Annotated in this window: 51 protein-coding genes and 1 tRNA gene; 20 read left to right on the top strand and 32 right to left on the bottom strand. The window is 69.4% G+C overall.

Features of this window, described 5'->3' with window-relative positions:
- Positions 1-125: 125 nt before the first annotated feature.
- The 9 genes from ACFORO_RS22270 to ACFORO_RS22230 all read right to left on the bottom strand — a co-directional run bounded on the left by ACFORO_RS22270 (position 126) and on the right by ACFORO_RS22230 (position 9,978).
- Positions 126-482, bottom strand: a complete 357-nt coding sequence (locus tag ACFORO_RS22270; protein ID WP_377874102.1) for a rhodanese-like domain-containing protein — start codon at positions 480-482, stop codon at positions 126-128.
- A gap of 44 nt (positions 483-526) precedes the next feature.
- The gene (locus ACFORO_RS22265; RefSeq protein ID WP_377874103.1) at positions 527-2,317 is read right to left on the bottom strand and encodes a sodium/solute symporter; all 1,791 of its coding nucleotides are present in this window, start codon (positions 2,315-2,317) and stop codon (positions 527-529) included.
- Positions 2,318-2,387: 70 nt separating this feature from the next.
- Positions 2,388-2,897 (bottom strand): hypothetical protein, encoded by a 510-nt coding sequence (locus ACFORO_RS22260; protein WP_354748680.1) that lies wholly within the window; start codon positions 2,895-2,897, stop codon positions 2,388-2,390.
- A 6-nt stretch (positions 2,898-2,903) separates the two neighbouring features.
- On the bottom strand, positions 2,904-3,737 hold the full coding sequence (locus ACFORO_RS22255; RefSeq protein ID WP_344281992.1) for a LytR/AlgR family response regulator transcription factor: 834 nt from the start codon (positions 3,735-3,737) through the stop codon (positions 2,904-2,906).
- An 85-nt stretch (positions 3,738-3,822) separates the two neighbouring features.
- Positions 3,823-4,668 (bottom strand): S49 family peptidase, encoded by an 846-nt coding sequence (locus tag ACFORO_RS22250; RefSeq protein ID WP_377874104.1) that lies wholly within the window; start codon positions 4,666-4,668, stop codon positions 3,823-3,825.
- 18 nt (positions 4,669-4,686) lie between these two features.
- The gene (locus ACFORO_RS22245) at positions 4,687-5,991 is read right to left on the bottom strand and encodes a sensor histidine kinase (RefSeq protein WP_377874105.1); all 1,305 of its coding nucleotides are present in this window, start codon (positions 5,989-5,991) and stop codon (positions 4,687-4,689) included.
- Between the two features lie 883 nt (positions 5,992-6,874).
- On the bottom strand, positions 6,875-7,735 hold the full coding sequence (locus ACFORO_RS22240) for a DNA-formamidopyrimidine glycosylase family protein (RefSeq protein WP_377874106.1): 861 nt from the start codon (positions 7,733-7,735) through the stop codon (positions 6,875-6,877).
- A gap of 38 nt (positions 7,736-7,773) precedes the next feature.
- On the bottom strand, positions 7,774-8,214 hold the full coding sequence (locus ACFORO_RS22235) for a DUF983 domain-containing protein (protein WP_067578516.1): 441 nt from the start codon (positions 8,212-8,214) through the stop codon (positions 7,774-7,776).
- A 69-nt stretch (positions 8,215-8,283) separates the two neighbouring features.
- A complete protein-coding gene (locus ACFORO_RS22230; RefSeq protein WP_377874107.1) occupies positions 8,284-9,978 on the bottom strand; it encodes a zf-HC2 domain-containing protein in 1,695 nt (564 codons plus the stop codon).
- Positions 9,979-10,188: 210 nt separating this feature from the next.
- Here ACFORO_RS22230 and ACFORO_RS22225 point away from each other — a divergent pair.
- Positions 10,189-10,261 (top strand) — tRNA-Gly (locus ACFORO_RS22225).
- A gap of 199 nt (positions 10,262-10,460) precedes the next feature.
- Here ACFORO_RS22225 and ACFORO_RS22220 read toward each other — a convergent pair.
- The 4 genes from ACFORO_RS22220 to ACFORO_RS22205 all read right to left on the bottom strand — a co-directional run bounded on the left by ACFORO_RS22220 (position 10,461) and on the right by ACFORO_RS22205 (position 12,810).
- Positions 10,461-10,862, bottom strand: a complete 402-nt coding sequence (locus ACFORO_RS22220; RefSeq protein ID WP_354736129.1) for an Imm7 family immunity protein — start codon at positions 10,860-10,862, stop codon at positions 10,461-10,463.
- A 26-nt stretch (positions 10,863-10,888) separates the two neighbouring features.
- The gene (locus ACFORO_RS22215) at positions 10,889-11,398 is read right to left on the bottom strand and encodes a DUF2716 domain-containing protein (protein WP_354736213.1); all 510 of its coding nucleotides are present in this window, start codon (positions 11,396-11,398) and stop codon (positions 10,889-10,891) included.
- Between the two features lie 223 nt (positions 11,399-11,621).
- Positions 11,622-12,242, bottom strand: a complete 621-nt coding sequence (locus ACFORO_RS22210) for a hypothetical protein (RefSeq protein WP_354736127.1) — start codon at positions 12,240-12,242, stop codon at positions 11,622-11,624.
- Between the two features lie 76 nt (positions 12,243-12,318).
- Entirely contained in the window at positions 12,319-12,810 is a 492-nt protein-coding gene (locus ACFORO_RS22205; RefSeq protein ID WP_377874108.1) for a hypothetical protein, read from the bottom strand.
- Between the two features lie 153 nt (positions 12,811-12,963).
- On the opposite strand from ACFORO_RS22205, the gene ACFORO_RS22200 reads away from it, so the two are divergent.
- The 3 genes from ACFORO_RS22200 (at position 12,964) to ACFORO_RS22190 (ending at position 19,430) form a co-directional block, all read left to right on the top strand.
- Positions 12,964-14,454, top strand: coding sequence for a hypothetical protein (locus ACFORO_RS22200; protein WP_377874109.1), 1,491 nt, complete (start codon positions 12,964-12,966; stop codon positions 14,452-14,454).
- A gap of 133 nt (positions 14,455-14,587) precedes the next feature.
- On the top strand, positions 14,588-15,763 hold the full coding sequence (locus ACFORO_RS22195) for a hypothetical protein (RefSeq protein WP_354736121.1): 1,176 nt from the start codon (positions 14,588-14,590) through the stop codon (positions 15,761-15,763).
- Complete coding sequence (locus ACFORO_RS22190; protein WP_377874110.1) at positions 15,756-19,430, top strand: FkbM family methyltransferase; 3,675 nt, start codon at positions 15,756-15,758, stop codon at positions 19,428-19,430. The genes ACFORO_RS22195 and ACFORO_RS22190 overlap by 8 nt, the downstream gene beginning before the upstream one ends.
- 21 nt (positions 19,431-19,451) lie before the next feature.
- Here the strand turns inward: ACFORO_RS22190 and ACFORO_RS22185 are convergent, their stop codons facing one another.
- Entirely contained in the window at positions 19,452-20,603 is a 1,152-nt protein-coding gene (locus ACFORO_RS22185; RefSeq protein WP_377874111.1) for a hypothetical protein, read from the bottom strand.
- Between the two features lie 194 nt (positions 20,604-20,797).
- Between ACFORO_RS22185 and ACFORO_RS22180 the strand changes: the two genes are divergently transcribed.
- The gene (locus ACFORO_RS22180; protein ID WP_377874112.1) at positions 20,798-22,378 is read left to right on the top strand and encodes an acyltransferase family protein; all 1,581 of its coding nucleotides are present in this window, start codon (positions 20,798-20,800) and stop codon (positions 22,376-22,378) included.
- A gap of 77 nt (positions 22,379-22,455) precedes the next feature.
- Here the strand turns inward: ACFORO_RS22180 and ACFORO_RS22175 are convergent, their stop codons facing one another.
- Together ACFORO_RS22175 and ACFORO_RS22170 are read right to left on the bottom strand one after the other, a co-directional pair.
- Positions 22,456-23,133 carry a response regulator gene (locus tag ACFORO_RS22175; protein WP_377874113.1) on the bottom strand — a complete coding sequence of 226 codons (678 nt, stop codon included), beginning with the start codon at positions 23,131-23,133 and terminating at the stop codon, positions 22,456-22,458.
- Positions 23,130-24,251, bottom strand: coding sequence for a sensor histidine kinase (locus ACFORO_RS22170; protein WP_377896625.1), 1,122 nt, complete (start codon positions 24,249-24,251; stop codon positions 23,130-23,132). The genes ACFORO_RS22175 and ACFORO_RS22170 overlap by 4 nt, the downstream gene beginning before the upstream one ends.
- A gap of 134 nt (positions 24,252-24,385) precedes the next feature.
- Here ACFORO_RS22170 and ACFORO_RS22165 point away from each other — a divergent pair, with 134 nt between their 5' ends.
- Complete coding sequence (locus ACFORO_RS22165) at positions 24,386-25,018, top strand: dihydrofolate reductase family protein (protein WP_377874116.1); 633 nt, start codon at positions 24,386-24,388, stop codon at positions 25,016-25,018.
- Here ACFORO_RS22165 and ACFORO_RS22160 read toward each other — a convergent pair.
- On the bottom strand, positions 24,955-25,800 hold the full coding sequence (locus ACFORO_RS22160; RefSeq protein ID WP_377874117.1) for a helix-turn-helix transcriptional regulator: 846 nt from the start codon (positions 25,798-25,800) through the stop codon (positions 24,955-24,957). The genes ACFORO_RS22165 and ACFORO_RS22160 overlap by 64 nt on opposite strands.
- A gap of 103 nt (positions 25,801-25,903) precedes the next feature.
- Between ACFORO_RS22160 and ACFORO_RS22155 the strand changes: the two genes are divergently transcribed.
- The 4 genes from ACFORO_RS22155 to ACFORO_RS22140 are packed head-to-tail and all read left to right on the top strand — an operon-like array spanning position 25,904 to position 29,239.
- Complete coding sequence (locus ACFORO_RS22155) at positions 25,904-27,346, top strand: MFS transporter (RefSeq protein ID WP_377874118.1); 1,443 nt, start codon at positions 25,904-25,906, stop codon at positions 27,344-27,346.
- 46 nt (positions 27,347-27,392) lie between these two features.
- The gene (locus ACFORO_RS22150) at positions 27,393-27,917 is read left to right on the top strand and encodes an RNA polymerase sigma factor (RefSeq protein ID WP_377874119.1); all 525 of its coding nucleotides are present in this window, start codon (positions 27,393-27,395) and stop codon (positions 27,915-27,917) included.
- Positions 27,910-28,803: a VOC family protein gene (locus ACFORO_RS22145; RefSeq protein WP_377874120.1), complete on the top strand. Its 894-nt coding sequence runs from the start codon at positions 27,910-27,912 to the stop codon at positions 28,801-28,803. The genes ACFORO_RS22150 and ACFORO_RS22145 overlap by 8 nt, the downstream gene beginning before the upstream one ends.
- Positions 28,804-28,855: 52 nt before the next feature.
- Positions 28,856-29,239: a hypothetical protein gene (locus ACFORO_RS22140; protein ID WP_377896624.1), complete on the top strand. Its 384-nt coding sequence runs from the start codon at positions 28,856-28,858 to the stop codon at positions 29,237-29,239.
- Positions 29,240-29,266: 27 nt separating this feature from the next.
- On the opposite strand, the gene ACFORO_RS22135 is transcribed toward ACFORO_RS22140, so the two are convergent.
- Together ACFORO_RS22135 and ACFORO_RS22130 are read right to left on the bottom strand one after the other, a co-directional pair.
- Complete coding sequence (locus ACFORO_RS22135) at positions 29,267-29,677, bottom strand: VOC family protein (protein ID WP_377874122.1); 411 nt, start codon at positions 29,675-29,677, stop codon at positions 29,267-29,269.
- A gap of 106 nt (positions 29,678-29,783) precedes the next feature.
- Positions 29,784-31,091, bottom strand: a complete 1,308-nt coding sequence (locus ACFORO_RS22130; protein WP_377874123.1) for a UDP-glucose dehydrogenase family protein — start codon at positions 31,089-31,091, stop codon at positions 29,784-29,786.
- A gap of 173 nt (positions 31,092-31,264) precedes the next feature.
- Here ACFORO_RS22130 and ACFORO_RS22125 point away from each other — a divergent pair, with 173 nt between their 5' ends.
- Positions 31,265-32,023: an SDR family NAD(P)-dependent oxidoreductase gene (locus tag ACFORO_RS22125; RefSeq protein ID WP_377874124.1), complete on the top strand. Its 759-nt coding sequence runs from the start codon at positions 31,265-31,267 to the stop codon at positions 32,021-32,023.
- Between the two features lie 51 nt (positions 32,024-32,074).
- On the opposite strand, the gene ACFORO_RS22120 is transcribed toward ACFORO_RS22125, so the two are convergent.
- The 3 genes from ACFORO_RS22120 to ACFORO_RS22110 all read right to left on the bottom strand — a co-directional run bounded on the left by ACFORO_RS22120 (position 32,075) and on the right by ACFORO_RS22110 (position 35,638).
- Entirely contained in the window at positions 32,075-32,755 is a 681-nt protein-coding gene (locus ACFORO_RS22120) for a class I SAM-dependent methyltransferase (protein ID WP_377874125.1), read from the bottom strand.
- 158 nt (positions 32,756-32,913) lie between these two features.
- Entirely contained in the window at positions 32,914-33,579 is a 666-nt protein-coding gene (locus ACFORO_RS22115; RefSeq protein ID WP_377874126.1) for a PadR family transcriptional regulator, read from the bottom strand.
- A gap of 412 nt (positions 33,580-33,991) precedes the next feature.
- On the bottom strand, positions 33,992-35,638 hold the full coding sequence (locus ACFORO_RS22110) for a TM0106 family RecB-like putative nuclease (RefSeq protein ID WP_377874127.1): 1,647 nt from the start codon (positions 35,636-35,638) through the stop codon (positions 33,992-33,994).
- Between the two features lie 106 nt (positions 35,639-35,744).
- On the opposite strand from ACFORO_RS22110, the gene ACFORO_RS22105 reads away from it, so the two are divergent.
- The gene (locus ACFORO_RS22105) at positions 35,745-36,224 is read left to right on the top strand and encodes a DUF6474 family protein (RefSeq protein ID WP_344282073.1); all 480 of its coding nucleotides are present in this window, start codon (positions 35,745-35,747) and stop codon (positions 36,222-36,224) included.
- Between the two features lie 67 nt (positions 36,225-36,291).
- On the opposite strand, the gene ACFORO_RS22100 is transcribed toward ACFORO_RS22105, so the two are convergent.
- The 4 genes from ACFORO_RS22100 to ACFORO_RS22085 are packed head-to-tail and all read right to left on the bottom strand — an operon-like array spanning position 36,292 to position 39,872.
- Positions 36,292-37,263 carry a glycine betaine ABC transporter substrate-binding protein gene (locus tag ACFORO_RS22100; RefSeq protein WP_377874128.1) on the bottom strand — a complete coding sequence of 324 codons (972 nt, stop codon included), beginning with the start codon at positions 37,261-37,263 and terminating at the stop codon, positions 36,292-36,294.
- A complete protein-coding gene (locus ACFORO_RS22095) occupies positions 37,263-38,042 on the bottom strand; it encodes an ABC transporter permease (RefSeq protein WP_354736083.1) in 780 nt (259 codons plus the stop codon). Before ACFORO_RS22095 ends, ACFORO_RS22100 begins: the two co-directional genes overlap by 1 nt.
- On the bottom strand, positions 38,039-39,238 hold the full coding sequence (locus ACFORO_RS22090) for an ABC transporter ATP-binding protein (RefSeq protein WP_377874129.1): 1,200 nt from the start codon (positions 39,236-39,238) through the stop codon (positions 38,039-38,041). Before ACFORO_RS22090 ends, ACFORO_RS22095 begins: the two co-directional genes overlap by 4 nt.
- Positions 39,225-39,872 (bottom strand): ABC transporter permease, encoded by a 648-nt coding sequence (locus tag ACFORO_RS22085; protein WP_354736211.1) that lies wholly within the window; start codon positions 39,870-39,872, stop codon positions 39,225-39,227. Before ACFORO_RS22085 ends, ACFORO_RS22090 begins: the two co-directional genes overlap by 14 nt.
- Before the next feature lie 280 nt (positions 39,873-40,152).
- Between ACFORO_RS22085 and ACFORO_RS22080 the strand changes: the two genes are divergently transcribed.
- The 4 genes from ACFORO_RS22080 (at position 40,153) to ACFORO_RS22065 (ending at position 43,148) form a co-directional block, all read left to right on the top strand.
- Positions 40,153-40,698 (top strand): hypothetical protein, encoded by a 546-nt coding sequence (locus tag ACFORO_RS22080; RefSeq protein WP_377896623.1) that lies wholly within the window; start codon positions 40,153-40,155, stop codon positions 40,696-40,698.
- 112 nt (positions 40,699-40,810) lie between these two features.
- Positions 40,811-41,560 (top strand): YcnI family copper-binding membrane protein, encoded by a 750-nt coding sequence (locus ACFORO_RS22075; protein ID WP_354736077.1) that lies wholly within the window; start codon positions 40,811-40,813, stop codon positions 41,558-41,560.
- Entirely contained in the window at positions 41,560-42,123 is a 564-nt protein-coding gene (locus tag ACFORO_RS22070) for a copper resistance CopC family protein (RefSeq protein ID WP_377874131.1), read from the top strand. The genes ACFORO_RS22075 and ACFORO_RS22070 overlap by 1 nt, the downstream gene beginning before the upstream one ends.
- Entirely contained in the window at positions 42,120-43,148 is a 1,029-nt protein-coding gene (locus ACFORO_RS22065; protein ID WP_377874132.1) for a copper resistance D family protein, read from the top strand. The genes ACFORO_RS22070 and ACFORO_RS22065 overlap by 4 nt, the downstream gene beginning before the upstream one ends.
- A 171-nt stretch (positions 43,149-43,319) precedes the next feature.
- Here the strand turns inward: ACFORO_RS22065 and ACFORO_RS22060 are convergent, their stop codons facing one another.
- Together ACFORO_RS22060 and ACFORO_RS22055 are read right to left on the bottom strand one after the other, a co-directional pair.
- Positions 43,320-44,210, bottom strand: coding sequence for a phosphotransferase enzyme family protein (locus ACFORO_RS22060; protein ID WP_377874133.1), 891 nt, complete (start codon positions 44,208-44,210; stop codon positions 43,320-43,322).
- Between the two features lie 16 nt (positions 44,211-44,226).
- Positions 44,227-45,534, bottom strand: a complete 1,308-nt coding sequence (locus ACFORO_RS22055; protein WP_377874134.1) for a tetratricopeptide repeat protein — start codon at positions 45,532-45,534, stop codon at positions 44,227-44,229.
- A 421-nt stretch (positions 45,535-45,955) separates the two neighbouring features.
- Between ACFORO_RS22055 and ACFORO_RS22050 the strand changes: the two genes are divergently transcribed.
- The 3 genes from ACFORO_RS22050 (at position 45,956) to ACFORO_RS22040 (ending at position 52,509) form a co-directional block, all read left to right on the top strand.
- On the top strand, positions 45,956-46,315 hold the full coding sequence (locus tag ACFORO_RS22050) for a hypothetical protein (RefSeq protein WP_377874135.1): 360 nt from the start codon (positions 45,956-45,958) through the stop codon (positions 46,313-46,315).
- Positions 46,316-46,329: 14 nt separating this feature from the next.
- Positions 46,330-46,755 carry a hypothetical protein gene (locus tag ACFORO_RS22045; protein ID WP_354736066.1) on the top strand — a complete coding sequence of 142 codons (426 nt, stop codon included), beginning with the start codon at positions 46,330-46,332 and terminating at the stop codon, positions 46,753-46,755.
- A 555-nt stretch (positions 46,756-47,310) separates the two neighbouring features.
- Entirely contained in the window at positions 47,311-52,509 is a 5,199-nt protein-coding gene (locus ACFORO_RS22040; protein ID WP_377876543.1) for an RHS repeat-associated core domain-containing protein, read from the top strand.
- 43 nt (positions 52,510-52,552) lie between these two features.
- Here the strand turns inward: ACFORO_RS22040 and ACFORO_RS22035 are convergent, their stop codons facing one another.
- Genes ACFORO_RS22035 through ACFORO_RS22020 form a run of 4 tightly spaced genes read right to left on the bottom strand, consistent with a single transcriptional unit; the run spans position 52,553 to position 56,046 of the window.
- Positions 52,553-52,969, bottom strand: coding sequence for a carboxymuconolactone decarboxylase family protein (locus ACFORO_RS22035; protein WP_344282111.1), 417 nt, complete (start codon positions 52,967-52,969; stop codon positions 52,553-52,555).
- A complete protein-coding gene (locus ACFORO_RS22030) occupies positions 52,966-53,430 on the bottom strand; it encodes a MerR family transcriptional regulator (RefSeq protein WP_377876541.1) in 465 nt (154 codons plus the stop codon). Before ACFORO_RS22030 ends, ACFORO_RS22035 begins: the two co-directional genes overlap by 4 nt.
- Positions 53,431-53,471: 41 nt before the next feature.
- Positions 53,472-54,731 (bottom strand): MFS transporter, encoded by a 1,260-nt coding sequence (locus tag ACFORO_RS22025; RefSeq protein ID WP_377876539.1) that lies wholly within the window; start codon positions 54,729-54,731, stop codon positions 53,472-53,474.
- Positions 54,724-56,046, bottom strand: coding sequence for a GH1 family beta-glucosidase (locus tag ACFORO_RS22020; RefSeq protein WP_377876537.1), 1,323 nt, complete (start codon positions 56,044-56,046; stop codon positions 54,724-54,726). Before ACFORO_RS22020 ends, ACFORO_RS22025 begins: the two co-directional genes overlap by 8 nt.
- A 114-nt stretch (positions 56,047-56,160) precedes the next feature.
- Here ACFORO_RS22020 and ACFORO_RS22015 point away from each other — a divergent pair, with 114 nt between their 5' ends.
- Positions 56,161-56,820, top strand: a complete 660-nt coding sequence (locus ACFORO_RS22015) for a TetR/AcrR family transcriptional regulator (protein WP_354736054.1) — start codon at positions 56,161-56,163, stop codon at positions 56,818-56,820.
- Positions 56,821-57,186: the final 366 nt, after the last annotated feature.

Here is a 57,186-nt window from a genome sequence, read left to right as displayed (position 1 = left end):
ACCGGCGAACCGGAACCCGGCCGGGAACCGTCCCCAGCGTCCCCTTCGTCGCGGCCGAAGCCAGGAACTAACGACGCCGGATCCGAGGATTCCGGCGGCTCGGGAACAGACTGGGCAGGCATCCGTCAGAGAACCTCGGGTTCAGAGTCAGGGTTTTCGCTCACCATGCGGCGGCCTTCGCGGGCCCAGGCTCCCATTCCGCCCGCGACGTTGACCGCGTCCCAGCCGCTGGCGTTCAGCCAGGCCGCGGCGCGCGCCGAGCGGCCGCCGGAGCGGCAGATGACGTAGACCGGGTTGTCCTCGGGGAATTCGGAGAGTTCGCCGACTCGCGCGGGCAGTTCGCCGAGCGGGATGTGCACCGCGGCGGGGGCGTGCCCGGCGGCCCACTCGTCGTCCTCGCGGACGTCGAGCAGTGCGACGTCCGCGGGAAGGTCGCGGACTTCAGCGGTCGGAATTTCAGCGGGGCTCACCACAGGTTCCATGCTCCCATGTCATGACGTTGTACGCGTGTGAGGAACGCTAACCGCTATCCCTTGCGGTGTCGTCCCCGGCTGGCGCGCAGCTTCTCGTCGGCCTGGCCGAAGCGGGCGACCGCGCGGTCGCGCATCAGGCCGAGCGGGTCGGGGGCGTGCAGGCGCAGCATGATGTCGTTCGCCAGTTCCGGACGGCCGGACCGGGTCAGCCTGCTCACCACGTAGGTCGCCAGGAACGCCGCGGGCACCGAGATCAGCGCGGGCTGCACGGTGTACCACGGCATCTTGTCTCCGGTGTACTCGCACACGATGTTGTACGCCAGCGCGCCGAGCACCAGCCCGCCGCCGACGACCATCCCGGCCAGCGCGCCCGGCCAGCTGAGCTTGCGCCACCAGATGCCGAGCAGCAGCAGCGGGCTGAACGTGGACGCGGCGAGTGCGAACGTCATCCCGATCGACAGCGAGACGTCCTCGGTGCGGAAGATCAGCGTGAGCGCCATCGGGCACACCGCGACCAGCAGCGTCGCGACCCGGAAGTCCTTGACCCGGCCCGGCAGCAGGTCCGTCGACACCACCCCGGCCACGCTCACCAGCAGCCCCGAGCAACTCGACAGGAACGCCGCGAACGCGCCCGCCGCCGTCACAGCGGCGAGGATCTGTCCTGGCCAGCCTGGCAACACCGCAGTCGGCAGCAGCAGCACGGCGGCGTCGGTGTTGCCGGTGAGCAGCAACTGTGGCACGTACATCCGCGAGAGCACGCCCAGCATCGTCGGGAACAGATAGAACAGCCCGAGCAGCAACAGCACGTGCACGGTCGTGCGGCGCGCGGCCTTGCCGTCAGGGTTGGTGTAGAAGCGGACCAGCACGTGCGGCAGGCCCATGGTGCCGAGGAACAGCGCGAAAATCAGCGAGTACGTCTGCAGCAGGTCGCTGATGCCGCTCGACGCCGGATGCAGCCACGCGTCGTTCGTCGTGGGCGCGTCGCTCACGATCGGCACCGGCGTGCCCGCGGCGAATTCCAGCGTCGTCCCCGAGGACACCTTGTGCGATACGAGCGGCGACCAGCGCGCCATCCCGGCCGCGGGACCGCCGTCGATGTGGCCGTGTGCGTAGAAGTACGTCTCGGTGGTGACCTTCACGGTCACGTCGGTTTGCACCGTCACCGTGGTTTCCGAAGGGAACACCGGAGGCGCGGGCGCACCGAGCGCACGAAAGCCGCCCGGGCCGCCGCCGGAGAAGAAAACCATGCACAGCACGAAAGTCGGCACGGCGATCGCGAACAGCTTGAGCCAGTACTGGAACGCCTGCACCACGGTGATCGCGCGCATTCCGCCGGCCATCACGTTGACCGCGACCAGGACGATGACCACGAGCGCACCGACCCATGCCGGTACCGGAACGATCTGCGCGAGCGTCAAACCGGCGGCCTGCAGCTGCGGGACCATGTAGAGGATCCCGATGAACACCGCGCCCGCGGTCGCGAACCGGCGCAGGCCGATCGAACCGAGCCGAGCTTCCACGAAGTCGGGCAGCGTGTACGCGCCGGACCGGCGCAGCGGCGCGGCGACGAACAGCATCAGCGCGAGATACCCGGCGGTGAAGCCGATCGGATACCAGGTCGCGTCGGCACCCTGTTTGAGCACCATGCCCGCGACGCCGAGGAATGACGCCGCCGACAGGTATTCGCCGGAGATCGCCGCGGCGTTGCGGCTGGACCGCACCGTGCGGCGGGCGACGAGGAAATCGTGCGTGCTGGTGGCACCGCGCGACGAACGGAAGCCAAGGTAGAACGTCGCGAAGGCGACCAGCGCCAAGCCGGTCAACGTCCACGGGGTCAGCTGCACGGCGTGAATCCTCGCACGACCACACGGTTTAACGACGCGCCGCCACCAGGGCGCGCATCCCCCGCGCGGGTCAGTTCTCGATCATGTCGACGAAGTCGCGTTCATGCCGCTCGGCGAGCCGGTTGTACCAGAGGCCGACGGCGAAGAGGAACGGGAACGGAAGCAGGCCGAGCACGAGCCACGGGATCGGGATGCCGATCACGGTGAACCGTGCGACCGCCGGGAGGAAATAGAACAACGCGGGCAGCATCCCGAGCACGACCAGGACAAGCACGGCCAGCCACACCGACGTCCGCAGCTGCACCTTCACCAGGTCGCGGACCAGCAGTTTTCCCCAGCTGGTCTGTTCCTCCAGCTCGATCCGCCCGCGCATCCGCCCGGACGACTGCCGCGAATCGGCAAGCACCACGCGTTCCCGTTTCGGCCGCACGTGCGCGGGTTCGCTGGTGCGCGGAGCCGGTTCGGGAGCAGGCGGCACCGGTTCGACCACCGCGCGGTCCTCCGGCCGCACGCCCAGCGTCGGGTCCGGTTTGCGGACTCCGTTCTCGAGCCGGTGGTAAGGGTCTTCAGGCGAGGACATCGACGGCTAGCCGCCCCGGCCGGAACCGACGATGCGGTCCTTCAGCGCCCGGGTGTGCCGCCTGCTGACCGGCAGGACTTTCTCCTCGTTGCCGATCACGACCTGGTAGCCGCCCTGGCCCATCCGCATTTCGGTGATCAGCGGCAGCGCGACCAGGAACGACCGGTGGATCCGCACGAATCCGGCCTTCTCCCAGCGTTCCTCCAGCTGCGCGAGCGGGATCCGGACCAGGTGGCTGCCCTCGGTGGTGAACAGCCGCGCGTAGTCGCCCTGGGCCTCGACCCAGCGGACCGACGAACGCGGGATCAGCTTCGTGGTGCCGGCGAGTTCGACCGGGATGACCTCGTCGTCGTTCTTCACCGGCTCGGCACCGCCCTGGCCCGCGGGCGGACCCGCGACCGTGGCCAGTTTCTCGCGCACGCGCGCGACCGACCGGTCGAGCCGGTCCTGCTGGAACGGCTTCAGGACGTAGTCGACCGCGCCGAGGTCGAACGCGTTCACCGCTTCCTCGGCGTGCCCGGTGACGAACACCAGAACCGGCGACGGGTTCATCGCCGCGATCACGCGCGACATCTCCATCCCGGACAGGCCGGGCATGTCGATGTCGGCGAACACGGCGTCGACCGTCGGCAGGCCGGTTGCCCGCCGGGCAGCCAGTTCCGGGTCGTCGTGCGAGAACAGCCGCAGCGCGTCGGAGGCGTCCGAGGCCTGGAAAACGCGGTGGATGTGCGGGTTGTTCTGGAGTCCGTGGCTGAGTTCGTCCAGCCCGGCCAGCTCGTCGTCCACGGCAAGGACGATGAGTTTCCGGGTGTCGTCGTGAGCACTCACAGTGAGACGCATCCTGCCGATTGCGAGGTGCATTGTCCAGACCCCAGCCGAGAGAGCCGCTTGTGAGTGGCGTACCGGAGTCGCCGCTCACCAGCTGTCACAGCCCGAAACGCGACCACGCCGCCTTCGTGGTGACCGCGTCCAGCAGCGCGCTCGCCGCCGCCGGAGCCCCGATCCCGAGCCGCGCGAGCAGCGGTTTCTTGGGCTCGGCCACGGAAATCTCCGCGCCGGGGTACCGCTTGTTGACGATCTCGCGCAGCGAACCGACTCCGTCCACCAGGCCGAGATCGACAGCTTTCTGCCCGAGCCAGACGTCCCCGGTGAACAGATCGGCGGAATCGGTCAGCCGGTCGCCGCGGCGTTCCTTGACCCATTCGACGAACAGTTCGTGCAGCTGGCTGTGCATGTTCTTCAGCCACTCGACGTCCTCGGGCTTCTCCGGGCTGAACGGGTCGAGCCGCGATTTGTTCGCTCCCGCGGTGTGCAGCCTGCGCTCGATGCCGAAGCGTTCGAGCAGCCCGGTGAACCCGAACCCGCCGCTGATGACGCCGATCGAACCGACCATGGACGTCCGGTGCGCGTAGATCTCGTCCGCCGCGCAGGCGAGCCAGTAGCCGCCGGACGCGGCGACGTCCTCGGCGAAGGCCAGGACAGGCACGCCCTTCTCGTCGGCCAACTGCCGGATCCGCTCCGCGACGAGGCCGGACTGCGTCGGCGCGCCGCCAGGCGAGTTGATCTGCAGCGCGACCGCCTTGAGCCGGTCGTGCGCGAACGCCCTGGTGAGCGCGGATTCGACGGTGCCGAGGTTGATCGCGCCGCGGGCCAGCGGCGACGGCGTCGGCGTGATCACGCCGTGCAGCTTCACGACGGCGACCACGTCCTTGCGGTCCCCCCGGTCGCCGAGCACGGGAAGGCGGGAAGTCAGCTTGTCGGTCACGCTCATCTGCCCAGGCTAACCAGTTCAGTGCGCGGGCAGCATTCCCGAACGCGAGCCGTGCACTCCGTCGGGTTCCGGTTCGGGCTCGACCGGCGCGGGCGGCTGCTGCGGGACGTCGGCGGAGTAGTCCGGCATGTTCGGCCGCACGCCGAGCTTGAACTTCGGCACCCGCAACGCGACCTTCATCCCCGCACCCGGCGCGGTTTCGACGGTGAGCGCGTAATCCTCGCCAAACACTTGTCGCATCCGCTGGTTGATGTTGCCGAGCCCGACGTGCGCGCCAGTGCGGTGCGCGTTCCGCAGATCGGTGAGCTGCCGCGGATCCATGCCGATGCCGTCGTCCTCGACCGTGATCAGCGCTTCGTGCCCGTCGTCCCGCGCGATCACCGTGACGCAGCCGCCGCTCGGCTTGCTGGCCAGGCCGTGCTTGACGGCGTTTTCCACCAGCGGCTGGATGATCAGGAACGGCACCACGACGCTCAGCACCTCGGGCGCGATCTTCATCCGCACCTCGAGCCTGCCGCCGAAACGAGCGTTTTCGATGGTCAGGTACCGGTCGATGTTGCGCAGTTCCTCGGCGAGCGTGGTGTACATGCCGGACGTGCGGAACGAATAGCGAGTGAAGTCCGCGAAGTCCTGAAGCAGTTCGCGCGCTTCCTCCGGATCGGTGCGGATGAGCGCGGAGATCGTGTTGAGCGCGTTGTACACGAAGTGCGGCGAGATTTGCGCGCGCAGGGCTTTGATTTCCGCCTGCTGCAACTGATTGCGCGACTCCTCCAGCCGCGCGAGCTCGAACTGCGTGCAGACGAATTGGCCCACGGCTTCAGCCATCTGCACCAGCTTGCCGCGCGTACGCCCGACCACGATCAGCGTCGCCTCGGCCTCGCCCTCAACGAGAATGGGAACGATGGCGGCGGTCTTCATCTTGCAAGTGCCCCGGTGATTGCAGGGCATCTTGTTGTGATCAGCGACGGCGCGACGATGCTTGCGCAACGCGGTGCCAATGTCCTCGACGACGTCCAGATAGTGGTCGGTGGCCTCGCCCGCCCAGGACAGCAGGGTGCCTTCACTGTCCGTGATACCGACGGCGAGACAGTCGAGCACCTCGAGAAGCTCCGCCGTCATCCGGTTGGCGGCCTCCTCGTCGAGCCCCGCCCGGAGGTTGGGCGTGGCCTTGGACATCCGGTGGACGGCCTGCAAAACGGCGTCCTGGATGACGCCCTTGGGCCGGCGCGCCCGGAAGGCGAGGACCAGCACCAGGATCACCAGGATGCAGACCAGGGCCCACGGGACGACCAGCGCATAGGGGAAGTCGGACACGACGTCCATGCTCTGCGCTCGACCGACCGGGTGCAAGGTCTGCTTCCCACTTTCTGTCCAGTAGCGACGCCGAGAGTGGCCAAACCCTACCGTCACTCCCGGTGAGCGCGAGGATCTTGCGCCATTCGAGTGGTGGCGGTGGCCGTCGGTCGCCGAAGAGTGGAGTGAAGGGACCCTTCATGACTACGGATCGTTAGGGATGAGGGGTCCCTTCATTGCTTGCTAGTGCGGATGAGGGTTCTTGGGTTGGCGCCGCGCACTGGCCGCCCGCTTGCGAGGCCAACCTGGTGAAGACCTGCCGGGACTCGGCAGCGCACCGTGCGGGGGCTTCACGGTGCGGGGGCTTCACGGTGCGTGGGAGGGGATTGATTTGCCCGCCCCCTGCTCACCCCGTGCGTTCCCCCGGCGAAACCGGCGGGCGGGCTTTTCCCCGCCAGCCAGCGGAGTCGTGAGGGGACCCCTGAGGGACTCTGACTCCCCATGCCGGGAACTTAAGCCCGCGTGAGCTCGGCCCGCCGACCGTCCACAAAGGACGCCACCAGCACCGGAATGCCCGATTTGCCGCCATGTGGCCGTGCCTGAAAGTCCGTGAAGGCCAGAGAGGGGAACCTCGCGAAAGCCAAGGAGCCCTCCACGGCCACCCGCCCAACCGCCAAAGCCCCGCACCAACCCCCAAACCGCCGCAGACGCACCCACCCAACCAAGCACCCACACCACCCCCGCACCCCGATACGAAGCCAAAAATGCGGGCGGCGGGTGCTTGTCAAGGCATCTTTCCCGCCTTGACAAGCACCCGCCGCCCGTCATCACAATCAGCTTCGGGGTGCCCCACGCAACCAACGTGCGCAATGTCGCCCCCAGGCGACGAGCCGCACGCCACACCCCAAGAGAACTACTTCAACAACCGAGACATCCGCCGATCAGCCAACGCCTTCCCCCCGGTCTGGCAAGTCGCACAATACTGAAACGACGTATCCGCGAACGAAATCTCCCGAATAGTGTCCCCGCACACCGGACAAGGCAGCCCAGTCCGAGCATGCACCCGCAGCCCAGACCGCTTTTCCCCCTTCAACCTCGCCGCCTTCTGCCCGACCGACCGCGAGACCGCATCCGTCTCCACCTCGCGAATCGCCTCGGCCAAAACCTCTAACGCACCCTCATCCAACTTCCCCACAGTCGCATAAGGCGACAACTTCGCCCGATGCATGATCTCGTCCGAATAAGCGTTCCCGATCCCCGCGATCAACGACTGATCAGTCAACGCCCACTTCAGCCGAGTCCCCTTCCCCTGGAACAACTCCCGCAACTGCGAAGCGTCAATCGCCAGCGCATCCGGCCCCAACCGGGCCACACTCGCCACCTCGGAGGGGTCCGCCACGATCCACACCGCCAGGCCCTTCTTCGTCCCGGCCTCGGTCAGATCAAAGCCAGGCCCGGAAGCCGACTCCAGATGCACCCGCAGCGAGATCGGCCCCTTGCCCGGCTTCAGCGGAGCCGGAGACAACCCGTCCGACCATCGCAGCCAGCCAGCGCGCGCCAAGTGCACCACCAGGTGCAAATCACCCAGGACGACGTCCAGATGCTTCCCGTGCCGCGTAGCGTCGGTGATCTCGCGGCCGTGCAGCTCGGTGTACGGCGGCATCGCGGTCTTCAGCACGCTGAGCGACGCGACGTCGAGCCGGAAAACGGTGCTCCCCACGGCGTGTTCGCGCAGGTGATGGGCCAGTGCTTCGACCTCGGGCAACTCGGGCATGGCACCAGTCTCGCGCGCCTGCCCGGTTCCGGCCAGGCCTATTCGACCGGGTGCAGCGGACCGTCGAAGTCCGGCAGCGAATGCTTCTGGATCGTCTTCGAGATCCGCTTCACCTCGCCGGACACGGTGAACATGCCGCGGATCGTGCCGACCCAGCGCTCCGACGGCCGGTCTCCCGCGACGTCGCCCTCGGTCTCGGCGACCACGGTCCACGGGCGGCGCAGGATCCACCGCAGCGGGAAGAACAACACCACCAGCAGCAACGCCAGCAGCACCCACGCGGGCACCTTCACGACATCCGGCGTCCAGACCACCAGCGCGATCACCAGGAACACCATGACCACGATCATCGCGATGCCAGGTCCGTAACTGCCTGCGACGTCGTGTTCGAAATCGTCAGCGGTGGCGGGAGCCCGCCATTCCATCTGGGCACGGACCACCCAATGGCGACCGTCTTCGCCGCGCACCAGCCGGTTCATCCTGTTGCCTCCCGGGCGACGTCGAACTCGGTCAACGTTACCGTGACCGTGCCGTCGAGCGCGAGGTGCTCACTGAGAGTTACTGTCGGTTTGCCGGGTTTTGGCTGTTCGGGAGCTTGCGTCCGCTGAGGAATCGGCCGAACCGGTGACATCGTTCCCGGACGTGGAGTCCGTCCTGGACGACTTGACCGGCTCGGCGGGCTTGGCAGAGCCGGTCCGCTTGACCGGTTTGCCGGACTTCGCGGGCTTCGGAGTCTTAGCCGACTTCGAGGACTTCGGGCAGCCGGACGAGCCATCGGCGTTGGACGACTGCGGAGCGGCCGGGGCGACGTGCCGCGGCCCGGTCCGCGTCGGCGTCGTCGTGATCGACGGCGGCAGGTACGAATCCGGCGGCGGGACGTACGACGAGGGCGGCGGAGCGTAAGTCGACCGCGTGTCGTCCGTCGTCGTGCTCAGCACGCCAGGGCTGGACGAGTTGGTGGACGTGTCCAGATCCGACCGCGACTCAGTGCTCGACGACCGGCTCGTCATCGGCGAACCCGAATGACTGCTCTCCTGACCAGGCAGATCGTCGCGGGGGGTCGAACCAGTCGAATCCGAAGTCGCCGACTGGCTGTCGGAGACCGGCTGCTGCGCCGCCGGCATACGGGGTACCTCGGCCGCGCCCAGATGCTGCGAAGCGCCCGGATGGACCGCGCCGCGAGCCGGCCGCGCGCTTCCGTACAGCTTCCCGGAGATGATCCGCGGACCCTGCTGCACCGGCGGCGGAGGCTGCTCCGGCGGCTGCAACGCCAGCTCCGGCGCGCCCCCGCCCAGCCCCACGTTCTGCATCGGATGCGTCCCGAACACCAGCGGACCGGCGGTCAGGCTCACCGCACCCGCCGCGGCGGTCGACGCCAACGCCAGCCCGACCTTCACCTTCGAGCCGAACACCACGCTCTTCACCGTCGCGAGCGCGCCGCCGACCTTCCCGACCCCGGCCAGCGCCGGAACCGCGAGCACCAGCACCCCGGCATGCGCCCGCAATGACGAACACACGTCCCGCAGCTCGTCCTGCGTCGCCCGGCACGACGGACACCCCAGCAAATGCGCCTTGATCCGCTCCGCCTCCGCGCCGGTGACACTGCCCGCGGTGAACCCGCCCAGCTTCTCCACCACCGCCCGGCACGTCTCCGGACCGCGATTCACCGACAAATGCGCCTGCAGATACGCCGCCCGCAACCCCTGCCGCGCGCGCCGCGCCAACGCCGCCGTCGCGTTCGCCGACAACCCGAAATGCGGGGCCACCATCGACGGCTGCTCGCCCTCGACCTCGGTCTGCCACAGAACCGTCCGCCACCGCTCCGGCAAACTCGTGAACGCCGTCGTGATCAACGTGTGCTCGGCCGTCCGGGCGGGCGTGTTCTCCACCCCGGCACCGGCCCGGAACGTCAGCTCGTCATCGGTCACCGGCACATCGCGCCGCGCGCCGTGCCACTCCCACGACACCCGCCGAGCGACCGTCAGCAGGTAAGCCCGGATGTAGTCCCGCGGACCCGCACCGCGGCGCAACGCCTGCAGCACGCGGAAGAAGGTCTCCGCGGTGATGTCCTCTGCTTCAGAGCGATCGGAGGCAAGGCTCTGCGCCAATCTGCGCACCGCCGCCGCGTGCAGCTCGAACAACTCCCCGAACGCGGCGTCCTCGCCGTCGCGCAGCCGCTTCAAGAGTGCCTGCTCGTCGGATTCCGAGGCCGCTGGTGGCGGCGCCGTGCCCAGCTCGGTCATCCGGCAAGGCACCTCCTCCCCCGAAGGACTCACCACTGAAGTCGATTGGGGACACCATACGGAGCAGAGCGCCCGTCGTCACCCCTTGTGCGCTCGACGTGACGCGCAAGCACCGCATCTCAGCAGGTCCACGCCTATGTCGGGGCCCCCGAAAGTGTCACCGAGGCGACGGTATAGAGTGTGTTCAACACCGAGCACCAAGCGGTTAACGCGGATGTAGCGCAGCTGGTAGCGCATCACCTTGCCAAGGTGAGGGTCGCGGGTTCGAATCCCGTCATCCGCTCAGGTTCCGAAGGGCCCGTATCCACAAAAAGCGTGGATACGGGCCCTTCGCCATTTCACCCGGGGGCCGAGCCCCCGGACCCCCGCGGTGCCATCGGCTGCGGTTGGCGGTGGGGCGCGTTTGCTTGCTGCGCAAGCGAAACTGCGCAGGTGAGTTATCCCGCTTGGCGGGCTTTGGGGGTTGGTGTTCCTGTCCCGGGTTATAGCTCGTAGGTGTCTAGGGCGGTGGGGGCTACTGGGGACAGGTGCGGGTCTTTTTGTTCCGTTATTTGGCCTCTTGCCATTCGGTATACCTGGAAGGCGTTGTCGTGTTCCGGGTGCTGGTCGTCCCAGATGTGCAGGAGGCCGTAGGAGCCGGGGGCCAGTTCTCCTACTCGGGCGAAGGTTTCCAGCAGTTGCGGAGTGATGGCTCCGCCGTGTTTGTCTAGACCACCCAGATGGAGCATGGGCAGGCCCGAGCTCCAGCGGAGGTCGACCAGGTCGAGCATCGTGGTGTTGTGCAGGGAGCGGTGGACTCGCTCGACCATGCGCTCCAGCAGAGCTGCGTCGTCGTCGCCCGTGGTGGTGGCGGCGATGGTCACCCAGCCGTGGTATTCGAACACGTGCGAGACGGTAGCAGCGGCGGCGCTCAGCGGGTCAGCGCAGAGGGCTGGCCGTCCCGGCGCAGCCGGTTCGTGAGGATGCCGTCGGCGTGCTTTTCGACCGCGGGGAGCAGTTTGTCGCCGAAAACGCACAGGGTGCGCTCCCACGGGTGGCCGAGCGTGCCGTAGCTGAAATCGGCGGCGAGGAACAGGTGGTAGTCGCCGCGTGGGAAGACTGACACCGGCCAGGCCGCGTTCTGCTGCATGCGGTGCGGCCAGAACTTGAACGACTGGTGCTGCCAATGCAGGACCCACAGCCAGTCGTCCTCGGCGGTCGTCTCCCGCAGGGCGGCCAGCACCGCGCGCGCCACGTCGTGCTCTTCGACCGCGTACGGGCCGAGGCGGAACTCGGCCGAGGCGCGGTCGTACTCGCCGGTGGAGAGATCCCACGCCGCCGAAGGGCGCGGCTCATGGAAACCCGGCCAGTCGTGCGCGAAGGTGCTCGGCCAGAACCTGAGCTTGTCGTGCACCCAATACCAAGCGGGTTCGTCAGCCACTCGCGAGAGCGGCTCCCAGGCTGCAGCAGCGTTCACTTGTCGACCTCGAAGTCATCGACCGGGCTCGAAACTGCCGAAAGCTTCGTGTCCGGGGCCGGGATTGTCCAGTCCACCGGAGCCGAGCGCCAAGCTGTCACTCGACCGGGTGGCCTGCGGACCGGGAAACACCGCCCGGTCCGCAGCTACCTCTACCCCACGCCCCCGTCAGTCATGCACGCAGGCGTTATGCGGCGCGCCACAGCGTGACGAACGCGGACGCCTCGCTGAACGCCCACGGCCGCAGCCGCTCGCGGTCCCGCGCCGACAAAGTGAACTCCTTCGCCCGGCGCACGTCCACGACCAGCGCCTCCCCGCCCGGCAGCAGATCCGGCATGCCCTCGGTGAGCAGCCACAGCGCGAGCTGCGCGGCGTCCCGGGTGAGCGGCTCCTCCTTGAAGTACAGCCAGGTGGCGAACTTGCGGCCGTTCGACTTCCGCAACCCCAGCTGCGGGCTGATGCCGATCTCCAGCTCGCCGAGCTCGAACTTCGCCCGCCCGACCTCCACCAGCTTCGGATCGCGCCTGCCGAGGTAGCGCAGCCAGCCCTCGGCGATGGCGGCGTAATGCCCGCGGGTGCGCTCGTCGGCGTTGTTGACCAGCGCGCGCATGGCCACCTCGTCCTGCCGGGCCGCCCTTCCGGCCCGGATCGCGTTCGCCGCGCGCCGGTAGTAGTTGAACGCCGCCCGGGCCGGGTCCTCGTACAACCGGCGCTGCCTGCGGACGAACGACGAACGCGACGGGCCCTTGCTGGCGCTGTACCCGACGAACGTGGGCAGCGTGACGTATGCCTGCTTCGAACTAGTCATGGGCGGCCGCCTTCCGGTGGATGGTTTCCCCAGTACACGGCCAATTTTAGAACATATGTACGACAGTTTTTGCCGCTTAACGGGTGACCGGCGGCCACGGACCGGCGAGTACCGCCCGCGCCTGCTGCAGAACCTGTTGCTCGCAGTAGCTGACCGGCGTGACGTCGGTCGGGATCCAGGTCGCGAGCATCGCCAGCCACTGGCGCAGTTCGGAGAGCGCGGCCGGGTGGCCGAGTCGTCCGTCGAAGGCTTTGACGCTCTTCGCCGCTTCGGCGAGCGGGACGTCGCCGCGCACCATCTCGCCGAGGTGTTCGCCGAGCAGTTGCCATTGGGCGGCAGTGGCGTCGGCCGGGAGTTCGATGCCCAGCTCCTCGACCACGTGCGAGAAGGCGTCGGAAACCGCCTGGTGGTCGCGGTAGTCGAGAGCGGCGAGCTCGGGCAGGGAGGGCGCGTCGAGGCCCTCGCCGACGGCCCGCGCCCCGGCCTCGACGAGTTCGGCAGCGGTGATGTCGAGACCGGCGAGCCGATCCACGGCAAGGGCGGCGAGCGCACCGCGCGCGGAGGACATGCCCCGATCGTAGGAGACGCGGCGGTTTCCGCGGCCGACGCGCGAAGCGGGTGCCTGATCTGGGCAGATCTCGGCTGATCTTGCGCACCTGAGCCCCACGGAGCCGGGGCGCGTGGAACACTGTCGCCCGAACCGGTGACAGGGGGTTGCGTGATGAGCTGGCAGGAAGAGCTCCGGCGCTTGGACGCCGAGTTGGCCGCCGGCCGCCTCGGACACGCCGAACACCGCCGCCAGCGCGACGAACTGCTCGCCGAGGCGTCGGGCGGCGGGACGGCTTCGCCAGTGGCGTCGCCGTTGCGGCAGGACGCGCCGTCGACCGGCGGGTCACCCACCTGGAGCACACCGACCGCCCAGGCGACGCCTGCCGGATCGGACAGCCAGGCACCGGCCGAGCAGAGCACTCCCGCCCCGAGCGCCTCCGCCGAGAGCGACGCGGCCACTACGCAGGTCGTGGCGACGATGACGGAGCACGAGCCGACGACCACGCTCCGGGTCGGCCCAGACGCCACCACTCCGCCCGGCGGCACCGCGGCACCCGCCGCCAACCCGGCGGCCTCGACCAACCAGGCAGCGCCGTTCTTCGCCCCGCCGCAGAGCCCGGCCACGCCGCCGCCGAGCACGCCGAGCCAGGCCAGCCCGCCCCCGCCGCATCAGCCTCAGCAGCAGATGCCCGCGCAGCCGGGAACCTGGCCGGGCGTCGCTCCCGTGCAGTGGCACACCCCCGGCCAGCAGCAGCCGAACCAGCCGGTCGCCGGATGGGCCAGCACCAACCCGGCGATGCCCGCGCCGGAACCGCCCGCGGTCGAGTCGTTCCTGAACTCCGCGGCGGCGACCCCGGCGTCCGAGAAGACGCAGCCCGCCTTCTCGCACACCCCGGGCACCCCGTTCTCCACCGACCGGCCGACCACCGCGCCGAGCCCCGCCGACGACCGGCCCACCGCCGTCTTCGGCGCGATCCCGGCGAACGGCAACCAGCCGGAGCCGCGCCGGCTCTGGGAGGACGACGCCAAACCGCGCCGTTCGAAGCCGACCTGGCTGTTCCTGTCGCTGGCCGTGCTCGTGGTGCTGGCGCTGGTCGTCGGCGGCATCTGGTTCATCGGGAACAAGAACGACTCGAACGACACGGCCGCGCAACCGCCCGCCGCGTCGTCCGCGCCGAACACCCAGCCGCCTTCGCTCGAGGACAAGCTGCCCGCGCTGCAGGGCACGCCCAGCCCGGAGAACTCGACCATGGCGCTGGACAAGGCAGTCCAGGCCAAGGCGGTTTCCGACGCCGACGCGAACCTCATGCGCGCGGCGGGCGCGGACCAGCTCGTCTACCACGCCTACGCCGGCACCGACGGCGGCACGACGCTGATCGCCGTCCCGACGCCGTCCAAGGCGCAGGCCGGCCAGCTCGTCCAGGGCCTGCGGCAGAACCTCGTCACCGGCGGATTCGACAGCAGCCCGCTCGGCCCGGCGGCCACCGACCTGCTCTACACCGGGAGCAGCCCGGCCGGACGCGTGCTGGCCTTCTGGTACACCTCCGGCGGGGTGTCGGTCGGCATCGGCGTGTCGGGCCCGGTGGGCCAGGATCCGGCCGCGCTGCGGTCCCGGATGGAAGAGATCCGCGCGAAGGTCGCGGCCGCGCTGCCCGCGAGCTGAACGCACCCGGCGCACAAGGCGACCCGCCAGGTCACGTGGGGTCGCACCCGTGCACAATGTCCACGTCGTCACACACAATCGGGTAGCGGCGACGCATTGACCGTCGCCATGCCGACAGATAAGGGGGGCCCTGGTGTCCTGGCAGGAGGAGCTGCGCCGGCTGGACGAGGAGCTCGCGTCAGGGCGACTCTCCGCGGACGACTATCGCATCCGGCGTGATCAGGTGCTGTCCTCGGCTGTCGGCCAGCAGGACCAGCCCGCCCCGCCGCCGCAGAGCCAGAGCGCGGACTCGACGCAGGTGATCGCCCCGGTCAGTCCGCCGAGCGGCGTGCCGCAGCAGCAGCCGCAGGCTCCGCAGCAGCCGCCCGCCGATGGCGGCGCCGAGCGCACCCAGGTCGTGCAGTCGTGGCAGACCCAGCAGCCGCCCGCGGACGCCGGTCCCGAGCGCACCCAGGTCGTGCAGCCGCAGCAGCACCAGCCGCAGGCGCACTACTCCCCGCCCGGCGGGTTCCCGCAGGGCGCGCCCGCCTCGCCTCCCGGCGGTTTCCCGCAGCAGCCGTGGAACGCGGCCGAGAGCGACCAGACCCCGCCGTGGGGCGGCGGCGACCTGCCGCCGCTCGGCCCGTCCGGGGGCGACTCCGAATGGGTCCGCCAGGGTCCGGAGTACTTCAGCGACAAGCCGAAGAAGGGCAACGGCAAGAAGATCGGCGCGATCGTCGGCGCCGTGATCGTGCTCGCCGGCATCGCCTTCGGCGCGTACATGCTGTGGGGCCGGGACAGCGGAGGCGGCGGCACCGAGCAGACCACCGCGCAGCACTCGCAGAGTTCGGCCGCGCCGAAGCCGCCGGACCCGCTCGGCGTCGCGAGCATGCCGGGCAAGGCCGAGACGCACGACGACATCACGTCGTTCTCGCAGGTCGACACCCTGCAGTACCTCAACCCGCAGGAACTGAGCGCCTACCAGGCGGCGGGCGCGTCCAAGGTCAAGTTCGTCGTGTACCACCTCGAGGACGGCAACCTGATCACGCTGTTCCTCACCCAGGCCAGCAGCCCGACCGCGGCGAAGACCGCGGCCGAGAAGCTGATGGAGGTCCAGACGACGAACGGGGCCAAGCGCGACACCACCGCGCCGAACGGCGTGTACGCCACCTCGATCGACGCGAAGGAAGGCCAGTCGGCCCAGTCGCGCGGGCACTACGCGCACGGCAACGTGATCGTCCGCGTCGAGGTGTCCGGCAAGGGCCAGACGAAGACCGACTTCACCACCGCGCTGAACCAGCAGCTCACGGTGCTGACCGCCGATGCCTGAGCCCGGTACCACCGCCTGCACGATCGTCGCCCGCAACTACGTGCCCGCGGCGCGCGTGCTGGCCCGGTCCTACCTCGAGCACCATCCGGGCGGCCGCTTCGTCATCGCGGTCATCGACGCCCCGCGCGAACAGTCGGACCGGGCCGGCGACGGGCTCACCGTCGTCGGCCCGGCCGCGTTCGGCATCGACCAGGACGACTACCTGCGGATGGCGACCGCGTACTCGGTCACCGAACTCGCCACGTCGGTCAAGCCGTACCTGCTGCGCGAGCTGCTGAAAGAGTCCGAGGCCGCGATCTACCTCGACCCGGACATCGAGCTGTTCGCGCCGATCCCCGAGGTCGCCGAGCTGGCCCGCGAGCACGACATCGTGCTCGCGCCGCACTTCCTGACCCCGTTGCCGCAGGACGGCATGGAGCCGGACGACGCGGTGATCATGGGCACCGGCATGTTCAACCTCGGCTTCATCGGCGTCGGCCGCGGCGCCGGGCCGTTCCTCGACTTCTGGGCGGGCAGGCTGCGCCACGACGCGATCGTCGCGCCCGAGCAGCAGCTGTTCACCGACCAGCGCTGGGTCGACCAGGTGCCGTCGCTGTTCCGGCACCACGTGGTCACCGATCCCGGATTCGACGTCGCGTACTGGAACCTCCACGAGCGGCCGATCGGCCGTGACGAGGACGGCGCGCTGACCGCAGGCGGCGCGAAGCTGCGGTTCTTCCACTTCAGCGGTTACCGGCCGGAGAAGCCGTGGCTGCTCAGCTTCCACTGCGCGCGCAAGCCGCGCGTGCTGCTGTCGCACAACGACGACCTTCGCGCCATCTGCGATTCGTACGGCACGAAGCTGCGCGAAGCGGGGTACGCCGAGTCGCTCGACTCGATTCCGTACGGCTTCAAGGACTTCCAGGACGGCACGCCGGTGCCGAAGCTCGCGCGGCGCGTTTTCCGCGAGGGCTGGATCAAGTCCGAGCGCAAGAAGAAGCCCGCGCCGCCGCACGCCTACGCCGAGGACGGCGGGCTCGCGCTGCGCGAATGGCTCGCCACGCCGGAGGACCAGGGCCAGGCCGCGGCCGGGCTGAACCGGCTGACGCACGCGATCTGGGCGTCGCGGATCGACCTGCAGATGGCGTTCCCGCATCCCTACGGCGACGACTCCGACAGTTTCCGGCACTGGTGCGCCGGGTCCGGCGTTTCCGAGGCCGGGCTGCCGGAGTGGGCACTGCCGTCCGAACCGGTCGCCACCCGTGCGCCGCACGACGAGTTCGGCGTGAACCTGCTCGGCTACCTGACCGCTGAGCTGGGGCTCGGCGAGATGGGCCGGATCGTGCTCGAGGCGATCGAAACCGGCGGCGTGCCGGTGGCCACGGTGCTGGAGGAGAAGGCGGTCTCGAACCGCACCGGCATCGAACGGCCGGCGACGGTCGGCGACCCGCGGTTCCCGGTCAGCGTGTTCGCGGTGAACGCGGACCAGACCCGCACGATCCTGACCAACCACCCCGAGGTCGGCGCTGGCCGATACCGGATCGGGCTGTGGGCGTGGGAACTCGAGGATTTCCCGCAGTGGCAGCACGAAGCGTTCGGGATGCTGGACGAGGTCTGGACGGTCAGCGAATTCTGCCGTCGCGCCTTCGCCGAGCATTCGCCGATCCCGGTCAAGACGATTCCGGTGCCGGTGCGCGATCCGGGCGAGCCTTCACCGCCCGCACGCGACAAGGGCGAACCGGTGCGGTTCCTGTTCGCGTTCGACTTCAACAGCGTCGCGGAGCGCAAAAACCCTTGGGGCACAGTCGAAGCGTTCCAGCGGGCGTTCCCCGGCCGCGAGGACGTCCGGCTCACCGTCAAGGCGATCAACTCGAAGCTGCACCCGCAGGCCGCCGAACGGCTGCGCGCGGTGGTCCGCGGCGACGACCGGATCGAACTGATCGAGCGCTACCTCAGCGTCGCCGAATTGCACCAGCTGTACGAGACCAGCACCGCCTACGTTTCGCTGCACCGCAGCGAGGGTTTCGGGCTCACCGTCGCCGAGGCGATGGCGCGCGCGATGCCGGTGCTCTCGACGGATTACTCCAGCACCACCGAATTCCTCGACGCGTCCACCGGCTGGCCGATCCCGTACCAGCTGGTGCCGGTCGGCGACGGCAACTACCCGTACCACGCCGACGCGGTCTGGGCGGAGCCCGATCTGGACGCCGCCGCGGCCGCGATGGTGCAGATCGCCGACGACCCGGCCGAGGCGACAGCTCGCGGCAAGCGCGCGCGGGAGGTCATCCTGCGCGAGCGGTCGATGGCGACCGCGGCCGAGTGGATGCGGCGCGAGCTGGAGCAGGCGCACGCGACCTGGCAGGAGCGGCAGCGCACGGCGGCACCGCAGCCGCAGCACCCGCTCAGCCCGCTGGAGCAGGCGACCGAGGCGTTGCGCTGGCGTCCGGAAGCGGGCACGCCGTCGCGGCTGCCGCTCGCGCCCGCGCTGCGCAAGGCCGTGCTGCGCGCGATCGACCACTACGACGTGCACCAGCGCAACGTGATGGGCGCGCTGCTCGCGGCCACCGAAGAAAGCAACCGGCGGTTGCTGGACCGGATCGAAGGCCTGGAACGCAACATCGACGAGTCCCGCCGGACCGCGCTGTCCACGCGTGCGCTCGGCTCGCGGCTGGAAGGGCTGCGCGACACGGTCGACGAGCTGCGTCGCCAGTCCCCGGAAACCGAGCTGGCGCTGCGCAATCTCGAGGCGGACGTGGCGAAGCTGGCCGAGGGCTACGACGGCGTCGGCGCGGAGGTCGAGGCCGCCGCTGGGACCGTGCACAAGATGTTCGCGCGCCGCGACGAACGGCTCGACGCCGACGAGAAGGCCATCCAGCGGGTGACCCTCGACGTCAGCGCGATGCGCGACGCGGCCCGGCTCCGGCACGCTCCCGTGCCGCGCGGGGCGGACGTCGTCCAGTGCGACGTCGGCGCGCTGCTGATGCCGGTCGACGAGGTCATGCTCCCGTGGATCCTGTTCCACCGGTCCTGGGAGGACAGCGAGGCCGAGCTGATGGCGTCGCTGGCGGACGGCGCGTTCCTCGACATCGGCGCGCACGTCGGCTACCACACGCTGCGGCTGCTGCGGGCCACGCCGGAAGTGACCAGGGTGATCGCGGTGGAGGCCGACCCGGTCAACGCCGCGTACCTGCGCCGCAACGTCGAGGTCAACCTGCCCGCCGCGGCGGGCGAGCTGGTCACCGTGGTCGAGTCGGCCGCGTGGGACGAGCCCGGCACCGTGCACCTGGCGCAGGCGACCCCGGGCAACAGCGGCGACAACCGCGTCACCACGGACGGCTCCGGCGTCGAGGTCCCGGCGGTGCGGCTGGATTCCGTGCCCGAGGTGACCGAGCAGCGGATCGGCCTGGTGAAGGTCGACCTGCAGGGCCGCGACCACCGGGCGCTGGCGGGGCTGGCCGAGGTGCTGCGCCGCGACCGGCCGCACGTCGTGTGCGAGTTCGACCCGGGCGCGATCGCGGAGCTGGGCGACGACCCGGTCGCCGTGCTCGCCGGGTACCGCTCGCTCGGCTACACGCCGAAGGTGGTCACCGACGACGGTCCGTCCGACGAGGTGCTCGAAGACCCGGCGATCATCGCCGCGGCCAAGGCGGACGAGAAGGAATTCGTCACGCTCTGGCTCGCGCCCTGAGCTGATCGCGCACGTGGCGGCTCAGGGCGCCACGTGCGCGATGGTCAGCAAAAACGCGCCGTACCAAGCACTTCCGACGGTGAGCACCGGCAGCAGCACGGCCAGCACCCGGTTCGGCAGCTTCGCCAGCATGAGCGCGACCGGCACGGTCAGCACGAACGCCGGCAGCAGGAAACGCGCGCGGGACTGGAAGAAGTTCGACGAGCACAGCGCGATCACCACGGTGAGCGTGCCGTAGATCTGCCACGGCAACGGCAGCTTTGTCGCCCAGGTCCAGAACTGCAGCACCACAGCGGCGAGCACGACGAGCGCGGTCACGGTGATCCAGCTGGCGTCGTCCGAGGTGAGGCCGTCGCGGACCTGGGTCCAGGTGAAGACGCCGAAGTCGAAGTGCATCTGCCAGGCGTTCTGCAGCCAGAACCAGCCGTCCGGGCGGCCGGTCTGGATCCAGACGTAGCCGAGGTAGCCCAGCAGGCCGAGCGGCGCGAGCAGCCCGCCGACCCACGGCCGCCAGCCGTCGCGCCGCTGGAAAACCGCGATGAGCGCGGCGATGCCAACGGCGGCGATCAACGCGCCGGAACTCGCCCTGGTCAGCCCGGCCAGCACCGCGAACCCGCCCGCCACCAGCCATTCGCGCCGCGCGAGCATCACGAACGTCCAGGCCACGAGCGCCATCAGCAGCGATTCCGAATACGCCAGATGCAGCGCCGTCGAACCCGGCCCGATCGACCAGAGCACGGCGACCAGCAGGCCCACGCGCGGTCCGGCCAGGTCGCGGCCCAGCACGAACAAGCCCCACGCCGCCGCGCATCCGGCCAGCAGCGAGATCGTCATCCCGGCCACGAGCGGCGGGATCCCGACCAGCGTCAGCAACCCCACCGTCGCCGGGTAAAGCGGGAAGAACACCAGGCTGTTTTCGACCGGCAAGCCGTCGGTGCCGAGCGTGATCGGCTGGTCGTAGCCGTGCTGCGCGACCGACAGGAACCAGTTCGCGTCGAAGTTGTCGATGAACCGGCCCGGCGAGACGTCGGCCTTCCAGCTCATCATCCACAGCACGCCGAACGCGACGATCTGGAACAGCAGGTAGAGGCTGATCGCCGGGGCGGCTTGGCGGAACGCGGCACGCAGGGTCGGCGAACGCTCGACGGCTCCGTCGAGACTGGACTGCTGCACGCTCCCCGAACTCCTGAACTAGCTAGCGCGAAACCGGACGAATTCCTGCCTGATCGTACCTGCCGACCGCATAATCCGAGGCCAGAACGGGTGTTGTGACTTATCCCCCGCTTACCGCCAATTGCGGGGAGTACCTCCGGGCCGGGGGTGCGAGGCGGTAGCCTTCACGAGGTTGTCGGTAGCGGAAGACGGGGGTGATCACGCTGGCCGAGCCGGATTCCGCTGCCTCGGCCGAGTCGTCGCCCGCGCCGCCGAAGAAAACCCGGATCGTCTTCATCGACATCGGTCGCGGCCTCGGCGCGCTGCTGGTCTTCTACAGCCACATCGCCCATCCGTGGATCATCGCGAAGAACGACAAAGCCCCGTACGTCGACTTCATCGAGGCGCTCACGAGCGATCCGATGCACATGTCGAAGCAGGGCATCGGGCAGATCGCGGTGCCGTTCTTCTTCCTGGTCAGCGGTTTCGTCGTGACGCCGATCGCGCTGCGCCAGGGTACCGGGCGATTCGCGCTCAACCGGTTCATCCGGGTGTACGCGCCGATGCTGTTCGTGGTGGCACTGACAGTGTTCCTGCTGCTGGTGAACCTGCACCCGCCGTCAACCGGCCAGGCGCAGACGCTGAACCCGCTCACCGTCTTCACCAACACCACGCTGGCCAACTACCTGATCTTCCCGCAGGTCGTGCTGGTGCCGGTGGCCTGGACGATGATCGTCGAGGTCATCTTCTACCTGCTGCTGATGGCGGTGCTGCCGCTGCTGCGCCGGTGGGTGTGGCTCGGGATCGCGGTGGAGCTGACGTTCATCTTCGTGGTGATGATGAGCCGGTCGCAGTTCGGGCCGTCGTGGTCGCTGTTCGCGGTGAACGTCTCGTACCTGCCCGCGATGCTGATCGGCCAGATCGTCTGGGCGACGACCAAGAAGCAGATCCCGCTGTGGACGGGTGCGCTATACGGCGGCTGCGCGTGGTCGCTTTACGTGCTGGCGGACGTCATCGACGTCGGCCGGGTGGACAGCTCGTACAACCTCGCGCTGGCTTTCGCCGTCGCTTGCTTCCTGATGGGCATGTTCGCCGAGGACCGGCTGAAACAGCGCAAGATCTGGACCATGCTGTCCGAGCGCAGCTACTCGATCTACCTGCTGCACATGCTGGTCACGTTCGTGCTGCTGCAGTTGCTGCGCCCGGCGGTGCCGCTGCCGATCGCGCTGCTGATCGTGATCCCGGCGGTGTTCGGGGTGGTCGAGCTCAGCTACCGGTTCGTGGAACGGCCGAGCCACTCGCTGGCGCGGCGGCTGTCGCATCGGCCGAAGCCGCCTCCGCCCGCACCGGAAACGCCCGAACCCCCGCCTCCGCCGCCAGTCGAGACGCCGGGGGAAAAGACTCAGCTCGTCGACGACTCCGAAGTGACCCTCGAGATCCCGAGGATTCCCGCCGAACCGACGCCACCGCGTCGTCCGGCGCCTCGGCCGCGTCCGGTGCCGAACGGGCGGATGCCGAGGAATGGCGCTCCGCCGCCGAACGAGCCTCCGCGCGCTGACCAGCCGCGCACGATGACACCTCGGGCGAATGGCGGCGCGCACCGGGCGCGTCCCGCCGCCGAATCAGGCGTCGACCGCACCGCCGAACCGCCTGCGCGCCGGCCGATGCCTCCGCGTCGGCGGCCGTCAGCTCCGCCGGAGCTGCGCTACCAGCCGGACCAGGAAAACCAGGGCCAGCGCGGCGACCAAGACGATCTCCCACGCCACCGGGACTCCTTCCGCCACACCCCTCGCTGAGTGATGCTCTGCCTGTAGGGCGTGCGAGGGTGGGAGGGCGTTCACCGACACGGCGTAACTCACACTCCTGGCTTAGCTCATTCGTGCGAGCCGCGGCGCGGGGTGACGAGGCCGGATTCGTACGCCAGCACCACCAGTTGCGCTCGGTCGCGAGCGCCGATCTTGGTCATGATGCGGCTGACGTGCGTCCGCGCCGTCGCCGTGGAGATCACCAGGTGGGCGGCGATTTCGTCGTTCGACAACCCGCCCGCGACCAGCGCCAGCACCTCGCGTTCGCGTTCGGTCACCTCCCGCACGGCCGAGGTGTCGATCCGCCGGTGCTCGGGCCGTCCGACGATCTCGGCGATCAACCGGCGCGTGACGGTCGGGGCGAGCAGCGCCTCCCCCGCCGCGACGACGCGCAGCGCGTGCAGGAGTTCGACCGGCTCGGTGTCCTTCAGCAGGAAGCCGCTGGCCCCGGCGCGGAGTGCCTCGTAGACGTACTCGTCGACGTCGAAAGTGGTCAGGACCAGCACTTTCACCCCGGTGAGCTCGGGGTGCGAGGTGATCCGGCGGGTCGCTTCGAGACCGTCGGTGCCGGGCATCCGGATGTCCATCACGACGATGTCCGGCCGGTGCTCGACCGCCCGCGCGACGGCCTGCTCGCCGTCGCTCGCCTCGCCGGCCACCTCGAAGCCGTCCTCGGTGTCGAGCAGCAGCCGGAATCCGGCGCGGACCAGGGCCTGGTCGTCGGCCAGTACGACGCGGATGGTCATTTCTCCCCCTCCACGGGCAGTTCCGCCCGCACCTGGAAACCCTGCCCGGTGACGCTCGCCTCGACACTGCCGCCGAGTGCGGTCGCGCGTTCCCGCATGCCGCGCAGCCCGTGCCCGGGCGTCGGCTGGACGGTGCCGCGGCCGTCGTCGCGCACGACCAGGACCAGCGTGCCCGGCCTCCGTTCGAAACGGACCTCGACGCGCTGAGCCCCGTCGGCATGCCGGACGACATTGGTGAGCGACTCCTGCAGGATCCGGTACGCCGCGCCGTCCACCGGCGCGGGCAGTTCGCCGGGTTCGCCGTGCAGTTCGACTGCCAGCCCGGCGGCGCGCGCGTGGTCGAGCAACTCTTCGACCTGCGCGAGGCTCGGCGCGGGCGCGCGGTTCTCGCCGGAACGCAGCACGGCGAGAGTCGCACGGAGGTCGTTGAGCGCGGACGCGCTGGCCGCCTTGATGTTGAGCAGCGCCTCCTTCGCCTCCTCCGGCCGCCGATCCGCGACGTGCGCGGCGACGCCCGCTTGGACGTTAATCATGGCGAGGCTGTGCGCGACGACGTCGTGCACCTCGCGAGCGATGCGGAGCCGCTCCTGCTCGGCCATCCGGTGCCGGTGCTCGTCGGCCTGCTCGCGCCGGGCAGCGACAGCCGCGAACTGGAACCGGACCGCGGTCGCGATGCCGATCACGGCAGCCATCCAGACCACGGCGAACAGTGCCCAGGCGCTGACCGCAAACGTTTGCGCCAGGATGATGTGGACGACGTAGGCCGCCGCGAGGACAGCTGCGCCGGTGCACCCAGCGACCACCGGGCCCTTCCGCCGCGTGAGCACGAAGAGCGCGACAGTGGGGACGATGATCACCGGCCCGCCCGGTTCGGGCGACAGGTAGTACGCGTACGCCGAGGCCGCGGTGAGCACGAAGAGCGGCAGCGGGTACCGGTGGACGAGCAGCAGGGTGAGCACGGTCGCGGCCAGCCACGCGGCGCCAAGCGGGCTCAGCGGATGCGGCGCGTGCTGCCAGCGGCCGGACGCGCTGGAGCCGCCGAGCACGAAAGCGAGCACCACGAAGGTCCGGAACACCCGCCCGAACCACAGGTTCCGCGCCCGCCACCAGTAGTGCATGGTGCGAAAACTACCGGGGAAGGCGGCCGGGCGCGTCCGTTGTGAAGCGCGGGCTCGGGCTACGCGCGGCGCGGTATGTCGAGAACTCCCGGACGGCTCCGTTCACTGGTCAAACGGCGAAAAAGGAGACGGTGATGGGCGAGGTAGTGGCTGGGGCGAGCATGTCGCTGGACGGTTTCGTGGCAGGACCGGGCGAATCGGGGTTCGATCTGCTCTTCGGCTGGACGGGCAACGGCACCGAGGAGGTGCCGACCGCGCAGCCGGGACGCGCGCTGCGCATGTCCCCGGCCAGCGCGAAGGTCGTGCGCGCGCAGCTGGAATCGACCGGCGCGCTGCTTGTGGGCAGGCGGCTGTTCGACCTGACCTCGGGCTGGGGCGGCACGCATCCGTTCGGCGTGCCGGTGGTCGTGGTGACGCACGAACCACCTGCCGGATGGGAGGACTCGCCGTTCACCTTCGTGACCGAAGGCATCGAGGTCGCGGTGGCGCGGGCGAAAGAACTGGCCGACGGCCGCGACGTCGGCGTGAACGCGGGCGAGATGGCGCGACAGTGCTTGACTGCCGGACTGCTCGACGCGTTGCGGATCGATCTGGTGCCGGTGCTGCTCGGCGGCGGGGTGCCGTTCTTCGGCGAGTTCGGCCTGGGCCCGGTGCGCCTCGGCGAGCCGGACATCGTCCCCGGCGAGAGCGTGACCCACCTGCGCTACCGCGTCGTCGGCACGAATTCCCGCAGCTTCGCATGCGTCTCGTCGTTCGCCGGGGTGTAGACCGACATCCGGATTTCCGAGCGGCGGCCGGCGTAGAGGTAGGTGAAGTCGAACGTCAGCAGGCCCGCGTCCGGGTGCAGGTACCGCTTGCTCTTGGCCAGCTCGGTGTTCACGTCGTGGCGGCTCCACAGCTCGTCGAAGCACGGCGACTCCGCCCGAAGCCGTTTGACCAGCGACTTCCAGCCGGGCTCGCCCACGTGCTCGGCCATCGCCGCGCGGAAGGACGAGACCATCCGCGGCACGTTCTGTTCCCAGTCGACCATCCGCTCTTTCCACTGCGGATTGAGCAGGCACTGCACGAGCGTGTTGCGTTCCTCGTAAGGGATCGCGTCGACGCCGCCCATCAGCCAGTTGTAGCCGGCGTTGTGGCCGAGCACGTCGAAGCGCGCGTTGCGGACCGCGACCGGGAACGGCTCCAGCTGGACCATCATGTCGTGCATCGACGGCGTGATCGCGGAGCAGTGCTTCTTCTCCGTCACCGGCTCCGGCGCGCCGGCCAGGGTGAACAGGTGCACGTGCTCGTGCGGGTCGAGCCGGAGCGTGCGGGAGATCGCGCTGAGCACCTGCTCGGACGCGTTGATGTCGCGGCCCTGTTCGAGCCACGTGTACCAGGTGACGCCCACCCCGGCGAGCTGCGCGACCTCTTCGCGACGCAACCCCGGCGTGCGCCTGCGGCCGCTGAGCGGCAGGCCGACCTGCTCGGGCGTGATCCGGCCGCGCCGGTTGCGAAGGAACTCTCCCAGCTCGGTCCGGCGCAGGCGGTCTTCGATGCCAGTGGTCACGAATACCAGGTAAGCACACCGCCGACCCTGTTACCAGGTAGTCGTGGTACCAGGATAAAAGCACACCTGGTACCAGGGTCTCGCGCGGCGGAACGTAGTACTCATGACGACTACCACCCCTGCCCCGACGACGGCCACCGCTGCCGTCGGGACGCCGGAGCGGACGGGACTCACGTCCGCCGGCTTGATCACCGTGCTGCTGGGGGCAGCGCTGCCGATCATCGACTTCTTCATCGTCAACGTCGCCCTGCCCACGATCGATGCCGACCTGCGCGCGTCCACCGCGACCCTCGAACTCGTCGTCGCGGGCTACGGCATCGCGTACGCGGTGCTGCTCGTGCTCGGCGGACGGCTCGGCGACACCTTCGGCCGCCGCAGGCTCTTCCTGCTCGGTCTCACTCTGTTCACGCTCACCTCGCTGGCCTGCGGCGTCGCCCCGGATGCCGCCACCCTGGTCATCGCCCGCATGGCGCAGGGCGCGGCTTCGGCGATGCTGCTGCCGCAGGTGCTGTCGATCATCCAGGCCGGCACGTCCGGCGAACGCCGTTCCCGCGCGATCGGCCTCTTCGGCGCGACCGGTGGCATCGCCACCGTGGTCGGGCAGCTGCTCGGCGGTGCGCTAGTGGCGGCCAACGTGTGGGACCTGAGCTGGCGGCCGATCTTCCTGGTCAATGTGCCGATCGGGATCATCGGGCTGCTGATCGCGCGCCGCACGGTGCCGGACAGCCGGGCGAGCAACCCGCTCGGCGTCGACCGCTGGGGCACCGTGCTGCTGGCCGTTTCGCTGCTGTCGCTGCTGATCCCGATCATGGAAGGCCGCGCGCTCGGCTGGCCGTGGTGGAGCATCGCGCTGCTGGTGCTCTTCCCGTTCGCCGCGGTTGGCTTCGCCCGGGTGGAGCGGAAGCTGGAAGCCGCGGGCGGCACGCCGCTGTTGCCGCCAGCGCTCCTGCGCACCGCGAGCGTGCGGCACGGGTTGACCGTCGCGGTGCCGTTCTTCTGCGCCTTCGGTTCGTTCATGTTCGTCTACGCGGTGACCTTGCAGAACGGCCTGCACCTCGGTCCGCTCGGCGCGGGACTGGCGTTGACCCCGATGGCCGTCGCGTACTTCACGACCTCGCTGGTCAGCAGTCACCTGGTCGCCCGGTTCGGCCGCAAGATCGTGCCGATCGGCGGGCTGATCCTCACCGTCGGCCTGCTCGCGCTCGCCGGGACCGCGCTGCTGGACTGGCCCGACCTGTCGATCTGGCAGCTGGCCCCGGCGATGGTGCTGATCGGCGTCGGCAACGGGCTCGCGATGAGCACGCTGTTCCGGGTGGTGCTTTCGCGAGTGCCCGCCGACCTGGCGGGTGTCGGCGGCGGCGTGCTGACCACGACCCAGCAGACGTCGCTGGCGCTGGGCGTCGCGGTGCTCGGCAGCCTTTTCGCCAGCTTGAGCGTGCCCGGCGCGATGGGCTACCAAGGCGCGTTTGTGCTGGTCATCGGGATCTTGGCGGTGCTGGCGCTGCTGGTGTCCGGGCTGGCGCGGAAGCTGCCCGACCCGCGCTGAGAAATTCGACCGACGGAAAACCCCGCTCCCGGACGACGATGGAGATGTGACGGAACCTCGGGTGCAGCCAGACCCGGCCTTCGCGCTGCTCGGCCTCTACGAGACGGCCCTGCCGGAGGTCTATGGCTACCTGCTCGCGAGGTGCGGCAACCGCGTGCTGGCGGAGGAACTGACGTCCGAGACGTTCCTGAGCGCGGTCGCCGCTTGCCGCAAGGAGCACGCGCCGCCGGTGAGCACGCCCTGGTTGATCGGGGTGGCCCGGCACAAACTGGCCGATCACTGGCGGCGCGCCGAACGGGAACAGCGCGGGCTTCGGCTCGTGCACGACGCCGGATGCGACGTCGAGGATCCCTGGGACGAACAGCTCGACGCCCTGCGCGCGCGGCAGGTGCTCGAAACGCTGGCGGTCCCGCATCGGGCAGTGCTCACCTTGCGGTACGTCGACGGCCTTCCGGTTCGCGACGTCGCCGCGCACCTCGGCCGGACCATCCACGCGACGGAGGCGTTGCTGACGCGGGCCAAGACCGCGTTCCGCCGCGGCTACCAGGAGAAGGAGGGACGTGATGGCTGAACCGTTCGACGCGCTCGCGCTGCCCTCGACTCCGGCCGATCCCGATCCGGCCTTCGCCGAGCAGCTGCGGGACGACCTCCGCCGTCTGATCCTGAACGGAGCGGAGATGACCACCACCGAAACCACGCCTCAGCGCGCACAAGCGGGTGCGCTGACGCCGTACCTGGTCGTGACCGACGCCCGGGCCGCGCTCGACTTCTACGTCGAGGTCTTCGGCGCGCGCCGCCGGTCCGAGCCGATCGTGATGGACGACGGCCGGGTCGGGCACGCCGAACTGGACATCGGCGACAGCGTGCTGATGTTCGCCGAGGAGTTCCCCGAGCTGGGCAATGTCGTGGCTCCCGAGGGCGGCGCGATGGTGCGCGTCGAGGTGCCCGACCCGCAGGGTGCGGCGCGGCGGGCGGTGGAGCTGGGCGCGGAACTGCTGCGTCCGGTCGAGGACCGCGGCTACGGGCTGAACGGCGTGATCAAGGACCCGTACGGTCAGCGCTGGCTGGTCGGAAAGGCCGCGCCACAAGCGAAAACGCCCGGGGAACGCACGTATCGGCACGGCGAGGCCGGGTACTTCACCTTCCAGGTGCCCGACGAGGTCCGGGCCAAGGCGTTCTACGGCGCGGTGCTCGGCTGGCAGTTCAACCAGGGCAGCCTGCCGACCGCGTGGCGCATCGAGGGCCACGGCCTGCCCGGCGGGCTGTGGGGCGGGCAAGAACTGCAGACCGGGTGGAAGCTGATGTTCGCCGTCGACGACCTCGAAGCCGCGCTCGGCCGGGTGCGCGAGCAGGGCGGCCGGGCGGGCGAGGTGGAGAACCCGCCGTACGGCCGAACGGCGGATTGTGCCGACGACCAGGGGATCGAGTTCTGGTTGTGGGAACAGCCACGCACGTGACCTCGGCCAAAACCCCGGCGGCAAACCGGCCGCCGGGGCGCACACTCAAGGGATGGCCGCGCACTGGACGCCCCGCGACGAAGCCGAACTGACCGCCGGTTGGCAGCTGTGGCTCGCGCTGGGCTCGTGCGCCTGGCCGGGACCGGACTGGGACGGCACGCCCGCCGAAGCCGTCCGCGGCCTCGAACGCTGCTTCACCGCGTGCGACGAGATTCTCGCCGCGCACGACCAGCCCGACTCCGCGGTCGCCGGGCTGGTGCGCTCGATGATCCTTGCCGCGAACTGGACGCTCGGACTGTGGCGCGACGACTCGGATCCGCTTGACTCCGAACGCGCCGCGCTGCTGCACGCCGACCTGGCCGCTTTCGCCGACCACGCGGAAGGCGTCCGGACCCTGCTGGCCGCAGGAGGCGGGTGGGCCTCGCTTCCGCTGTGACCCGCCCGCCTGCTGTCTACAAAGGACTTACCAGCTCGCCGGACGTTTCCGTTCCGGCTCGTACGGCTGCGTGATGACCTCGATCCCGTTTCCGCCCGGGTCAAGGAAATACACGCCGCGTCCGCCGTGGTTGTGGTTGATCTCGCCGGGGCCCTGACCGCCCGGCCCGGCGTGGTAGTCAACCCCGGTTTCCTTCAGGCGCAAGAAAAACGCGTCGAAGTCGTCTTCCGGAATGAGGAAGCAGTAGTGCTGCAGCCTGCGATCGCCGTCCGGGACCGTGGCGAAGTCGAGCCGTACGCCGTTGCTGGTTTCGACGGGGATGAACGGGCCCCATTCCTCGCCGATGTCGAAACCGAGCAGGTTCGCGAAGAATTCGGCGGATTCCCGGTTGTTCCGGGACGGGACCATCAGGTGATTCAGCTCAAGAGAGAGGGACACGAAGCAATGCCTCCAGAAGGCATTCCAGCACCTCCATGTCTCACCCAGCCGGTGACCGACACGCGATGCCGCCGACGACTATAACGCAGCGGAAGCGGATCTCCAATCAGGAAACCGGAACCCGCCGCCGGGCCGCGCGCGGACGGCCCACGCCCTGCCACGACAATCCCGCGTCGAGGATCATCCCCGGGTCAAGCAGATTCCGGGTGTCGACGACGTCGTCGCCTTCCATCGCGTCCGCGATCGCCACCCAGTCGAGGTTGCGGAACTCGGCCCATTCGGTAAGCACCACAACGACATCCGCGTCTTTGGCGACCTGGTACGGATCGTCCACGACGGTCATCCCGGCGATGCCGCCGGACACCGCCGGGTCGTACGCGGTGATCTCCGCGCCGAGCGCGCCCAGCACCGAAGACACTGCCAGCGCGGGGGAATCGCGCAGATCGTTCGTGCCCGCCTTGAACGCCAAGCCCAGTACGCCGATCCGCGCACCGGCCAGAGTTCCGCCGCAGGCGCCGGCGATCTTCGCCACGATGCGGTCGCGCTGGGCGATGTTCTCGTCGATCGCCGAGGTCAGCATGCGGAAGTCGTAGTCGACCGACTCGGCGACCTTGACCAGCGCGCTGGTGTCCTTGGGCAGGCAGGAACCGCCCCATCCGGGGCCAGGCTTGAGGAACGTGCGGCCGATGCGCCGGTCGTAACCCATTCCTTCGGTGACCAGGTCGATGTCCGCGCCGAGCCGTTCGCACAGTTCGGCGATCGAGTTCACATAGGACAGTTTGAGCGCGAGGAAGCAGTTCGCCGCGTACTTGACCAGTTCCGCGCTGGCCGCGTCGGCGACCACGATCGGTGCGGCGAGATCGCCGTACAGCTGCCCGACCCACGCGGCCGCGGCGCGCGAGTCCGACCCGACCACGATCCGGTCCGGGTTCAGGAAGTCTTGCACCGCAGTGCCTTCGCGCAGAAACTCCGGGTTGGACACCACCGGCACGTCGTCCCGGCCGACCATCGCGCTGATCCGTTTCGCGGTGCCGACCGGCACCGTCGACTTCGTGATCAGCGCGCAGCCGGCGGGCAGCACGTCGCCGATCTCGGCGGTCACCGCCTCCACCGCACGCAAATCCGCGGACCCGCCCGCGCCCATCGGCGTCGGCACGCAGAGGAAGACCCCTTCCGCGCCGCGAACGGCTTCCCGCGCGCCGACGACGAACGACAGCCGTCCGTTCGCCAGTCCGCGGGAGACCAATTCGGCCAGTCCTGGTTCGAGGATGTCCACGCGGCCCGCTGAGAGCCGGTTCACTTTCGCCACGTCCACGTCCACGCAGGTGACGCGATGCCCGAGGCTCGCGAGACAAGCCCCCGTGGTCAATCCGACGTATCCCGTCCCTACCACCACGATCCGAGCTGAGCTCATAGTGCTGAAGGTGACAGCCGGAGTTGACCTGAGTGCTAACGGAAGCGGTCGAGGCCGAATACTCCTCGCGACGAGAAGCGGGTGAGGCGACACACTCCGGCCCGCGTGCGAACGAGCGTTAACCTGGGCGCGGAGGTGCACCGCGGCACCTGAGAGCAGGAGGAAGGCTGAAGATGCAGATCACCGACACCGCAGCGCTCGTCACGGGTGGCGCGTCCGGTCTCGGCGGCGCGACCGCCAAGGCACTGGCCGCGAAAGGCGCGCGGGTGTTCGCGCTCGACCTCGCGCCCTCGATCGAGAAGGCCGAGCAGGTCGACGGCGTCACCTACGTCGAGGCCGACGTGACCGACCCGGACCAGGTGCAGGCCGCCGTCGACACCGCGGCGAGCTCGGGCGTACCGCTGCGCACGGTGGTCAACTGCGCCGGCATCGGGCCGTCCGCGCGCATCCTGTCCAAGCGGGGCAGGCACGACCTCGGGCTGTACGCGAAGGTCATCCAGATCAACCTGATCGGCACCTTCACCGTGCTCACCGTCGCCTCCGAGGCGATCGCGAAGACCGAGCCGCTGGCCGACGACGCACGCGGCGTGATCATCAACACCGCGTCCGTCGCCGCCTTCGACGGCCAGATCGGGCAGGTGGCGTACGCGTCGTCCAAGGGCGGCGTGGTCGGGATGACCCTGCCCGCCGCGCGCGACCTCGCCTCGCACGGCATCCGCGTGCTGACGATCGCGCCCGGCATCGTCGACACCCCGATGCTCGCCACCGTCAGCGACGAGTTCCGCGCCGGCCTCGCCGCCGGGATTCCGTTCCCGAAGCGGCTCGCGCGCCCGGACGAGTACGCGCAGCTCGCCCTGTCGCTGATCGACCACGACTACCTCAACGGCGAGGTCGTCCGCATGGACGGCTCGCTGCGGATGGCCCCGCGCTGACCTGCGGGGAGTGGGTGTGCCGCCCGCTCGGCGGCACACCCACTCCTCCGGTCACTCCTTGCGCAACCGCACCTCGAGGCCGATCCCGTCCGGGGTCACCTCGCAGGTGCGGAACTTGCTCTCCGCGACGGTCGCCCTGAACTGCTCCGGCGTGTACGCCCGCCGCCGCAGCCCGCGGAGCACCCGGACGGTGGAGAACGTGCCCACCGGGCCGAGATTCATCCGCTCGACCTCAGCGTCGAGTTCCGCGTCCGTGGTGCTCCGGCTCAAGTCCTGCACCAGCGCGACGCCGCCGGGCCGCAGCACCCGGTGCATCTCGTCGAGCGCGTCCACCGGGTCGGCGAAGTTCTTGAACGCCGCCTGGCAGATCAGGAAGTCGAACGACCCGTCCGCGAACAGCATCGCCGCCACGTCGCCCCGGCGGAAGTCCACCGTGACGCCCTGCTCTTTCGCGTACTCCCTGGCCAGCTCGACAAACGTGCGGCTGACGTCCAGCCCCGTCACCTTGCACCGCCCGGTGCGAGCCATTTCGACTGCGAAGAACCCCGGCCCCGGCGCGACCTCGAGCAGGTCAGTGCCCTCGGCCAGGTCCGCGGCCATCATCTCGGCCGTCTCGCGATACTGCACAAGCTGCGGTTCGGTACGCCGCCCCCGCGCGTACGCCCGGGCGATCGGCCCCTCCATCTCCGGCAGCAGTTTCGTGCGATGACGTTTGACCTGGGTGTTCCCCATGTGCTTCTCCCTGTTCGGTGAGTACCGAACCAGCGCCGCACGAGGGGTGCCCCTTATCCTTGTTACGCAGCCTGAGGACAGGTACCCGCACACGCGGTTTCCGGTTCGACGGTTCCCGTCCCGGGGGCGGTGTGCCAGCACCTCCTCCGGGACTCTCTTTATTCCCCTTCGTTCTTGACGAAGGCGGTCATTTCGTCCGCGTTCTTCACGAAAGCGGTCATGTCGGGCAGCTCCCCGGTTTCCCGGTAGCGCCGCCATTCCTCGACCCCCGAAATCGCTCCGGAGGCGAGCTCCGCACGCAGCCCGCGGATCCATTCGGCCTCCGCGCGCCACATCGCCAGTTGGTATTCGCTCTCCACGAGAAACAGCCGGGACAGCTCGGCCCGCATCTTCTCCAACGCCGCGACGCGGTCGTCGATCATCCGCTCCAGCTCATCGACCCGGCTCCGCAACCGCTGGTCAACGAGGTCCGGCCCAATCGCGAGCATCACCGACAGCCCAGTGTGAAACCGCGTCGGTTCCGGATCAGGGGTCCCGAGCAGCTCGGCGATCCAATCCTCGAGCTCAGCCTGGCCGGCCTCAGTGATCCGATAAACGGTCCGCTCCGGCCGGGCCCCGTTCCGTACGTTTTCGACCGCCTCGATGAAGCCGTGCTTTTCGAGGTTGCCGACCACGGTGTAGAAGGAGCCCCACTTGATCTTCAGATCGCCCTCTTTGCCGCGTCTCCGCAGCACAGTGGCGATTTCGTACGGATGCATCGACTGCTCGCACAACGCGGCCAGCACGGCGAGGCCCAGCATGTTGGACACCTTCCGCCGCTTCACGCCGACCTCCTCTCGTGGACGAGTACTCGTCGACGAGTATATGCAGAAGCGCGCCAGCCTGCAACGACCGGAGACACGGGACGACCTTGGCGAGGAAGGCCGAGGGCAGGGCCGCGCGAGCTAGCCCACGCGGGCAATCAGGACCTGTTGCAGCAATGCGGAATGCAGGAGTCCGCCGCGGGTTCCGGCAACGCCGGACCCCCGACGAGTCACCGCACCTCGCAAGAAGACAACCACCCACACCCCCACAACCCCGATACGAAGCCAAAAACACGGGCGGCGGGTGCTTGTCAAGGCATCTTTCCCGCCTTGACAAGCACCCGCCGCCCGTAGTCACAATCCGGCTGAGGGGTGGTGGACCCACGCCGACCCGGCACCGGCAGAGACACCGGCACCAGCAGAGGCCAAGAATTCAGATATCCAGCATGTACGGAACCTCGTCCTGAGCCCGCCCGCTCATCCACTCCCGCAAGGCCTTAGTAGCCAGCACATCATCCTCGTTGTACCGCAACAACCGCTCCCGCTGCCCGTCATCGGGAACCGCCCCGTCCATCCCGACCGCGTCCCGGTACCACCGCATCGAAGCCTCGCCCCCGGCCTCCGGATCCCGCCAGGCGAACCCGGCCACCGGAGCGATCACCTTCAACCCCTTGCCCCGCGAGCACAGGAACTGATCCGTGACACTGCGGAACAGATCCACCCACTCATCAGAATCCACAAAGGACTGCACAGCCCGCTTCTCCGGAACCCCGGAATACTCCCCGAACCGATCCACCGACCCGAACAGCCACCGGTTCTCCGCGAGCGCGTTGTAGCAATACGCCCGGAAAGTCAGCCCCGCGGCGAGAGTCCGCGCACGAACATCCGTGAACCAAGCCCAAAACTCCGCGAACGACCGCGCCTCGTCCACCGTCGGCAACGGCTCCCAGGTCGCGAACGCCCGGTACCCCTGCGGCACCCCGATGTCCGCTCCGGACAGCAGCGTCCCCCACAGGTAAGCCCCGGCGTCGCCGAAACTTTCCATGTCCACGTCGACCTCGACGTCCGCGCGCGGCACCTCGATCCGCGGCGTCCGGCGCACCACGGTGAGATCCGCCAGCCACGCCCGGGCGAGCATGATCGCGTCGGAGAACGTGCCGCCCGTCCAGTTCATCGGCGGCGCTTCGGCGGCCGGATCCAGCGCGGCCAGCTTGTCTACAGTGGACACTCCGACGCGCCGCAGCTCGCCCGCGTCCTCGCCGCGCACCACCAGGCTCACGTCACGCGTCTCGGTGAGCACGACCTCGCAGGCGGCCCAGAACGGACACCGCCGGCACTCCAGCACTCGCGAAGGCGCGGCCAACGCTTCCGCGCCGGTGGCGGCTGCGGTCGCGACAGCGAGCCGGTCCTCGAAGCGCGCGTCGTACTCGTCCAGCGCGCTGCGGCCGCCCGGCCAGGTGCCCGCGGTGAGGTCGTGCCACACGACGACATCAGCGTCGAGACCGATCACCCCGCCGACCGCGCGTCCGCTGGCCGCCAGCTTGCGCGACTCCAGCATTCGCCGCAGGTGCGCGAGCCGCAGCTGGTCTCGCGGCTGCGAGCGCACCTTGCGCAGTTCGTCCGGCGAACGACGCGCCGGGTCCAGCTCCGTCATCGCGGTGGTGGGCGCGCCCTGGCCCCGGTCGGTGATCCGGTGCCGGACCACCAGCACCGGCACGTATCCGTCGTCGACCCGCACGAGCAGGTCGATCCCGCCGCGCCGGTGCCCGACCGGATCGGCGGGCAGCAGCGCGCCCCAGATGTACTGCGCGGCATCGGCGAACGCCTGCTCGGTGAGCCGCACCCGCTCGCCAGCGGGCGCGGCGCGCGGCACTCGCGCCCAGGTGGCGTCCGGCCCCGAGGCCGCGACCAGCTGTTCGAGGATTTCCTCGCGGTGCGCGGTCGCGTCGTCGATGCGCTGCTGCGCCGTCGGATCCGGCGGCGGCAGCGGCACGTCGCGCATCGCCGGGTCGTGTTCCAGGTGCACCCGGCGGCGGCAACGGCTCACCGCTCCCGCGTCGAGCAACACCTCGTCTCCCATAGCGATCACAATAGATCGTGGGTACGACATTCCCCGCGCGAGCCGACATGCCCGTCACGTCGGGGACCAGTAAGTTCATCCGGAGAAGGCGTGGGAGGTAACGGCCATGGCGCGCAAGGCCAAGCAAGACAAGGCCAAGCAGGACGAGGGTGAAGCCCGGATCACCCCGAAGAAGGCGAAGAACGCGGTCGCGGTGGCCAAGGTGCTCGGACCGGCGGTGCTGCCGGTGCTCGCGCCGTACGCGGTCCGCGCGGCGGGCGCGGCGCGGGAGGCGTACGACCGCTACCAGGCCCGCAAGCTGGGCGTCGCCGTCGACCAGCTCGGCGAGTACACCGGCCGCGGCGCGGCGCTGCACGCCCGGATCGCGGGACTCGTGCAGGGCCTCGGCGAGCTGAAGAAGTCGGCGAAGGCGACCGAGCAGGACCAGAAGTTCGCCGCCGAGACGCAGTCGACGCTGGAGCAGCTGTCGGCCACGGTGCGCGCCGCCGAGCGCATGCCCGCGGCTCGGCGCAAGGCCGCGCACCGCGCGGTGACCGGCGAACTCGAACGGCTCGAAGACCAGCTGCTGCACCGCTTGGGCATCTGAAAAGCCGTGAAGGGCTCCTTGCGGGAATCAGATTCCCTCAAGGAGCCCTTCACGGACCGCTGATGCGCTACTTGATGAAGCCCTTCTCGAGCATCCAGTCGTGCGCGACGGTACCGGCGTCCTTGCCGTCCACGTCGACCTTCTTGCACAGCTCGACCATCTGCTTGTTGTCGAGCGCCGCCGCCACCTTCTCCAGCGGACCGCGGATCTCCGGGTACTTGTCCAGGAACTCCGTGCGCAGCGTCGCCGCGGCGTTGTACTGCGGGAACGCCTTCTTGTCGTCCTCCAGCACGCGCAGGTTCAGCCCGGAGATCCGGCCGTCGGTGGTGAACACCTCGCCGACCGGGCAGGTGCCGTTGGCCACCGCCGAATAGATGGTGCCGATCCCGAAGTTCTCGATCTTCGGGTTCTTGAACCCGTACGCCTTGACCGCCGCCGGGAACCCGTCCTGGCGGCTGGTGAACTCCGTCTCCAGGCAGAACCGGTTCTGGTCCGGATGCGTGGTGAGGAACTTCGCCAGGTCCGAGGTGGACTTGAGGTTGTTCTTCGCCGCGTACGCCTCGGTGGTGGCGAACGCGTACTGGTCGTTCAGCGGCGAGTACTTCAGCCAGGTGACGCCGTACTTCTCCGCGTCGGCCTTCGCCGTGGCGTCGTACTGCGCCTTCTCCCCGCCCGGAACCGGCAGCTCGTTGCCCTGGTAGTTGATCCAGCCGGTGCCGGTGTACTCCCAGGTCACGTCGGTCTGCCCGTTGAGCAGCGCCTGCCGGGACGAGTTCGACCCCTTGATGTCGGTGAGGTCGATGACGTCCATGCCCGCCGCGCTCAGCGCCATTTCGGCCATGTAGCCGAGGATGATGTTCTCGGTGAAGTCCTTCGACCCGACGACCACCCGCTGGCCTTCGAGCGAGGAGATCGGCCGGATCGAGCCCGGTTCGATCTTGAACGGGATCGAGGTGTTGACGTCGAGCCCGCACGCCGAGAGCGTCCCGGCGAGCAGGGCGGCGCCGACCAGCGCGCCCGCCTTTTTCAGGACGTTCATCAGCGCAGTCCCTTCGGTCCGAAGTACTGCTCGGCGACCGCGCCCAGCCAGTCCACCAGCAGCGCCAGCGCGACGGCCAGCACCGAACCGGTGATCAGCACCTTCGTGAGGTTGAGCTTGTAGCCGGTGTCGATCAGGAGCCCGAACCCGCCCGCGTTGACGAACATGCCGAACGTCGCGGTCCCGACCGCCAGCACGAGCGACGTGCGCAGGCCGGCCAGGATCAGCGGGACGGCGAGCGGGAATTCCACCCGCCACAGCACCTTCTGCGCGGACATCCCGATGCCGCGGCCCGCGTCGATCAGCGACGGGTCCACCTGCTGGATGCCGACCATCGTGTTGCGCAGCACCGGGAGCAGCGAATAGAACGCCAGCGGCAGCGCCGCGACCCAGAGCCCGCCGACCGCGCCGGTGAAGATGAACCACAGCACCAGCACGCCGAGGGCGGGCGCGGCCTGCCCGATGTTCGCGATCGCCAGGAAGATCGGCGCGAGCCACTTCGCCCACGGCCGGGTCACGATGATCCCGAGCGGCACCGCCACCAGCACCACGATCGCGGTGACCACGACGGTCATCGCCAAGTGGTCGCGCAGCGCGGTGAGCAGCGACTCCGCGTTCAGAGTCTCCTTTTCGGTCGCGGTGAGCCCGCTGGCGAACACCCAGATGAGCGTGACCGCGACGATCAGCACGACGACGACGGGCTGCGCGAACAGCCGGACGCGTTCCGCGCGGCGGGAGCCTGATTCGGTACTGAAACCGGTATCGACGGCAGCGGTCATGCCGTGGCCCCGTCCTCATCGACGTGGTCGTCGGCGTGCTCGTCGCGCAGCTGCTGGATCGTCGCGATGACCGTGTCCAGCTTGATCGTGCCCGCGTATTCGCCGCGCGCGCCGGTGACCGGCACCGAACCGCCTTCGGCGAGCATCGCCTCGAGCGCGTCCTGCAGCGTCGACTGGAGGCTCACGATGTCGCGCAGCGGCTTGCCGACCGAACCCAGCGACGTGGCGTTGGTCAGCTCGCGCACGTGCACCCAGCGGATCGGCCGCCGCCGCTGGTCGAGCACCAGCGCGAACGGCTTGCGCGATTTGCTCAGCTTCTCCCGCACGTCGGCGGGCGATTCGTCGATCGTCGTGGTGAGCGCGTCCTGCTGCAGTTCGACGTCGCGCACCCGCAGCAGGGTCAGCTGCTTGAGCGAAGCGCCGGCGCCCACGAAACCGGCGACCGTGTCGTCCGCCGGGTTCGCCAGGATCGACTCCGGCGTGTCGTACTGCAGGATCTTCGACTGGTTGCCGAGCACCGCGATCCGGTCGCCGAGCTTGACCGCCTCGTCGAAGTCGTGCGTGACGAAGACGATCGTCTTCTTCAGGTCGGTCTGCAGCCGCAGCAGTTCGTCCTGCAGGTTGCCGCGGGTGATCGGGTCGACCGCGCCGAACGGCTCGTCCATCAGCAGCACCGGCGGGTCGGCGGCGAGCGCGCGGGCCACGCCGACGCGCTGCTGCTGACCACCGGACAGCTGGCGCGGGTAGCGGTCGCGGAAGTCGGCCGGGTCGAGCCCGACCAGGTCCATCATCTCCTCGACCCGCGCGGTCACCTTCTTCTTGTCCCAGCCGAGCAGGCCGGGCACGACGGCGATGTTCTGCGCGACGGTGAAGTGCGGGAACAGCCCGGCCTGCTGGATCGCGTAGCCGATCTGGCGGCGCAGGGTGTCCACGTCGAGCTTCAGCGCGTCCTGCCCGCCGATGGTGATCCGGCCGGACGACGGCTCGATCAGCCGGTTGATCATCCGCATCGTGGTGGTCTTGCCGCAGCCGGACGGGCCGACGAACACCACGATCTTGCCCGCGGGCACGACCATCGAGAAGTCGTCGACCGCGGGGGCGCGGGTGCCGGAGTAGCGCTTGGTGACGTGGTCCAGTTCGATCTCGACGCCGGAGACGTTTTCTTCTTCGGTCGCAGTGTGCTCAGCCACGGACACCCCTAGAAATGGTGAATCGCTTGATCAGGACGTAGATGCCGTCGAGCACCAGCGCGAGGACGACCACGCCGATGGTGCCGGTGAGGGCCTGGTTGAGGGAGTTCGTGCTCCCGGCGTTGGTGAGGCCGGAGAAGACCTCCGCGCCGAGGCCGGGGCCCTTGGCGTAAGCCGCGATCACCGCGATGCCCATGAGCATCTGCGTGGCGACCCGCATGCCGGTGAGGATCGCCGGCCAGGCCAGCCGCAGTTCGACCCGGGTGAGCACGGAAAGCCTGCTCATCCCGATGCCGCGGGCGGCGTCGGTGATCGCCGGGTCGACCGCGTCGAGGCCGACGATCGTGTTGCGGACGATGGGCAGCAGGCCGTACAGCACGAGCGCGATCACCGCGGTGGTCGAGCCGAGGCCCGAGAGCGGGATCAGCAGACCCAGCAGGGCGAACGACGGGACGGTGAGGATCGTGCTGGCCAGTGCCGTGGCGACTGCGGAGCCGATGGGGCTGCGATAGACGGCGATGCCGATCAGCACGCCCAGGATCGCGGCGAGGATCGTGCACTGCACCACCATGCTGGTGTGCAGCCACGCCTGGAGCAGCAGCCTTCCCCACCGGTCCGAGATGTACTCGAAGAGGTTCATCCGTATTCGTTCTCCCGCCAGCTTGCGAGCCCCGGACGTCACCCGTTCGGAGTAGCCCATCAATCGGCAGGGTGACTACCCGGAACGGATACGGTCGAAACCCCCACTTCTCGGTTGTGATTACCCACCGTTTCGCATCCCCGAGGGGTCGGCAACCGAAGCGAGGGGCCCCACCGGGCGGTTTTTACCGGATCGAGACCCGCCTACCTGGACCTTTTCCGCAGTTGCTCACCATTCGAGACGCTTCAGTCACCCACCGGAGTGCCGTTAAGCTGCCCGAATGAGCACCCCGGCCCGGCATCGCGGCGCACTCGCCGCTGTCCGTGGCGGGCTGCTCGCTCTGAGTTCGGCGTCACTCGCCGTCACCGCGCACGCGGCCGCCGACGGCGGGCTGCCGGATCCCGCGCTCACCCTGCTGCTGACCGGCCTGCTCGGCTGGACCGCCACCGCGCTCGCCGGCCGGGCCCGCGGACCGCTCGCCACGATCGCCGTGCTCGGCGGCGGACAGCTCGTCATGCACCTGGTGCTGACGACGCTCGGCGGGCACGACCCGAGCGGCGCGGCTGCCGCGCTGGACGGCTGGGCGATGACCGCGGCGCACGCCGTCGCGACCCTGCTCACCGCGCTGGTGCTGGCCCGGGCGGACGCGATGCTGCTCGCGGTGCTGCGCGTGGTGCGGGTGATTCTTCCGCTGCTGGTCCGGCCGTTGCCGGTTCCGGTGGCGGCGGCTGGGATCGCACGGCCGCGTGCGGCTGGTGCGGTGCCGTTGCTGAGCGTTGAACTGAGGCGCGTCCGGGGACGGCGCGGACCCCCTGAGGGCTCCTGAACCCCTCGTGAGTGTTCAAGCCGGTTCTGATCGGCTTTGCCACTCACCACCCCCTTCCCCTTTTCCGGCGCAGGCTCTGCCTCCGCCGGCTCACCCCTGTTCAGGAGCAGTTGTGTCCCACCATGTCTTCCGTCGCGCCGGCGTGCTCGCCGCGACCGTCGCCGCCACCGGTCTGCTCGGCGCGGGCATCGCGTCCGCGCACGTGACCGCCAACGTCTACGGCGACCAGCCGGCCAAGGGCGGCTACGGCACGATCTTCTTCCGCGTCCCGAACGAGGACGCGAAGCTCGGCACGATCAAGGTCGAGGTCGACGTCAAACCGGAGTACGGCATCGGCAACTTCCGCACCAAGCCGATCCCCGGCTGGACCGCCGAGGTCACCAAGTCGAAGCTGCCGCAGCCGGTGACCACCGCGTCCGGCACGAAGATCACCGAGGCGGTCACGAAGGTCGTCTGGACCGCGCAGCCGGGCACGAAGATCGGCTCCACCGAGTTCCAGGAGTTCGAGGTCAGCGGCGGCCCGCTGCCGTCGAACGTCGACCAGCTCGAATTCCCCGCCGTCCAGACGTACGAGGGTGGCAAAGTGGTGGACTGGAACCAGCCCACCCCGCCCAGCGGCGAGGAGCCGGAGCACCCCGCCCCGACCATCAAGCTCGCCGCCGCCGAATCGTCGGAGCACGGCGGCCACACGCAGACCACGGCGGCCGGTGACAACGCCGAAGCCGCCTCGTCGTCGGACAACACGGCGCGCTGGCTCGGCGGAGCCGGTCTCGTGGTCGGCGCGCTCGGGCTCGGCGTCGGCGCGGGCGCGGTGCTGCGCTCCCGTCGTCCGGCCGCGGGAAAGACCGAAGGAACCAAGTAATGCGTAAAGCGCTTCTCGCGCTGGCGATTTCCGGGGTGGCCCTGCTAGGCACGGCCACCCCGGCGCTGGCGCACAACGTGCTGATCAACTCCGACCCGGCCAACGGCGCTTCCGTCGCCAAGGGCCCGGCGAAGGTCACGCTCACGTTCGACCAGTACGTGCAGAACGCCGACGTCAACCAGATCGCGGTGACCGGACCGGACGGCAGCCAGTGGGCCGAGGGTCCGGTGACGGTGGAGAACAACGTGCTGAGCGCGCCGCTGCGGCCGCTCGGCCCGGCGGGCAAGTACACCGTCGGCTACCGGGTCCTCTCCGCCGACGGGCACCCGGTGTCCGGCGAGATCCCGTTCACCCTTACCGCCGCGGGCAACGGCACCCCGGCGAAGGGCGACGCGGCCAAGGCGGCCGGGGCCCCGGCCCAGTCGGCTTCGGCCGATTCCTCGTCGTCGAGCGGCGTGCCGATCTGGGTGTGGATCGCCGGTGCGGTGGTGCTGCTCGCGATCGGCCTCACCGTCGCGCTGCGCACCGGCCGCGACCCCGGATCGGACAAGGCGGACCAGTGACGCGAGCCGAGACCACCTCCGCCGTCCGCTGGGCCACGCTCGCCTGCGTGGTCGTCGCGGGACTGCTGGGCGCGCTGATCGGCATCGCGCTCACCGCGTCCTCGCCCATTCCGGGCGTGGTGGAACCCAGCGAGGTGGTCTCGGCGGCCATCCCGATCGTGCGCGTGCTGCTGGACCTTTCGGCGGTCGCGACGATCGGGCTGGCCCTGTTGTCCGTGCTGGTCGGCTACGACCGGCCGAAGCTCACCGAACCGGTCATGCGCCGGGCCCGTCCCGCCGCCGTCGCCGCCGCGCTGATCTGGGCGGCGACCGCGGTGGTCGCGCTGATCCTGCAGACCGCGGAGTACAAGCCGGGCAACAAGATGCTGACCGGCGGCGACATCGGCGGCTACATCGCCGACGTCGGCGCGGGCAAGGCGCTGGTGATCGTGGCGGTGCTCGCGCTGCTGCACGCCGCGCTCGGCTTCGTCGCGCTGCGCAAGGGCGAGAAGGTGCCCGCCGAGGTGCGGGTGGGCCTCGGCATGTTCGCGCTGCTGCCGTTGCCGGTCACCGGTCACGCGTCGAACTGGGCCTATCACGACTACACGATGATCTCGATGGAGCTGCACGTGATGAGCGCGGTCGCCTGGTGCGGCGGCCTCGGCGCGATGATCGTGCTCCTCGCCGCGAACCGGACGCTGCTCGCGCACGCGCTGCCGCGGTTCTCGAAACTGGCGACGCTTTGTCTGGTGCTGTCCGCGGTGACCGGTCTGTTCAACGGCATCGTGGAAATCCTGGCGAATCCGACGATCGGCTTCTGGGCGGGCGTGTTCACCACGCCCTACGGCCAGCTGATGGTGCTGAAGGTGCTGTGCACCGGTGCGATCGCGCTGCTGGCGGCCAACTTGCGGTGGCGGCTGATGCCGCGCATCGTGCGACACCAGCGGACGGCGCTCGCGTCGTGGGCCACGCTGGAACTGACCGTGATGGGTCTCGCTTTCGGCTTCGCGGTGGTGCTTACCCGGGCCCCGGTCGCGGTGTCCTGACCGGCCGAAGTGACGGCGGGTAGCCGCAACTTGCACAATGGGACTAGCAGTACGCTGACTGGGGCGACCTGCCGGACCGAATTCTCGCTGCGCAGCGATACCCCGTCAGCCATCGTCGGGAAAGCGTTGAACGGTCATCTGCAGTCTGCGAATGCACGTGCAGAATCCCGCTCAACGGTATCTCGTCCACGCGGTGGCCGTCCGGCCGTCGCGAAGGTCCGCCAGCCGACGGCGGAGTTCAGCCCGCACCGGCGGATGACTGCGCAGAATCGGCAGCACGCTCGTCGTCAGCTTCAGCTCCCGCACCGCCCGGAGCACGGAAAACCCCGGCCAGGCCGTCACGTCGAATCCGTAGGCCGTGGCGAACTCCGCATACCGGGCAGGCGGGTCACCGAACCGTTCGCGGCCGACGGCGAGCGGCGTCAGATCCCATTCCGGCGGGCCGACGCAGGAGGAATCGAAATCGCACAGCACCGGGCCGTCCGGACCGGGCAGCACGTTGCCCGGATGCGCGTCGCCGTGCACGAATCCCCTGGCCAGCGGGAAATCCAGGGCGTCGAGCCGGTCCTGCACTTCGGCGCAGCGCTCCAGCAGGAACCGCTGGTCGGCGTCGGCAAGCTCCTCGGCGTCGGCGACCCGGGCCTCGATCGAGCGCAGCGGTTCCCATTCGGGCAGGCCGTCCGGCGGGTGCAGGGCGTGCACTTGGCGCAGCAGTCCGGCCAGGTCGGCAGGCGTCGGCGGAGGCCCGGCGAACGGCACCAGATCCCAGACCGTGACCAGGTGTCCTTGCACGTCAAGCGGTTGCTCGACCCCGGCCAGCAGCCGGACCGCGGGCACGTCGTGCCGGGCGAAATGCTCGGCGACGCGCACGACCGTGCCGACGCGGTGGCGCAGCCGGGTGGACCCGACGATCCGTACGACGACCGGCGCCCCGTTCAGCGCGAAGACCGCGTTGTTGGTGAACCGCAGCAGGCGCGCGCCCGCCGGGTCGAAACCCAGCCGGGCGCACGTGGCGGCCAGCACCCGGCGCAGTTTCGCAGGGGTGAACCTGCCTTCGGGCAAAGCGAATCCGGTCGGCTCAGGCCGCGTAGAAGATCTTGAGCCGGTCGGCGAGGTCACGGGCGTCGGGGTTGTTGCTTCGCCGCTCGGCCTCCACCTGCAGGGGCCGCAACCGGTCCTTGACCCGCGCGGATTTGATGCTTTCCGCGCATTCGAGGGCCTTGCCGCCGACCTTCACGCCGTGGTCGATATCGCCCTCGAGCAGGTGATTCGTGGCGAGCGCGCTCAGCATGAACGCCTTGCTGCGCGCCATGTCGTCGGTGTAGGCGTCGACCGCGCGGCTCAGCGCCGGGATCGCGTACTTCGTGTGCTCGGGGTTCTTCATCGCCAGCACGGTGTGCACGGTGCCGGTCATCGCGTAGACGTCGGTCTCGTTGAAGAACTTGACCCACGATTCGGCCTTGGCCAGGTCGGCGCGGGCGAATTCGTCCTTGCACCGGCCGAGCAGCTTCACCGATTGCTCCTCGTTGCCCATCATCGCGTAGGCCCACGCCTCGTTGGCGCAGAGCACGGCGACGGCCAGCTCGGAACCGGATTCCTGCGCGGCGATCTGGCCGAGCTGGAACAGTTTCAGCGCGTCGTTCGCGGCGTCCTGGTGCAGGTAGACGCGGCCCATCCGGTACAGCACGTTCGCCACCAGGTGGTGGTCGCCGCCCTGTTTGGCCAGGTCGAGCGCCTGCGCGAAATGCCCGCGCGCGGAGTCCATCAGACCGGTGTCGAAGGACGTCCACCCGGCGAGGCTGTGCAGGTCCGCGATCGCGGTGAACAGCCGCGTCTTCACCTGCTCGGCCGCGCTGGAGTCGAGCATCTGCTGGCCCCACGACAGCTGCGCGACGACCGCGTCGCGGCAGAATCCGCCGCCGTACTGGTAATCGAGCGCGCGCAACGCTCTGGTCGCCGCCTCGACCTGGCGCACGTCGGTCGTCCCGATGCGCCCGGGGGCGGGAGTGCGCGCGGGCGCCTCCGACCACGTGCCGGATTCCGGACCGAACACCGCCGCACCCATCGTGACCTGGGCGGCGTGCGCGAGGAACCTCCGTCGCTTCACGGACTCGTCCTCCTCAGCCTGCCGGCCGTCGGACGCGCCGACGACCCGTATCGCCGTGGTCTCGTCATAGGCGAGACCCATGTATCCACGGGGGACACCCAGGCCGTCGGCGATTCTCGTGAGCACGTCGTAGGCCATGACCTGGCGACCCTTGAGGATCTCCGACACCTCGGACTGCGACTGGCCGGTCATCGCGGCGATCTGGCGCTGCGATACTCCGTGCTTGCGCAACAGCCGGTACACGGCGCTGACCTCGCGGGCGGCGAGCGCCTCCCGCATGTCGGGCTGTTCCCAGGCGTCGGCCGGAACCGGACTGCCTGACCGGGCGTCTGCGTGAGAGACTCCGGAACCACTGCCAGCACTGGCATCCATTGCCATTGCGCCCCCTCACCGTCTCCTGGGCGTCTGATCAGCACCCTAAGCACACGCGAGAACCTTGTGAAACGCGCGGACAGCCGGGTTGATCGGCAGGGCCGAACTCCGCTGACCGCTTACCGTGGAACGCGGTCCGGTCACCGCTATGACGCGGTTTCGACCTTCTCTCGCACCCGGTTTCACTTCACTGTAGTTGCCAGATCTCCGTCACTGCTCGGACACCCGCAGCGATCACGGAGAGCGATGGACCCGACGACACAGATCTGCCGGGACAGGTGCATCTCGCAAGATGCGCCGGCCCGGGACGAGAAAGCGTGGAGGGACAGTGGAGTTCGTGGATTCGCTCGGTGGAGGACACGCCGGGACCGCGGTGCGGTCCGTTCGGCCGGCCGCACCGGGAATCACCACGGCACGTCCGGTGCCGCCTACTGTCGCTTCCGCTGTCGCCGCTTCGGTGTCCGCTGACCCGCGTACCGCGGGCGTGCGGCATTTCGAGGGCGGCCAGGTCGTGTGGCGCGTGCAATGCGGAGACCTCATCAGCCGCGAGCGCGCCGTGACGGTGTTCGTCGAGGACGACGAGGTCGTCGTGGTGTCCCCGCCCGGGGAGACCGCCCGCCTCACGTCCGGCCAGCTCGGCCAGCTCCGGGCCGCGCTCAACGAAGCCGCCACGATGGCGGAAAGGTGACGGTGAGTTTCCCCATGGATCAGGTTCTCGGTCAGGTTCTCCGCAATGCCGTGTGGGAGCGCCTCGACATGCTGTCCGACCTGGCGGAACGCGCCGACGCCCCCTCGCTGGTCTCGGTCGCCCGCTCCGAACTGCCCCGGCTCGCCGAGGGCTGGCGCGCGATGCTGCAGGCGCACGAGCCCGACGAGCGCGGCGACTGCCCCACCTGCTCGACGCGCTGGCACCGCTGCAAGGCCCCGTGCTCGGTGTGGCAGGTGGCGCACGAGCACCTGGTCGCCGGCGGCCTGGCCCCGCAAGCACTGTCGGCTGCCGCCGGACACCGTCCGACCCGCCGCCGCGCCGCGGTTCCCACCGTGCCCGGCCAGAACCGGCGAGCCGAATCGGCCGCGGAGACCACCGGCAGGCACGCCCTGGTGAAGCCGCGTCCGGTCAGCGCCTGACCCCTCGGATGGGTGAGTCCGGGCGGATCACCCATTCGACCTCAACTGGCGAGCGCGCGGCGAGCCCGGTTGCCCCAACCGGCTCGGCCGCCCGGCATCCTCGCCCGGCCGAGGGCTGGTCCGTCCGTCCCCCCGAGCGAGACGGACCGCCCTCGGCCACCCCTAGTCCGCGAACGCGATTAATCGAAAAATGTCCGGCAGAACACCTAGCGGACGCAGTAATCGGACGCTAGGTTGAAGATCATCGCACCGGTGCCGCCGCGCCGGTCGCGACCCAGAACTCCGCGGGCCGGTGCCGTTGCACTCCCCTCCCCCGACCGGCACCGGCCCGCGGTTCCACTTTCCAGACCCGCCGCCGACTCCGAGTTCCGGAGCTCTGCGGCGGGTTTTGCGCGCTTACCGCTGGCCCGCTGGCAAGCGCGGGCACCACCGGCGTAAATAAGCGCAACACAGAGGCAAGCTCGCGAGAACTCTCGGTAACCTGTTACGGGGGTCTGTGCGTTCGAATTCGGCTGCGCGCCCAAGTGAATGTGTTGAGCGCGAAGAAGGGCCGGTATGTCGAATCCATTGGTCGCCGAAAAGCAGGACTCGACCTCCGCGATCTCCGGCATCTCGATCCTCGAGGCGGGCAAGGGCCTGAAGGACGGCATCGAGTCCGGCGACTGGGCGGCGACCGTGATGGGCGCGGTCGGGGTCGGCATGGAAGCGCTCGCCGCGGTGATGGACCCGTTCGGCGCGATCCTCGCCGCGGGCGTCGGCTGGCTGATCGAACACGTCGGCCCGCTCAAGGAAGCGCTGGACAAACTGGCCGGCGACCCGGACCAGGTGCACGCGTACTCCGAGACCTGGAAGAACGTCGCCAAAGAGGTCTCGTCGGTCTCCCAGGATCTGGCCGCACAGGTCAAAAAGGACATCGAGTCCTGGGAGGGCGGCAGCGCCGACGCCTACCGCAAGCAGGCCGAGGAGGTCGCCAAGACTCTCGAAGGCGCCGCGCAGGCCTGCGAAGGCGCGGGCAGCGGGGTGAAGACCGCGGGCGAGGTCGTCGGCGCGGTGCGGATGCTCGTGCGCGACATCATCGCCCAGGTCGTGGCGCACCTGATCTCATGGGCGCTGCAGGTGCTGTTCACCCTCGGCATCGGGATGGCCTGGGTGGTGCCGCAGGTGGTCAACCTGGTGGCGAAGACCGCCAAGCAGATCGCCGAACTGGTCAAGAACCTCACCAAGGCGCTCAAGGAACTCGGCAAGCTCCTCACCAAGACCAAGGGCCTGTTCGAGAACGTCGCCAAGTCGATGAAGAGCATCAAGGGCGGCGGCAAGGAGGCCACGCACACGCCGAAGGAGATCAAGTCTCCCGGCGGCGGCTCCACCAAGCCTTCCGGTGCGAAGGACACCCCGAACGAAAAAGGCGGTGGCGGCGGCGAGAAACCGCCGCCCGTCAAGGACGAGTCCACCAATACCTCCGGCGCGCACGACGGTCCGCCGCCGGAGAACAAGGGCGGCGGGAACCACGAGCCGCCCCCGCGCGAACCCGCGAAGGACGAGGCGCCGGGCAACGGCGGCGCCGAGGGCGGCGCGAACAAGAACGAACGCGGCGGGAACGAGCAGCCCGACCCGGCGAAGGACAAGACCGAGGCGTCCAACGCGAAGCAGGAGGGCGACGCCGATCCGCCTTGCCTGACCGACCCGGTCGTCATCTCCACCGGCGAGGTGCTCGTCGAGGATTATGACCTCGAACTGCCGGAACTGCTGATGCGGCGGACGCATCGGTCGTCGTATCGCTCCGGGCGCTGGTTCGGTTCGACCTGGTCGTCCACTGTGGACCAACGGCTCGAGTTCGGCGAGGAGTACATCCGGTACTACGGGCCGGAAGGCGTCGTCCTCTACTACCCGACGCCCGCCGGGGACGAGCCGGTGCTGCCGACCGAAGGCGCGCGCTGGCCGCTGACCAAGCACGCCGACGGCAGCTGCACCATCGAGCAGGTGCGCCCGGACCGGACGATGCGGTTTTCCGGCGAGGGCAAGGCCTTCCCGCTGCGCTCGATCGAGGACGCCGACGGCGCGCGGACCGAACTGTCCTATGCCGACTCCGGCGCGCCGGCGCTGCTCACGCATTCCAGCGGGATCCAGGTCGGCTTCCGCACCGACGGGCACCGCGTCACCGAACTGCGGATGATCGGCGACGGCCCGGCTCCGGACGTCGTCGTGCGCAGTTACCGCTACAACTACCGCGGCCACCTCTCCGAGGTCATCAACTCCTCGGGCACCGCGATGCGCTACACCTACGATCCCGACGGCAGGGTCACGAGCTGGGAAGACCGCAACGGGGTCGCCTACCGCTACAGCTACGACGCCGAAGGCCGCTGCGTGCGCACCGAGGGCGATCAAGGCTTCTACAGCGGCGCGTTCGAGTTCCGCCCCGAAACCCGCATCACCCGGTTCACCGATTCCCTCGGCCACGTCTCGGAATACGAGTACAACCTGGAGGGACGGCCGGTCCGGGAGACCGATCCGCTGGGCAACGTGACGCTGTCCGAGTGGGACCGCTACGGCAATCTGCTCCGCCGGGTCGATCCGCTCGGCCGGATCACCGAGTACACCTACGACGAGGACGGCACGCCGCTCACCGTTGCCCGTCCCGACGGCAGTCTCGCCGAACTGGAGCACGACGGCGTCGAATTGGCTTCGATCACGGTGCACGGCAACGGACGGACCTGGCAGCGCCGGTACGACCAGCCCGCCGTGTCTGAGCTGCCGGGCTTCCTGGGCGAAGCCGAGGTCTCCGACGAGGAGCTGGACCAGTTCGGCCGGCCGCGCACCGCTCCTGAGGTCGGCGGCGGGCGCGTGCAGCTGGGCTGGACGGTCGACGGCAAACCCGCGTCCCGCGTCGGCGTGCGCCGCGAGCGCGCGATGTGGCGGTACGACCGCGAGGGCAACGAGATCGAGCACGTCGACGAACTCGGCCGGGCGACCAAGCGCGAGTACGGGCCGTTCGACATGGTCACCGCGGTCGTCGACCCCTCCGGCGCGCGCACCAGCTACACCTACGACACCGAGCTGCGGCTGACGTCGGTGACCGATCCGCTGAACCGCACCTGGAGCTACACCTACGACCCGCTCGGCAGGCTCGTCGCGCAGACCGATTTCGACGGCCGGACCCGGACCTACGCCTACGACGCGGCCGGGCAGACCGTCGCCGTGACCGAGCCGGACGGTTCCGTCACCGAGAACGAGTACGACCTGCTCGGCAACCGGGTCGAGATCCGCGGCCCGCACCGGACCGTGCGCTACGCGTACGACCCGGTCGGCAACGTCGTGCGCGCGGAGTCCGCGGACTCGGTGGTGGAGTTCGACCGCGACCTGTACGGCCGGGTCGTCCGCGAGGCGATCGACGGCGTCGAGGTGCACTTCGCCTACGACGAGGAGAGCCAGACCATCCGCCGCCGCACGCCGTCCGGTGCGGAAAGCCTGTGGACGTTCGACGAGGAGGACCGGCCGGTTTCGCTGGCCACCGCCGGGCACACCGTGCGCTACCGGCTGGACGACGAGGGCCGCGTGCTCGCCCGCGACACCGACGGGGTCAGCACCCTGCAGCAGGCGTTCGGCCCGCGCGGGCTGGTCACCGCGCAGCAGGTTTCCCGTGGAACATCCCCGGTGCGGCGGCGCGGTCTCGAGTACTACGCGGACGGCAGCCTCGCCGCGGTGCAGGACAGCCTTGCCGGGAAGACCGCCTACACGCGGGACCCGGCCGGACGCGTGGTCACGGTGTCCTCCGCGGCGGGCACGGAAGAGCTGCGCTACAACCCGGCCGGCGAACTGACCGCCTGGTCGGGCAGCTCCGGCCTGTCCGCCGACTACGACGCCCTCGGCCGCCGGATCCGGCACCGCGAGGTGCATCCGGACGGCGTGCGGGTGTGGGAGTACTCGTGGACCGGCGAACTGCTCACCGGCCTGCGCACGCCGGACGGCGCGCAATGGCGCTACCGGTACGACCCGCTCGGCCGCCGGATCGCCAAGGAGCGCCTGCTGGCCGACGGCTCCGTCGCGGAATCGACCCGGTTCGTGTGGGACGGCTTCGTGCTCATCGAACAGGAGCACACCGACCCGGCCGGAGCGCGCCGGACGACCACCTGGGAACGCAGGCCGGGCAGCGACGAACCGGTCACCCAGTTCGAACGCGGCCCCGGCGGCGACCGGTTCGCGTCCGTGGTCACCGACGCGATCGGCACCCCGACCGAACTGATCGACGAGCACGGCGGACTCGCCTGGAGCGCCCGGCGTTCGCTGTGGGGCAAGGTCCAGCCCGGCGGTATCCCGCTGCAGTTCCCCGGCCAGTACGCCGACGCCGAATCCGGCCTGCACTACAACGTTTTCCGCTACTACGACCCGGCCGTCGCGCGCTACATCAGCCAGGACCCGCTCGGGCTGGAGGGCGGGCCGAACCCGGGCAACTACGTTCCCGACCCGTTCGCCGCCACCGACGTGCTCGGCCTCAAATGCGACAAGGGCAAAGGCAAGGACACCGACCCGCCGCCCGCGGACTCGACGGCCAAGCACAACTCCGACAACGGCGGCGGGAGTTCCTCCTCGGCCAACAAGGACAAGGCCGGAGACAAGCGCAAGCGCGACAAGGACGACGACGGCTCCAGCGGCTCCGACGGCAAGTCGAACGCGAAGAAAAAGAAGGACGACGTCTGGGACCGGATGGCGTGGAACTCAGACGCCAAGAACGCGCGCAAGAACCAGATCGGCGACAAGAACGATCCGTTCCACAAGGCCGGAAGCGACGTCGCCCAGCGGCACATCATCTCGTTCCAGAAAATGCGGGACGGCCTGAAGAACTGGGTGCACGAACAGCCGGTCGAGAAGCAAAGCGCGCTGACCAAGAAATACGGCGAGGAAGAGCTGCCGAAGCTGCACAACCAGCCCAAGAACCTGCCGCTCGGCCCGCAGCACACCAACGCCGGGATCGGCGGCGTCTCGACCCGGATCGGCAACATCGAGGACGGGGTCGCGGGCAAGATCAAGGTCGGCAAGAACGACAAGATCACGACCGAGCAACCGAAGTGGCCGAGCGACTCGCTGGACAAGAGCGGCGGCTACGCCACCAAGCAGCACCCGGACCTCAACAAGCATTCGACCCCGATCGGCCAGCAGGCGGACCGCATCACCGATCCGAAGGAGATGAACCGGGCCACCCGGGACATCGGCGACAGCGCGGACTTCGACTGGCCCGGCGGCGACAAAGCGGGGAAGGAATTCAAGGAGTGGCACAAGTCCTTCAACGAATTCACTGACCTCAAGGAAAACCCGAAGAACTACACGCAGAAAGACGTGGACGGCATCATCGACCGGTTCCACAATCTGCCCCAGCCGTCCGGGCGGCATCCCACGATCGACGAGTTCAACAAGGCCCCGGACGGCCACCCGCACCGGTTCGACGACAAGGGCAAACCGGTCGACATCAACTCCGACCCGCACCCCGACTGGAAGCGCCCGGACAAGCCGCTCGACGGCAACGACATGCGCACCGAGTGGGGCAACCGGAACGCGCAGGGCAAGGGGCCGACCCAGAAGGACTGGAACGACCTCGAGAACGGGAAGTACGACCCGAAGGAGTGGAGCGACCCCGAGAAGAAGAAGTATCTGGACGGGGTCGGCGAGCCCAGCAAGCAGGACGTCAAGGACGCCGCCTCGGACGCGAAAGACAAGTCCGACAAGCTCGCGGACGACGCGCGGAAGAACCGAGGCTGGTGACGTCGGAGAAGCCCGGTGCGGACCGCACCGGGCTCCGCGAACGTCAGACGGTTTCCTCCGCGTCGCGCGCGGCGAACACCTCGCGCGCGGCGAAAGTGGCGTTCAGCGCTCGCGGGAAGCCCGCGTAGACCGCCGAGTGCATGAGCGCCTCGGTGATCTCCTCGCGGCTGAGCCCGACGTTCAGCGCCGCGCCGATGTGCACCTTCAGCTGCGGTTCGCAGCCGCCGAGTGCGGTCAGCACGCCGAGGGTGACCAGCTGGCGGCTGCGCGGGTCGAGGCCGGGCCGGTCGTACATGTCGCCGAAGGCGAACGCGGCCACGTGGTGCCCGAGCGCGGGGTTGATGTCGGCGAGGGAATCGATGACGGCCTCGCCCTGGTGACCGTCGATGCGGGACAGCACCTCGAGCCCGTTCTTGCGGCGGGCGAGGTTTTCCGGGCTGTCGATGTCGTACTGGGTCACGGGAGCGGGCCTTCCTGGTAAGTGGCGATCTTGTATTCGGTGGCGGCGAGGGAAAGCTGCAGCTGAGCGATCTGCGCGCGCAGGGTGTCGCGGTGCTCCAGGAGCATTTCGCGCCGTTCGGGCACGGTGTCCGCGCCGGAATCAACCAGCTCGATGTAGCGGCGCAGGTCGCTGATCGGCATGCCCGAGACACGCATCCGCGTCAGGAACACCAGCCGACGGACCGATGCCGCGTCGTAAACCCGGTGCCCAGCGCTGTCGCGGGCGACCTCGAGCAGCCCGATCCGCTCGTAGTACCGCAGCGTGTGCGGATTCAGCCCGAGGTGTTCCGCGGTGGTGGCGATGTCCCACTCGTTCGCGTCGTCGTCCCGGGCCAGTTCCCGCAGTGCTTCGACCGACACCGTGCCTGGCGGGTCGACCGCCAGGCGCAGCGCCTCGGTCAGCGCGTCTTCCTTCTCCATGCCGAAGACGCTAAGCCTGTGAGCGCGCTCAAACGCAAGCCCTAACCCACCGACCGGACCCGCGTCACCAAAATCCCGGCCAGCAAGGTCGCCACCGCGGACGCCGCGAACAGCCCCGGATACCCGCCCAGCCAGTGCAGGATCAGCGTCGTGAGCAGCGGCGCGACCACCTGCGGCAGCGAGTTCGCGATGTTGACCACGCCGAGGTCCTTGGCCCGGTTCTGCGCCGCGGGCAGCACCTGCGTGAGCATCGCCAGCGCGACCGCCATGTAGACGCCGAACCCGACGCCCAGCAGCGGCGACGCCACCAAAGCCACCGGCCAGCTCTGCCAAATCACCAGCAGCAACGCGGCCAACGCCATGATCGCCGCCGAGCCGAGGACATAGGGCTTGCGCTTGCCGGACTTGTCCGAGAAGTGCCCGGCCAGCACCGCGCCGAACACCAACGCGACGCCGTACAGCCCCATCATGATCAGCAGCCCGCTGTCCGGATCCGGGTAATGCACCGCGTCCTTGAGGAAGAACAGCAGGTAGAGCGTGCCGAACGCGTTGCCGAGGTTGATCATGAAGTGGCAGCCCCACGCCCACGCGAAGTCCGGATGCCGCCGCGGCGAGACCCACAGGTCGGCGAGAATCTCGCGGATCCGGCCGCTGGGCCGGAACTCCACCGGCAGCCGCGCGTCCGGTGTGCGCAGCACGAACGCCGCCGCGCCGGCGAGCACGATCGCGGCGCAAGCGGCGTAGCCGAGCGGCAGACCGGCGAGATCGAGCATCACCACGACCACCACCGCGCCGAGCACGGTGCCGAGCATCTGCGCGATGCCGACCAGCCCGCCGACCTGCGCGCGCTGCCCGACCGGAACGCGGTCGGCGATGCCGGACATCAGCGTCGCGAGCATGCCGTTGAGCCCGGCCTGCACGAGACACCAGCCGATCGTCATCACGACGACGTTCGGGGCCTCGGCCAGCACCAGCAGCCCGGCCGCGCCGATCGCGCCGCCCGCGATCGTCCACGGATGCCGCCTGCCGAACCGCGAGCAGGTGCGGTCCGAGAGCAGGCCGATCGCCGGGTTCGCGACGAGCGCGACGGCCGCGCCGATGCCGGTCACGATGCCGAAGACGGTTTCTTTGTGCGCGGCGTCGAGCAGTTCGGCCTGCTGCGGGAGCAGCACCTGGATCGGCGCGTAAACGCCGAGCCAGAGTGCGATGTTCGCGAGGAACAGCAGCGTCATCCACCCGGCGCGGACGCGCTTGACCGGCTCGGCGAAGACATCCGGGACAGCGGCGGCGGTGTCACTCATGGCGGACCAGCTTCCGGTACCAGGCGAAGGAATCCTTGGGCGTACGGCGTTGCGTCTCGTAATCCACGTGCACGAGCCCGAACCGCGGCGCGTAGCCCTTGGACCATTCGAAGTTGTCCAGCAGGGACCAGACGAAGTATCCGCGGACGTCGACGCCGGCATCCATCGCTTCGCGCAACGCCCGCAGGTGGCTAGCGAGGAATTCGATCCGCTCGGGGTCGGGCACGCTGCCGTCGGCGGCCGGTTCGTCGGCGAAGCTGCAGCCGTTCTCGGTGATCTGGATCGGCGGCAGGTGTTCGCGGTAGCGCTCGTGGAAGGACACCAGCAGATCGCGCAACGCCTGCGGGACGATCGGCGAATCGTTGGTGGTCATGGGATAACCCTCGACCGGGCGCAGTTCGAACGGCAGTGGGTTGCCCTCGCCGGGAGCCGTCACGCCTTGGGGCTCGTAGTAGTTGACGCCGTAGAAATCGAGCGGCTGCGCGATGGTGGCCAGGTCGTCGGCGAACTTCTCCGGCAGGTGCGGGTGGACCTGCTCGGGGTAGCTGCCGAGCAGCATCGGGTCGGCGAAAGTGCGGTTGATCAGCGCGTCGAGCCAGTCGGCGGCCGCGCGATCCGCGGGCGTGTCGTGGTCCGGCCAGATCGGCGAGTGGTTGTTCGCGGTGCCGATGCCGGTCGCGCCCGCCGCGCGCAGCGCCTGCACGGCCAGCCCGTGCGCGAGGTTCTGGTGATGCGCCGTGGGGAGTGCGTCGAGCAGGAGGAACTCGCCGGGCGCGTACTCGCCGATGCCGTAGCCGTAGATCGACATGACCATCGGCTCGTTGAGCGGGATCCAGAGTTTCGCCCGATCGGCGAAATGCTCCCCCACGATCGTGGCGTAATCGGCGAAGCGGAAGGCGGTGTCGCGCGAGCGCCAGCCGCCCGCGTCCTCGATCGCCTGCGGCGTGTCCCAGTGGTAGAGCGTGATCGCCGGAGCTATTCCGGCCGCGCATACCTCGTCGATCAGCTTGTCGTAGAAGGCAAGTCCCTCCGCGTTGGGCTTGCCGGCGCCGTCGGGCTGGATGCGCGGCCAGGCGATCGACATCCGGTACGCGCCGACGCCGAGTTCCGCCATCAGGGCGATGTCCTCGGAGTAGCGGTGGTAGTGGTCGGCCGCTACCTTGGCGTCCTCGCCCCGGGCGATCTTGCCTTCGGTGGCGGTGAACGTGTCCCAGATGGACGGTCCCCGGCCGCCCTCGGCCGTCGCCCCCTCGATCTGGAACGCCGAGGTCGAGACACCCCACAGGAAGCCGGGCGGGAAGGTCGGATGGTCCACGCTGAGCACCCCTTGCCTTCGGACACCCTCGCGGGTGAACGTGAAAAGTTCTCATATGTTAGGTCGTCACTCGTCTCGGGGGAAGCCCCGCGGGGCGCTAAAGTCCCAGATCAGATGAGTGAATCGCGAGAGACTCCGAGGAACGACGTGGCCGAGACCCAGGCTGAACCCACACCGCTGCGGCGAAAGCCGGTTCAGCAACGCAGCGCCCGGCGGGTGGAACAGATGCTGGACGCGAGCGCCGTGCTCATCGACGAGCTCGGCTACGACGCGCTCACCACCACGCTGATCGCCAAACGCGCGGGCGTCGCGGTCGGGTCGCTGTACCAGTTCTTCCCGGACAAACGCGCGGTCGTGCAGGCGCTGACGCAGCGGAACCTGGAAGGGTTCGTGGCCGCGGTGAACGAGCGGCTGCAGCAGCTCAGCCCCGAGCACTGGTGGAACATCGTCGACTCGGTGCTCGACATCTACCTGCAGATGCACCGCGAGGTGCCGGGGTTCTCGAAGGTCCACTTCGGAGACGTCATCGACGTCCGGCTGCTGGCCGACGACCGCGACAACAACTCGGTCATCGCGGACTCGCTGGTCGAAATCCTGCGCGGGCACGTCGACCGCCCGGCCGACGAACTCCGCTTCGCCATCGCGATCGCCAACGAGACGGCGGACGCGCTGCTGAAACTCGCCTTCCGCCGCGACCCGAACGGGGACGAGCGGATCGTCGCCGAGGCCAAGCACGTGGTGAAGGGTTACCTGGCAAGCAAATTCGGCGACTAGCGCTTCCCCGATGCGGCATTGGGTGCGGTCAGCGACTCAGCCGTTGAGAGCCGTGGCGGGCCCACTGCACCCTGCCAAGGTTCGTGAGGGCCACCCTGAGGGAATCTGATTCCGTCAGGGTTCCCCTCACGGACTTCCGCGGGAGCGAGGCCGCGCAGCCCGTCTCGCCAGTCGGCGCTCCGCATCGCCCGCGAGTACCGCTGCTGCGAAACCACTGTGCGCCGCGCACCTGAGAAACCCCAATGTGGCATTGGGTGCGTCAGATGCACCCAATGTGGCGTTCGGTGCGTGGGACGCACCCAATGCCACAGTGAGGTTTTCTCAGTAGCGTCCGTGGTGTTCGTGGTGGGTGAGGACGAGGGCTGC

It is taken from the genome of Amycolatopsis halotolerans, from assembly GCF_042647905.1.
GTDB lineage: Bacteria > Actinomycetota > Actinomycetes > Mycobacteriales > Pseudonocardiaceae > Amycolatopsis > Amycolatopsis halotolerans.
Note: the sequence above shows the minus strand (reverse complement) of the source record. Positions and strands in the feature narration are given on the sequence as shown.

Bases quoted from the DNA above. Each gene is read 5' to 3' on its own strand.
- ACFORO_RS22270 (WP_377874102.1), bottom strand. From the start codon at position 482: ATGGAACCTGTGGTGAGCCCCGCTGAAATTCCGACCGCTGAAGTCCGC.
- ACFORO_RS22260 (WP_354748680.1), bottom strand. From the start codon at position 2,897: ATGTCCTCGCCTGAAGACCCTTACCACCGGCTCGAGAACGGAGTCCGC.
- ACFORO_RS22255 (WP_344281992.1), bottom strand. From the start codon at position 3,737: ATGCGTCTCACTGTGAGTGCTCACGACGACACCCGGAAACTCATCGTC.
- ACFORO_RS22250 (WP_377874104.1), bottom strand. From the start codon at position 4,668: ATGAGCGTGACCGACAAGCTGACTTCCCGCCTTCCCGTGCTCGGCGAC.
- ACFORO_RS22245 (WP_377874105.1), bottom strand. From the start codon at position 5,991: ATGGACGTCGTGTCCGACTTCCCCTATGCGCTGGTCGTCCCGTGGGCC.
- ACFORO_RS22240 (WP_377874106.1), bottom strand. From the start codon at position 7,735: ATGCCCGAGTTGCCCGAGGTCGAAGCACTGGCCCATCACCTGCGCGAA.
- ACFORO_RS22235 (WP_067578516.1), bottom strand. From the start codon at position 8,214: ATGAACCGGCTGGTGCGCGGCGAAGACGGTCGCCATTGGGTGGTCCGT.
- ACFORO_RS22230 (WP_377874107.1), bottom strand. From the start codon at position 9,978: ATGACCGAGCTGGGCACGGCGCCGCCACCAGCGGCCTCGGAATCCGAC.
- ACFORO_RS22210 (WP_354736127.1), bottom strand. From the start codon at position 12,242: ATGACTAGTTCGAAGCAGGCATACGTCACGCTGCCCACGTTCGTCGGG.
- ACFORO_RS22205 (WP_377874108.1), bottom strand. From the start codon at position 12,810: ATGTCCTCCGCGCGCGGTGCGCTCGCCGCCCTTGCCGTGGATCGGCTC.
- ACFORO_RS22200 (WP_377874109.1), top strand. From the start codon at position 12,964: ATGAGCTGGCAGGAAGAGCTCCGGCGCTTGGACGCCGAGTTGGCCGCC.
- ACFORO_RS22190 (WP_377874110.1), top strand. From the start codon at position 15,756: ATGCCTGAGCCCGGTACCACCGCCTGCACGATCGTCGCCCGCAACTAC.
- ACFORO_RS22175 (WP_377874113.1), bottom strand. From the start codon at position 23,133: ATGACCATCCGCGTCGTACTGGCCGACGACCAGGCCCTGGTCCGCGCC.
- ACFORO_RS22170 (WP_377896625.1), bottom strand. From the start codon at position 24,251: ATGCACTACTGGTGGCGGGCGCGGAACCTGTGGTTCGGGCGGGTGTTC.
- ACFORO_RS22165 (WP_377874116.1), top strand. From the start codon at position 24,386: ATGGGCGAGGTAGTGGCTGGGGCGAGCATGTCGCTGGACGGTTTCGTG.
- ACFORO_RS22155 (WP_377874118.1), top strand. From the start codon at position 25,904: ATGACGACTACCACCCCTGCCCCGACGACGGCCACCGCTGCCGTCGGG.
- ACFORO_RS22145 (WP_377874120.1), top strand. From the start codon at position 27,910: ATGGCTGAACCGTTCGACGCGCTCGCGCTGCCCTCGACTCCGGCCGAT.
- ACFORO_RS22140 (WP_377896624.1), top strand. From the start codon at position 28,856: ATGGCCGCGCACTGGACGCCCCGCGACGAAGCCGAACTGACCGCCGGT.
- ACFORO_RS22130 (WP_377874123.1), bottom strand. From the start codon at position 31,091: ATGAGCTCAGCTCGGATCGTGGTGGTAGGGACGGGATACGTCGGATTG.
- ACFORO_RS22125 (WP_377874124.1), top strand. From the start codon at position 31,265: ATGCAGATCACCGACACCGCAGCGCTCGTCACGGGTGGCGCGTCCGGT.
- ACFORO_RS22120 (WP_377874125.1), bottom strand. From the start codon at position 32,755: ATGGGGAACACCCAGGTCAAACGTCATCGCACGAAACTGCTGCCGGAG.
- ACFORO_RS22110 (WP_377874127.1), bottom strand. From the start codon at position 35,638: ATGGGAGACGAGGTGTTGCTCGACGCGGGAGCGGTGAGCCGTTGCCGC.
- ACFORO_RS22105 (WP_344282073.1), top strand. From the start codon at position 35,745: ATGGCGCGCAAGGCCAAGCAAGACAAGGCCAAGCAGGACGAGGGTGAA.
- ACFORO_RS22100 (WP_377874128.1), bottom strand. From the start codon at position 37,263: ATGAACGTCCTGAAAAAGGCGGGCGCGCTGGTCGGCGCCGCCCTGCTC.
- ACFORO_RS22095 (WP_354736083.1), bottom strand. From the start codon at position 38,042: ATGACCGCTGCCGTCGATACCGGTTTCAGTACCGAATCAGGCTCCCGC.
- ACFORO_RS22085 (WP_354736211.1), bottom strand. From the start codon at position 39,872: ATGAACCTCTTCGAGTACATCTCGGACCGGTGGGGAAGGCTGCTGCTC.
- ACFORO_RS22080 (WP_377896623.1), top strand. From the start codon at position 40,153: ATGAGCACCCCGGCCCGGCATCGCGGCGCACTCGCCGCTGTCCGTGGC.
- ACFORO_RS22070 (WP_377874131.1), top strand. From the start codon at position 41,560: ATGCGTAAAGCGCTTCTCGCGCTGGCGATTTCCGGGGTGGCCCTGCTA.
- ACFORO_RS22055 (WP_377874134.1), bottom strand. From the start codon at position 45,534: ATGCGGGAGGCGCTCGCCGCCCGCGAGGTCAGCGCCGTGTACCGGCTG.
- ACFORO_RS22045 (WP_354736066.1), top strand. From the start codon at position 46,330: ATGGATCAGGTTCTCGGTCAGGTTCTCCGCAATGCCGTGTGGGAGCGC.
- ACFORO_RS22040 (WP_377876543.1), top strand. From the start codon at position 47,311: ATGTCGAATCCATTGGTCGCCGAAAAGCAGGACTCGACCTCCGCGATC.
- ACFORO_RS22030 (WP_377876541.1), bottom strand. From the start codon at position 53,430: ATGGAGAAGGAAGACGCGCTGACCGAGGCGCTGCGCCTGGCGGTCGAC.
- ACFORO_RS22025 (WP_377876539.1), bottom strand. From the start codon at position 54,731: ATGAGTGACACCGCCGCCGCTGTCCCGGATGTCTTCGCCGAGCCGGTC.
- ACFORO_RS22015 (WP_354736054.1), top strand. From the start codon at position 56,161: ATGAGTGAATCGCGAGAGACTCCGAGGAACGACGTGGCCGAGACCCAG.